Raw genomic sequence first — 57,368 nt, 5'->3', positions numbered from 1 at the left:
TAATATTCATACTTACCCCCTGTATTAGTTCATTTTATATTCTATAAAAGAAGTATAAATGATTACGCTACGTAAGGTACAAGTATTTTACGAGCACGACACAAAATACTTGCTTAATTATCTTATTCTATATTGATCTAGAATCCTTTAAAAATATATTTCAACAAAGAAAATGCCGTTAAAAGATGACCTTCATGATACTTGTTTAGCATATAGACCCATTCTTATTCTTAAGTATGCAAGTAACTGCTTTAATATTGACATCATTTAAGACAACATAGAAAAAAGTCTGACAGAAAGTATAATTATCTCATAAATATCAATATCGGTAACCAATCACTAAATGTATGTCCAATAACAGCAGTTTCATATCCTCTTTTTGTATAAATATATCCAAATACAATTCCACTAATTGTTGCACAAACAAATTGGTTTATTGGGAAACCCCAGTATATCTTATACATTGAATTAAGCGGAATTAAATGATATATTCCAAATAATAATGCAGATAAAACAATGGAGAGCCATCTTTTATTAGTTAATTTCCAAATAAGTGATAAGAAAATTAACCTATATACAGTTTCTTCTGCAATCCCGCCACCATAAAAAAGCATAAAGAATAATAGACCTTTATTTAAATGTATCATACTCATTGAATTAGTAGTATTATTTTCTCCAAATGTAGGTGTAATTTGGTCTAGAAATACAACAACTATAGTTACTAATAACCGCACTTATATATCCCACCAATGCAATAGCTAAAGAATATTTCCACATACTAATCATTTTATCTTTAAATAATTGTGCCCTTTTGTTTTTTTTACTAATAATAAAAATTACTAATATAATTGCAATCCAGAATATTCCGGATAAAAACCCTGCAATACCCATTATTAATACCTCCCAAACTTACTAGTATATCATTAAAAATAACTTGTACTACATTATATTTTACGATTACGATACAAACATATGGTTAATTATACTATAATTTACTATAAACCCTATATTAGTAATTGAAATAAATCCTGATATATAGAAAAAAGCACGTTATATATTAAAAATCAAAAAATAAAAACGATGTAAAAATATAATTTCACGTCGTTTCTTATGTACATATAACTAGCCTATACACTCATTCTAGCTTTTTTCTTATACAACAAACTACTATTTCACTGCATAAATGGTGTCTAATTGAGAATATACACTACTTTTATGCATGATTTTTCACTTTAAAATATATTGAATGTAACAAGTTAACATATTTATCTAGCACTTAATGGTACAATATTCTTAACAGTTAAGAAAATAAAGAAAGAAATGAATATGCATTTGTTGTAATAAATCATAGATGTATTTCTCAGGCTATTATTTTTGAAATGAGGAAGGTGTTAATAATGAAATTAAAAATAATTGGTACCATCGTTGGAATAATTGAATTAACTATGATGTTATTCATCACAAAACACTTCTATAAAGGAGCTTCTATATTTCCGACTGCATGTATTTTATCATTCTTAGTATTGCAAGCTGCTTTTTATAATAGGTTATCCAGTAAGAGCCCCCAAAAATTGATACAGAAAATTGTAATAATTAATATTCTCTTAATGATTGTATCTTTTGCTTTGTTACCAAAGTATACCTATGTTGAAGCTAAAACTATTGCACAGACCAAGTATAAAAATGAATTAGATCATTTTGTTGAATTTAAATCATATTCCGATAATTCTATGTTTATTAGATCTGATAATATTAAAGATATATTTGTGCCACATAGATTTTATTATTTTTCTTTTGTTAAAAATAATGGTGAGAAAAAATATATTATGATGAATCCTTCAACAGGCGAGATTGTAGAGTTAAAGAATCCAATGTGATTTTACAAATCTTACAATTGCATTATAGTTAGGAAAGCTATTAATTGATAATAATCACAGTTGTAACAAAAATCAAAAAGGCATACAATATAATGAAATTATATTGTATCAAAAGTATCCATTCAAAAGCGTAATCACTTAGTTAAATTTAACTGAATGCTTAACAACGTATATAAACCAATACTTTAATAAAATAATTTCCCCCAACTCTCAAAACCTCTCCCTTCCTCCATATATATAAGTAAAACCCTAAAGGAGGAATCATCAATGGACAAAACCCAAATAATAGAAAGCCTAATCCCAGGAGCTTCACTATCCTATAAAAAATACAAGATACTACCCTCATTAACCATAGCTCAGGCAATACTCGAAACAGGCTGGCTGCAATATGTTAAAGGGAATAACATCTTTGGTATCAAATGGACAGAGGGCTCTGGATATGAAGTTCAAGAATTTAACACTCATGAATTTATAAATGGAGTAAAAACTCCCATGGTATGCAGGTTTAGAAAGTATGACACGCTGGTCGACAGCATCCTGGACCATGGAAAGTTTTTAAACTTTAGCAGGTATAAATCTGTAATAACATCTAAAAACTACAAGGAAGCTTGCCAGAACGTTTATAACTCTGGCTACTGTACTGACAAAGGAGTACCCTGAAAAACTAATAGCTATAATTGAACAAAATAAACTTTATCTTTAGGAATTGTTACCCCTGGGGTAAATGGTACATTCAAAATGAAATTTTCAAGGAATGGGCAATAACCCCAATGTGAAAGTAACACAATTACTATTGAGGTACATTCAGAATATTAAGTACCCCCATATCATTAGATATGGGGGTACTTGCGATGAAATAGAAAAAAAATATGTAACTTTAAATACTAATTATCTTTTTTATTTTGTAATATGTTTAAAATAATATCTATATTTTTCTCCATTTCTTTATTTCTATTAACATAATTTTTAAACCATTGTATTGCTTTATATATCCCTATTATAATTGCAATTAATATAGCAAAGTTAATAATTGTAAAAACAATTGTAGTAATACTTATACTTATACTTCCCATACAAAGCCTCCCTTTTATATTAAATCATAAAATACTTATTTAACTATAACATAATTACCATGAATTAAGTATATTTACAATTCTTTTAAAATGATCAATAGCCTCAAGTTGAAAGTAACTCAATTGGTATTGTGTTACATTCAGAATATCAAATAACCTCATATAATATATATGGGGTTATTTGCGACATATAAGAATGCTATGACCTAATAGTATTTAAATATAGTGTAGCTTTCTAATGAGTAAGAGCATCCGTTCCAATCACAAATTTTCCAAATCTATTAAACGGATATCGAACAAATTGTGCTTTTCCTTGTATATCTTTACCATCTATATATGGATTTACCCATCTTCTTGCATCAAAAGAATCCGCTCTGTTATCTCCCAAGAATAAGTATTTATTTTCTGGTACTTTAAATTTTTTATCTAAATCTTCAGGATATACTACATATGGTTCTTCAATTTTAATTCCATTAATAAAAGTTTGTCCCTTATCTTTTATAACAATTTCATCTCCTGGTAGACCTATCAATCGCTTTACTAATCTCATCTTTAATTCATAAGAGTAAAATACGATTATGTCACCTCGTTTCAATTTACTTTTATTATAAACTTTTGTAACTGTAATTTTATCTCCTATCTTAATTGTAGGATACATAGATCCTGATGGAACTTTAATATTAAAAAATACAAATTTATTTATTAAGGTTGCCAAAATTATCGCTGCAAAGATTGGCAATAGCCAATCTTTGCTAAAATTTTTTAGTTGTTTCATTTATTTAACCTCCTCGTAAAAATTAAAATGCAATAGTTGAAGTGAAAATAGACATAAAAATACATATTAAAATCCATACTTGTATCAGTAATTTATAAATATTTTTTGAACCCCAAGAAAGATAAGGCTCATAAAAAAGTCTTTGATAAATTCTTTTTTGAAACTGATTTTTGATCTTTGTAATAAACCATCAATTGATTTTGACGTTTTGCATAAATATTTTGCAATGTCATTCACGCTATAATAATCTATTTATTTTCTTTATATTAAAAATATTTTTTATCATCTATTTCCACCTAACTATTTGTAATCGTAAAGTATAATATATATTTTCAAGGCCTTCATGTCTTAGTAACACAACAAGAAGGAATCCCCTGAAAAAAATTAAAAATACAACAAAATAAGTTTTTTCTTAAATATACAACGATTTGTAATAAACTAGCCACAAGACAGCATTCTTTATTTAGTAAACTATAAATGAAGAATGGCATATAAACCAAATAAAGTAAACCCATACTTATTAATATGGGTTTACTTGTGATAACATAAAAAAATTTAATAATAATGATAAAATTAATAAAAAAACTGATAATACTGAATTTAAGAAGGAATTAAATGCAATTAAACTTAGTATTACGCGATTAACAAATAGTATATTGCCGGCGAAAACCTGGTTTAATACGAATATGATAGGAACCGAAATCCCTGAATCAATGGTTCAAGGTACAAACAGAAAAACAGCACCAATGGAATGTTCTCACAATGAGTTATGAGTTCAAAACAAGACAGCAGAGCCCTTATTTTAGGACACGTGATGATACTTTCTTACGAAAATGGACTGTTTTTTTCATACATCCTGTTAACCAGTAGGTTCAACCAACTTTGCCCACATTGTAATGTATTTACAGATATGGTAGTATCGATATATGGAAAAGATAAAAAAATAAGGGGGGAAAAATAATGAGTCCTGAAAGTTCCATTATTAAAGGTAAGAAAGAAAGTCTTTGGACAACTAGTTTCTTTATTTTATGGCAAGGACAACTTGTTTCAACATTAGGAGACGCAGCTTACAGTGTATCATTAGGATTTTGGGTGCTTGCAGTTACCGGTTCGACTGCACTAATGGGAATGCTCATGGCTGCATCGACGTTACCAGGTGTATTGGTATCGCCATTCGCTGGTGTATTAATTGATCGCCATAACAGAAAACATTTATTAATTTTAATGGATATGATAAGAGGACTAAGTATTGTGCTTGTTTCGGCTGCCGCATTTACAGGAATAATAGCAGTTTGGATGGTTTTTGTAGCTGGCATCATACTGAGCATTTGTGGAGCTGTATTCCGTCCTGGTGTTAATTCCTGCGTACCCTATATTGTTTCTACATCAAAATTGTCAAATGCAAATGCTATGTTATCAATTGCTTCCACTGGATCGAATATGCTTGGTAATGTCGCTGGAGGATTCCTTTTTCAACTACTTGGTGCACCATTTTTATTTATTTTTAACGGTCTATCGTATTTATTTTCTGGAGTTTCACTATTTTTTGTGAACATTCCTAAAAATGAAAACTATAATAAGCAGAATGTTTGGAAAGACATGAGTGACGGTTTTCATTTTATGTGGAAGCTGAAAGGTTTAAGATACCTATTACTGATAGCAGCAGTTCTAAACTTTTTTCTATTCATTGTACTCATTCTTTTATTGCCCTTATTTCAAAGAACTCCTTCTCTTGGAGCAGTCAGATACGGTGTTGCCATGGCATGTTTTATGGGAGGTGCTATGGCTGGGTACGTTTTTTTATCTGTTAAATCCATTCCACCTAATAGAAAGTTAAAATTATTCATTATATCGATTGTAATATTTAGTATAAGTATTATTATTGCAATAAATCAGTCGGTTTTTGTGATTATGGATATATTCTTATTTATTGGCGGATTGTTTAATTCAATTGCAAATGTAATTCTATTATCTACAGTACAGGCTGCGTCACCTAGGGAAATGATAGGGAAAGTAATGGCTTTTATGAGTATGACTACTCAAGGACTTACTCCCTTTGCCATGGCGCTTGGCGGTGTACTAGCTGGTTTTATTTCAATTAGAGTTATTATTTCAGTTTCCTTATTTTTGGTGGTTATTATAATAATTCCATTTTACTTTGTAAAATCTTTTAAGAAATTTATAAACTACGATTATGAAAAAGATATACAACAAACATAGCATCCTTAACTAATTTCTATATTTTGAGTTTTAATTATTTTAATATAAGAAAACAACTAAAACAACTGTAATTGATATATTGATTTATAGGCTAGTTATTAAGTAAGTATAATATAAGATAAAAAAACAAACGTCGTGAAAACATAACTTCACTACATTTGTTTATACTCTATAACTAGCCTATACCCTCACTCATACCTTTACATATGCACTGATTCACTATTTTAACTGCATAAAAGGTGTCTAATTGAGAATATACACTCCATTTATGCATTATTTCCACTTCAAAATACCATTCAACTTATCAATAGTTCATTATCTTAACAAGGGCATACTTCCCGTTAGCTTGTTAACTTTTTTCTTATTGCCGCAGATAACAAGACCTAAATAGGTATGCTCTTTTTCTGATACGGTTGATATTTTCTGTAAATATTCGCTGTAAATATTACAACATTGTGCAACATCAGAAAAGTCAGCTACAATAACATCATCGAAATCAGAAGTATATAATTTATTCCTCAATTCTCTAAGTATTTCTTTGTTCCCTTTTAGAATTGGAACAGGTATTTTAATAATACCTAAATGTGTTTGTCCCGAAGCGTCAATAGCATCTTCACCAACAAGTTCAGGGATATGTTTTCCTAACGTAATACCTAATATTGCGGCAGTATTTGCAAGTATTCCTAATGGAATGTTTTCATCTATTACTATAACGCATTTCTTATCTTGTTGTGGTATCATATATTTCTCTCCTTAATTTTATAATTAGTTTTCCTTCTGAAATAAAAAGACCTGCTAATGTAAGAATGATTCCTACAATTGCAACTCCTGTAATATTTTCGTGTAACAAAATAGCAGACGAAACAACTGCAATTATAGGCACTATATAAATATATACACTTGTTTTCATGGCTCCCAATACTTTGACAGACCAATTCCAAGTAACAAAACATAGTGCAGACGCACCAAAACCTAAATATAAAATATTAAGCAGGTTAGACATATTGGTAAACCTGTTTAAATCCATCTTGAAATTAAATATGAATAGGGCAGGAATCATAAAAAACAATCCATAAAAAAACACTTTGCGTGTGCAACCGATGGTATTGTAATGAAATTCGCTGACTTTTTTCATAAGAACAGAATAAACAGCCCATACAATTGCAGCAAGTGCCGCCAATATGCTACCTAAAGGACTTAACTTTAAAACAATATTTTCATTGAATCCAATCATGATAATTCCTAATATAGCCACTATAAACCCAATAAAAAAGCGTAGTGTCAGTTTTTCAGAGTCTAAAAACTGATGTGCAAAAATTGCAGTGAAAAATGGTGCGATGGAAATAATGACACCCACATTGGACGCAAGTGTATATGTTAATGCAATGTTTTCTAAAAGAAAATACAAAGTTACTCCGAATAGCCCCGCTACTATAAAATATAGTTCTTGTTTAACATTTAAAGTTTTAATTCGGTGTGGGTATACTATCAATAATGTTATGTAACCAATAGTAAATCGAAAAAATAAGATTTCTATCGGCGTGAATTCTTTCAATAATACTTTAGTAGAAACAAAAGTTGTTCCCCAAATCAAAATTGTAATAAGTGCCGCCAGATGCCCTAGGGTTATTTTTTTGTCAGTCATTCTCTGTCCTCCCACATTTGTCTATAAAAATATTCATGTATTGTTTTGGTGTAAGTCCAATTAGTTTTTTAAAAAAGTTTGTAAAATGGCTTTGATCTGTGAACCCTGTTTGTAATGCAACATCTATTGGAGTAATCCCCTGCTCTAAAAATTTCTTTGCCTTACCAATTCTAATTGTTTCAAGATAACTGTATGGCGATATTCCCTTTTGTTTGGTAAAAGAGTGTAACAAATAATATTTACTTAGGCCAGTTAAAGCACTTAAATCATTTAGCTTAATATTTTCCATGTAGTTTTTTTCTAAATAATCGCATACCACCTTTATTTCCACATTTATTTGCAGGGGCTCAACTGGTTCAATCACATTGGAATATTCAATTATTAATTCTTCAATTATAAACAACAATATTTCTTCTTTTTTGAAATCTTTTTGTTCTTGCATTACCATATGATGTAACTCACGCAAGGAAGCTATTAAATCATTGTGAAATAGGACAGTTTCCGTAAAATAAGGCAGATAATCTTTGCCAGTTATTTCAAGTGCAATTCTTTTCATTACATTAGGTTCAATATTGATGCAGCGGTAATCAAGTTTTCTACCATCAATTTGTTTGCAGGTGTGGTTGTCACGAGGATTAAACAGAATTAAATCACCAGTTTCAATAATATATTCTTTATTTTTACAAGATAGATATCGTTGCCCACTCTCAATAAAGCCAATAACATAATACTCATGAAAATGGTTTGGAAATTTTTGCATAATGCCTTTGAAATTATAAGCTTCTATATTCAAATCTGTATCAAAACAAACTGTTCGAGTTTCATTTTGCATTTATAATCCTCCTTTCTACTTATCTGTCTTTAATGATAACAAAAATAAGTAAATAGTTCTTGTATGATGTTGCTTTAACTTTATATATAAATAAAAAAAGCATACAACCTAATAGGTGAGTGAATGCTCCTTCGATCTATTGGTATTGCATTAAAATCAAAAGTATCCATTCAATAGCGTAAGCACTTAGTTAAATTTAACTAAGTGCTTAACAACGCATATAAACCAATGCTTTAATAAAATAATCTTCCCAAAATCTAAAAACCTCGTCCTTCCTCCATATATATAAGTTAAAATCCTAAAGGAATCACCAATGGACAAAACCCAAATAATAGAAAGCCTAATCCCAGGAGCTTTACTATCCTATGAAAAATACAAGATATTACCATCCCTAACCATAGCTCAAGCCATACTAGAAACAATATGTTAAAGGTAATAACATCTTTGGCATCAAATGGACAGAAGGCTCTGGAGATAGAATTGTTACCCCTGGGGTAAAGGGTAATCACAATAATTTACGCTTTTGTTTAACATTATAGCTGTGAATGAATAATATATATTAAACCATATGTAAATTGGTTATGTTATAAAAGGATATAGGTGATATAAATATGGACAAGCATTATAACAAAGGAGAAGTGATAGGAAAATATATTATTGAGAAATCTTTAGGTGAAGGACGTTATGGTATTGCATATTTAGGAATAGATGATAAAGGTAAAAAATGTGTAATAAAACAATTGAAGGTAGAAGAACTTGAAAATACTAGAAAAAAATTGTTTTATGAGGAAAAGATATTGAGGAATTTAGATAACTATTCTGGTTTCCCTAAATTTATTTCAAGATTTGAAGATGAGTATAGAGAAGGCTATATATTAGAGTATATGGAGGGAAATACTTTTCAGCAAATATTATCTAAGACCCAATATGAATTTACCAAAGAGGACATTTACGAAATTGCTGATCAGCTTTTAGATTTGATAGAAAATTTGCATAATGAAAATATTGTACACCGAGATATTAGAGCTTCTAATGTAATTGTAAATCAAAGAAAAGAATTATTATTAATTGACTTTGGATTGGCAAGATTCATAGATAATAAAAGATATACAAAGAAAATAGATTATTGGTTTTTTTCAGATTTTTTAATTCATTTATATTATTCATCTTATGTCGGCGAAGATTCAGAAGAAGAAAGGCCTTGGTACGAAGAACTTGATTTAATAGAGGAGGAAAGACATTTTTTAAAGAAGCTTATGGGTATTGGTGATGAGTATAAAAATCTTGAAGAAATCAGGAAAGACCTAGAAGAATTAAAGAAAATTAATGAGGTAAATAAATGAAATTTCGTTTTTGGCATATAAAAAAAGATATTTTCATTCTAAAATAAGGAGGAATCTATAATGCCAAATTCAGTTGGCATATATAAAATGTATGCTAAAAGCTTTAGGGCAAATGTCTACACTTTAGATCCTTTTAGGATGATAGGTTTAATAGATGTAGGTATTATGTTTAATGAAGACATGGAAACAGTAACTTTATCTTTTTACAGATCTTCTGGAACAAATAGTGGAAAAATAAAGGGGCTATGGTATCCAATAGCTGGTATAAAGACACACAAAGGAAGTTTTACAGAATTTACACCATATATAAATTCTGTTTTAACTAAAACTACAAGAAGTGGCGGAGCTGGCAGAGGGTGGCTGGCTAAATCATTATTCTTTGGTCTTAGAAATAATGATCCATCTATAATAAGAGGATTTTCAAACGGAAAACACTATAAAAACCTTTTATGGATAGGTGAGACTTTAAGGGATTTATATGAAGAAGATGAATATGAAAAAATGCCTTCCTTAAGTTCTAGGAAGTATAACACTATATTAACTACAACAGATATATATGAGGGTAATAAATATTCACAAAGAGAAAACTTTGAGAAGTTTATAGGAGAAATATTTTTGGATCATCAATAATAATTACTAACAAAATAGGGGGCTGAAGCATACTATATATTAGGTTAACTAGGTTAACTTAATATTACTCTAAATAAAATATGAATTTAAGGAGGTGCCTTTATGGGTCATTTAAAGAATGAATCATGTAAAGGTCATAAAAAATATAGAATGAAAGATGAATATAATAGTAAATCTTATAGTAATTTGAGCGATTCATATAGCAATTTAAGTATATCAGATATAAGTACAAGCAGTAGTTCAAAAAGTAATTCAAGAAGTAGTTCAAGAAGTAGTTCGAGTAGATCATACAGTAGATAATATATTTAAAATAGTTAATTAAGCATCGATAGAAGTGCTAAAAATACTAGGAAAGGAAATATTAAGTACCCTTTGTAAATAATGGACAAGGGGTCCTTTTTTGTATTCTTGTAGTGGGCACACCAACAGGACTAAATAATAGCCTTAAACCAAATAATTTTACGTAAAGGTATACCTTTGCGTAGAATAGAAATACCCATAAAATTCTATGTGTAAAGTATAACAAAACAATTACGAACATCTACGTAAAGTACATTTACCTTTATACTTGCTTCGAATAAAAAAACAAGAGCTTTATCATTTGGTGATTAAACCCTAGATATATCACTGCTTTACGCTGATGTTATATGCTTTTTGAGTTAGAACTATTATGTATTAATTCTAACTCAGAATGTTTTGATAAAAGATTTTTTTGGTAATAACTGTCTTAACGTATAAAATCCGCGTTTTGCGAGCACTACCCCATATGGATCAACAATACTTTTATCGTTCAATTCTTCCGAAAACAACTCATCTTGAATTTTAATGATACTTGGGTCTATATATTCTGGCTCTCTTCTGTTCATTAATCTCCTAAGTAGTGTTCGTTTTTCAATATAGTCATATGGTATATCGATTGCCTTCAATTATCCATTTTTATGCATTAAATACTCTAATAATTTATTTAGTAAATCCTCTCTTCTCATATATTTACTCTCCTAATCTATAAAGGAGTATCAAGGAATTTTTTACCCTTGATACTCCTTTTATTCTAATTACAATGTTTCTTCAACTATCTTGGTTACTTCTTTTAAATAAGCTTCACGAGCTTCATCTGTAGCAGTTGGAACTGCTCCAAAGAAAGTATGTTTTACTTCTTTAATTCCACTAAAATTAAATATACCTTCATCAGTAGTCTGTTTCATTGAATTATGCATTCCGTTTCCAGCATAAATCTCACTAGGTGTTCCAGTAGTACAAAATAATAATCCCTTCTTGATTTTCAATAATCCATTTGGAACCCCATCTACATACTCATAAGCAAAACCGTAAGAAAATACTCTATCTACATACCCTTTAAGCATAGCAGGAAATGAAGTCCACCAGACAGGATAAATAAAAGTAATAACATCTGCCCATTTAATATGCTCCTGTTCTACTGCAATATCTTCTGGAATTTTTCCACTTTGAAAATCCGTAAAATCTAAAGGTTTAAGCAATGGGTCAAACCCGATTTCATATAGGTCCCTAACTCTTACGTTAGCACCTTTTTTTTCTGATGCTTTTACAACTGCGTCTACTATCCCTTTTCCAAAACTCTTTTGATTTGGATGTGCAAAAATTACTAAATTATTCATAATTAATTCCTCCTGTGATTTATAATCATTTATTGTTATTTTATTGAGCAACAATCTCTAAAGTTAAAATATTTTGATATCCAAGTATATATATAAAAAAATTTATGTTAACTTAGAAGTTGTTATAAATTTTCTCTAATACCCTTTGAAAAACTTCTTTTTCATTTTCACTTATACATTTATATTCAATATTATATAGTTCCTGTGAAATTTCTTTAAAACGTGGCTCTAACTCCTTTCCTTTTTTAGTTAAAAAAATGATTGTTGACCTATTGTCATTAACATCTTCATTAGCTTGACGATTATCTTGGTTCTTGTGTATTATTCTCATCATTTTTCTTGCAATAGCCTGTACAATAAGCAATTCCAAAAATATAACTATACAAAAGTTACGTGGCCAAGCGATTGGAAAATTTCTTATAAGTTCCATACTGAAACCTGTTCCTATACCTGCGCCTACATTGGTCATAATCATTGACATACCAATAACAGTAAAGAATGCCCTAAACAAAATATGAGCATTCAAACTATCTTTTGGTGCACAAGTCTAATTGAGAATATACACTCCATTTATGCATGATTTATAGTTTTTTAATACGTTAAGTATATAGCTATAGCACTTATTAATATCTATTTCTTCTTTTTTTTAAAAAAACCACACTATTTTTATAATTGACTTTTTATAATTCTTTCGTTAGTTTTATAAATAATTTCTTGTGGATATCCCATAAATTCAAGTACCTTTATTGCATTTCTAGTAGATGATATGCCACTTTTTATTTGATAATCAAACTCTAAACCATCTTCTCCAACATTTTCAGTAAAATAATAGCATTCATATAAATCTCCTACCATAGTAGCTATTTCAAGATCATGTGTAGCTACTGCTACCAATGAATTATGATTAGACAAATAAGCTAAAATCTCAGCAGAAGCATTTACTCTCTCAATAGGGTTAGTTCCCGTAAAAATCTCATCAATAAGACATAAGCTTGTTAATTCATCATTGCAAGCATTAATTATTCTAAAGAGTGCTTCTGCTTCACTTAAATAATAACTTTTTCCATTAGTTACGTTATCGCTTACACTCATTGAAGATATTATGTTAAAATATCCACCTTCGTAGCTTGTAGCAAGGCAGGTGAAAATAGTCTGCGCAAATAATGCATTTAAGCCTAGAGCTCTTAAAAAAGTAGATTTTCCGGACATGTTAGAACCCGTTATAATTACACCCTTGTCTAGGGCTAAAGAATTCCCTATAGCCTTCTCTATTAAAGGATGTTTTAAATTATTAATCTTTATTGCCTTAAGTCCCTTTGTTAATTTAGGCTGTGAATATTCTAAAAGTTCATCCCTATAAGACGCTACAGATATTAATGCGTCAATTTCTCCCAGGGTTAAATAAATACTTCTTATATCGTCACTATGCATTTTAACTTCATCTATTATTTTATAGAAACCTCTAGCCTCATTCAAAAAGAATAAATTATAATACTCGTAGAACATATCTACGCCCTCAATTCTTCCTATTTTAATAGAGGCATCTTTCTTTGTTATTGTCTTGCAAATATTTGATTTTTCTTTAAGGACTGAAGTATACTTTTTTAACTCTTTATCATCTATTGCACCAATAGTCTCTGCAAGTCTAATAAGTTTACCCAAATAGCCCATTGATACAATTTCTCCACCAATATCCCTTTTGATTTTAGCACTAAGAAGACCATTAACCGCAAAGATTATAATTATAAGAGGAAAGACCTTTCCAATACCAAAAAATATTATTGAAATTAAAGAACCATAAGCTAGTATTGTTAAAAGATATAGAAATGTTTTCATGAAAGTTTTATAATATATCTTATTCCATAAAAAATACGTTATAGTATTACTATGTTGTCTTCCCAATTTTAAAAAACTCATTTGAATTTTTTCTCTTATTTCCTTATGCTTTTGGAAAAAAGTTATAATATCATTTCTATTACTTAATTTTTCTTCTTTTAAAATTGGATTTCTTAAAATGTAATATAAATATTGTTCTCCTGGAGAAGATAAAGTTCTATCCAACTTTTCAAAAACTTTGTCCATATTTAAATCTAAATAAGTTTGGTCATCAACATATATCTCTTCCAGATCTTTGTATTTCAATACATCAAATAATAATTTAATATCTGTAAATTTCCTTTCCCTTTTATTTCCAGCGTCATAGTTTTCTCTAATCCTTTGCAAATTTTTATAATAAATTGCTTTATTTCTTGCTACTAGTCCTAGCATAGCAAAGACTAAAGAAATAATAATACCCAAGTAATATATTTCACTTACGTTTTTAGCTAAAATAATTGATACATAACATATAATTGCAGCAATAACCAGACTTGCTATAAATAAGTTATTAAATTTTTTCTTCTCCATTTGCTTCCCCTCTTAAAAAACACTATATTTTTTTCAAATAAACTAAGGCATATTTAACTAACTTCAACCAATCACATATATAGAAATATGTGATTGGTTGAAGTTGTTTTTTATATTATTTATTTTTACTTCCTATTTTTCTAATATAATTCTTAATTTTTATAAAACCATATGGGCCAAGTATAATTACGATTATATAAGGGATTATATAAGGGATAATATCTGTTATGTCTAAATTCATTAAACCCCACCTCTTTAATTTTTTAGATTTTCAATAAACTCTGCCGAACTTAACCCTAATTTACTTTTAATATCATCACTTAATTCATTTTTGATTTCAGCAATTGCTTCTATATATATTTCCTTATCGATTTCTGTATATCGTTTGTAATCCTCATTTAACATTTCTAAATATAAATAAAAAGTTTTTTCAGGTACTCCAATATTAAACATATCATAATATTTAATTATAGCTTCGGTAAAATTCTTTTCGTCTTCTCCAGTTTCATTTATTAATTTTATCATTGAAATAATATTTTGTTTATATTCTTCTCTCGTTGCCATATCTCCACTTAAAAGATTTACTATATCATTTTGATACTTTTCATTTAAAAATTGAATTTTATCATTACCTATACTGCTTATACCTTTAGCTAATTCATCATTATCATTTAATTCATCCAAGTTATCCAAAACCTCTACAAGCTTTAACCATGCTTCTTTCTTTTCATTATTGTCTATAGTAATGTTTAAAAAAGGTTTAAATCTACTCACAAAAATCTCACCGAAATTGCCAGGGAAAATTCTAATCAATGCGTTTGACACAAACTCCTTTTTTTCAGCTAAGGAAAGCTCTAAAGTTTCTCTTAGTCTTATGACTTGTTCACCAATACTATAGTAATCCTTGGTCTCTTTATTAATAAGATTGCTAAGAATAAGTTTAGTCTTTTCTAAATTGTTTATAGTTTCAGTAACTTTTATTAGAGTATCATTCATAATGTCCTGTAGCCCTTTATCACCCTTTACTAAACTCTTTATTTCACATATTGGTATGTCTATAATTCTTAGTGCACCAATCAAATTAAGTTTTACAATATCATTATCTGTATATTCCCTATAGTTATTATCATTATTTTTTAAGGGACTAATTAATCCCTCACTTTCATAATATTTTATTGCCCTTTTGGTCAATCCGGTTTTTTCCGATACAACTTTAATATTCATTAATAGCACCTCCGTAAACTTAAAAGTTAGCTAACCTTTATGTTTAATATAAGGGTGTCTGTAAGGTACATGTCAAGTCTTTTACAACAAATATTTTAAATTTTAAATATAAATAAATAGCAAAGGGCCTACAACATAACGAGAAAATTATATTGAATCAAAAGTATCCATTGAAAAGCGTAATTGCTCAGTTAAATTTAACTGAGTGCTTAACAACACATATAACCCAATGCTTTAATAAGAAATTAAAACAAAATCCGAAGATAAATCAATTGCTATTGCGTTCCCTTCGCTTTATATAATAAAATAATCTTCCCAAAATCTAAAAACCTCTCCATTCCTCCAAAGTTAAAACCCTAAAGGAGGAATCACCAATGGACAAAACCAAAATAATAGAAAGACTAATACCAGGAGCCTTACTATCCTATGAAAAATACAAGATACTACCCTCATTAACCATAGCTCAGGCAATACTCGAAACAGGCTGGCTGCAATATGTTAAAGGTAATAACATCTTTGGCACCAAATGGACAGAAGGCTGCGGATATGAAGTTCAAGAATTTAATACTCATGAATTTATAAATGGAGTAAGTACTCCCATGGTATGCAGGGTTAGAAAGTATGACACGCTCGAGGCAAGCATCCTGGACCATGGAGAGCTTTTAAACTTTAGCCGGTACAAATATGTAATAACATTTAAAGACTACAAGGAAGCTTGCCAGAACGTCTATAACCTGGGTTAATGTACAGACAAGGAGTACCCTGAAAAACTAATAGCCATAATTGAGCAAAATAAGCTTTATGTTTATGACTCTGCTCCTAGATCTGAAATTACTAAAAACACAACTGATGAAGATATTAGGAATTGTTACCCCTGGGGCAAAGGGTATTTTAACAATAGAATGTCCAGGCAGATAACTTTTGTAATCACTTCGATGGTGTATATTTCTTATTTGAATACATTCAATGTAACAAGTCAACACGTTATTGTACATTCAAAATGAAATTTTCAAGGAATATGCAATAGCCACAATGTGAAAGTAACACAATTACTATTGTGTTACTTTCAGAATATCAATATACTCCCAATATAGTAAGCCCACATCATTAAATATGAGCTTAATTGTGTCAACATATATGAAAAATGTGACGTTAAAAACACCGTAAAATCGAATTTTGAATAATACAGTGTTCTAATAAATTTGTCCGGTTTTTCAGTTGTGGCATTAAGCAAAAATATTATTAACGTATATATGAAACTTTTTCTTTTTTTAGAGCATCTTTAAGCCACATTGGATGCATTGGTAAGATATTTTCTGGTAAATAATTAAAATCAAAGTAATCCACATCTAATGTTTCTTCTCCTTTTTTAATTAAGTTACCGCCAACAACTTCACATTCAAAACAGGTCGTAATAAAGTGACTCACTTTACCACTTGGATACGAAAAAACTTGCGAAACAGGATCGGAATAAACTCCAATTAATTGATTGACTTTAACTTTTAAACCAGTTTCTTCACTAATTTCTCTGATAATTGCTTCTTCTACAGTTTCTCCAGGTTCAACATGTCCTGAAGGAATACCCCATAATCCGTTATCTACACGCTTCATCAGAAGAACCCTTTGAGATTTATCAAATATAATACCTGCAACTCCTGCCTTAACACCATCATTAGTCCAAGAAAAACAAGGTGAAATCCATTTTTTTATGGTTATATTATTGTCAAATAAACCTTTTAAGTTTGGAATAGTAGCATCAGGATTACGAAAATCCCTAGCAGATGGAAATCTATTTGTTTTTTTATCTGATACTAAAATAGCTGGTATTCCTACTTGATGTGCCCCTAAAATATCAGTATATGAGTTATCACCTACCATTACTGCTCTAGAGAATATTTTTAAATTTTCAAGGGCTTTCTTAAACATATATGAATATGGTTTTCCTATAATTACAGGTATTTTTTCTGCTGCTACTTGAACGGCTTTTACAATTGCTCCAACTGCTGGTAATGGACCTTCTGTACTTGGAAAATTTCTATCAGTGTTTGTCCCAATAAATTTTGCACCATTATTAATTAATTGCACTGATTTTTTAATGTCATGAAAACATAAATCATCATCCCAACCTATAACAACTGCTTCTGCATTGATTGTATCATCAATATTAATGCCTACTTGTTGGCATTCCCATTTTAAATTTTCATCACCAAGAACAAATACAGTTTTTATATTCTCATTTTGTAAATATTGAGCAGTTACCCAACTTGATGTAATCACTTCTTTGCTGCTTGCCTCTATTCCAAGTGCCTTTAAGCGTTTTGCTATTTTTTCACGTGTTGTACATGGATTATTTGTTAAAAATCGAATTGTTTTCTTATTTCGACGAAGAAATTTAAGCGATTTTACTGCTTCTGGAAGAGGATCATTCCCTATATAAATGACTCCGTCTAAGTCAAATAAAAATACATCAAATTCATCAACTATCATGTTACTATCTCCTTAAATTTTATTTTCAGTAATTAAAATTATTGTGTTTTTTTCTTTACTTTAAATTCCTTTAAATGTTACGTAAATTTTTACAATTACGACTAAAAATATATATTTGATACCATAATTACCATAAATTAAGCATAATTACATCTTTAAAGAATGGGTAATAGCAGCAATGTGAAAGTAACTCAATTGGTATTGTGTTACATTCAACATATAAATACGCGCTTAATAAAGTAACCCCATATCATTAAATAGGGGGTTACTTTCGACGACATATTTGAAAAATATGTATTACTAAAACTTCAACATATCATTTTTATCAAATGTAAAATTAGGTCCCCATGCAACTTCCCAATAGTATCCGTCAGGATCAGAAAAATAGGCATGATATCCTCCCCAAAATACATCCTGTGGCTCTTTTTCGATTTTCGCTCCTGACCTTCTTGCCAGTTCAATGACCTCACATACTTCTTCCTTGCTTTTAGCAGTATATGCAAGCGTAATTCCTCCAAAACCAGTAGCGATTTCAGGTGGGTTGTTTTTGTTAATATCATTTGCCAATAGTTTTACTGGATATAATTCGAGTATTGTTCCAGACGTATTAAAAAATACTATTTCTGGATTATTACTTATTTCATCTGTTTTGAATCCAAGTCCATCACGATAAAATCTAATTGATTTTTCCATATCTTTTACGCCTAAACAAATAATATTCATTCTGTTCATTTAAATTACCTCCATACAAATTCCATTTTATTATTACTTCACATTTTATTATAATTTCGACTAACAATATATATTCAATCATAGCATAATTACTATAAAATGTATTCAATTTCATTACATCCATTACACATGTTTCCATAGCAACCACAATTACTGCATTCAGTACCACAACAACTAAAACTACTCATTTTTGGAATCCTCATCTTTTATTTTTTTATCTTTTTCTTTCTTGGTTTTGGTTCGGGTAATTCTTCATACATAGTTACTACCATTTGTTTTAATATCTCACTATTATCGGCAATATCTACATGCAACATTGGCTTTGCTCCATCGTATGGACTTTCTGAAATGCTATCAGGCATATAATGTTTACTTGCTTTAGTAATTTTTGCCATAAAGCCTGTTCCGTAGATTCCACCAAATATTCTCCCTTTATAATAAAACAAGTAACCACCCATCATAGGTATATATTTTATATCTTCCACTCCTTCTAATTGATCCATTATGTATAAAGCTAATTCTTTGTTTGCCATATTACCCCCCCTTTCGATTTATGGTGTTGTTGTAAACCATGCATATGGTTAATTATACTATAATTACCATCAATTATATATAAAAATTAAAATAGGTATTTGTTAATAATACGATAAAAACTATTTAATAATAAGCTCAAAGTTAGAATTTTAAGTTTGCATAATAATAGTAATTATTGATGATTTTATTATATTGCTTATAAGCTTATTTATACTTAATAAAGATTAGCTTTTAGCAGCCTAATACCTTCCTCATAATCTTTCAATCCTTTTAAAACGTTTAATGCGGAATCATCTATATATGATTGGTACATTTTCTTTCTCACGGATTTTTGGCTTTCTGCAGCTACCTCTAATTGAACATCTTTGAAAAATTTATTATTACTATAATCGTATTCAGTAGAAATCACACCTTCAACATAAATTTTAAAATATTTTGCCGCAGAATCTAATTGTCGCTTTTTAATATATAACTTGCAAAGACTATAGTCGCCTAAATGTAACCCCACATTAAATATGCTTTGTATTTTACGAATAGCATCTATATATATTTGTGCATTTTCATAGTTTTGCGTACTAATAGATATATTAGCTATGGTAGTAAGCATTGAAGTACTTTGAATTATATGTGATAAAAGCATATTTTCACATTGGACTTTAGCTTCATCATTTTTTCCTTGTCGTTGCAAAAGCATTGGATAAATTGTCATAGGGTCTATAGATGATGAGGTTGAAAGTTCTTTTAATGCTTTTTCGCTTTCATCATAGTTTTCTAACATCATTTGAATACTGGCAATAGCAAATAGAGCTTTGGACATATATTTAGCATCTTTGCTTGTTACAATTTGGTCTAATAATTTAAGAGCACATTCCATTCTTGATTCATAGAGTTTCTTAGACTTATCTGCGTACATCATTGAATACATTTGTATAAGTTCAGCAATTGTTAACTTGAGATACACGCTATTAGGGTATTCATTTAAAAGTACTTTGCACTTTTCGTATCCTGCGTCATAGCCTTCTTGTATAAATACCTCTGTCAATTTTTTCTTAATGTTAATCACATCATCTTCTAACAGTTTAGAATTAAAAGACAATAGTTCATCTAATGAAATATTTAATGCACGTGCAAGCGGTGCAAGTAGTTCAATATCTGGAAATGAGTTCCCAGTTTCCCATTTACAAACAGCACCAGCCGAAATCCCTACCATATTTGATAGTTGTTCTTGTGTAATGCCTTTTTCTTTTCTACAACGCAATATTGTATCACCAATATTTAGATTTTTCATATAAACCTCCATTTGTTAAATTTAAAACCTTTTGATGATTTTATTATAAGTTAGTTCAAAAATCTATACAATGGAGGCTAAATCATAATAAGGTTAATAAAAATTGAATGCTATTCAATAAAGGAGTACATCAAACGTTAAGGAATATATCAATAATTCTCATTGTTTTTTAATAAAGTTAGTGTTACATCAACTTAAAGTTCGTTTATTTTATAGTAAGGTCGTGTAAGTTAGTCATATAGCCAAAGTTCGCTTTTGTAGATAAAAAAAACGAACTTTATAAATAAGCAGATAAACCTAATCATTTATCTGCTCCAAAATTATAATCCTTTTGTAAAAACCATATCTTTTATAAAATTCTAATAAATTTTAATTTTCTGCTTATACTTATAATTCTACTTATAAATTTAAATCACTATTTTCCAATGTAGGTGCATTAATGTCATGAGGTGCCAGTATTGGGTTATCAATTGGGTATATAAGTCCTATTTCAGAATCATTATATGCAATTTGCCTTGAATAGCGAGAATCAAATGGCTCATCAAAACGCATAATGTTTTTTGTATCATGTTCCAGTGAAATAAAAGCATGACCGAACCCTTTAGGAATATATATCTGTTTTCGATTATCCTCACTCAATTCTACACTAATCCATTTTAAGTATGTAGAAGAGCATTTTCGTAAATCAATAGCATAATCAATTCCCCTACCCTTAATGCAAAATAATAGTTTAGCCTGTGGTTTTGGGTTATTTTGAAAATGTATGCCATAAAGTGTACCTGCCTTCTCAGAACAATATATACGTTCCTCTATATAATTAAAGTGAATTTCTTCTTTTTCCAATTCACTTTTGCAGTATAGCGGATAGGAAAGTCCTCTATTATCAGTATTAAACTCATATTCAAGAATTTTTACTTCTTCTAAAGATGTACTTATAATTTTCAAAAGATCACTCCTCTTCTACCACTTATACCTTGATTTTTGTTAAGCGTATCCCTAAACTTAATATAATTATTCCATTCATCATCCCCATAAATATTGGCATGAATGTGATGTGTTCGAATATCTTTTTCATAATCTCCGCTGGAAAAAAACATATGCTTTTCATTATCATTAAGACTTTTATGTATAAAACCATTATTTTTTAAAACTGGAATCACTTCTAACACATCGTAAAATGATTTTACTCCCACCACAATGTCAATAATGGGTTTGGCCTTCAGATCTTTTACGGCGGTACTTCCTATATGCTGAATATCTACTGCTTTACCATTAAAAATATCCATTAATTTTTCAATTGTTTTTTTCGCATTTTCTTCCCACTCTATAGAATGATTTTCTAGTTGAACAGTACCTCTTTTTAATCCAATCATTTCTCTAACCCCCAATTATATGAATAATCCTTACTCAACAATATTTTACGATTATGAGATAAATATATGGTTAATTATACTATTTTTAACTTACATTTTATATATAATTTTAAATTGGGTTTACTAAGATTGGGATAAAAAAGTACGTTATATATTAAGAATCAAAAAACACAATGTCGTGAAATAAAATTTCACGATGTTTTGCTTACCCCCTTAGCTAGCCTATACCTTCATTCCAGCTTTTTTAATATGCAATAAGTCTCTATTTTTCTGCATAAAAGGTGTCTGATTGAGAATATACACCCCTTTATGCATGATTTTCACTTTACAATAATTGATATTTAGTTAAAATTAAAGTAATATGATATTACCTTTATTTTGACATAGGTTTTAGATACAAAGGTAATTAGTTAGCCTCAACTTTCTAATTACCTTTATATTTTTTATTTATAGGAATTAATATATTAATCAAAATTAAAGGATGGTGATAATTTAATAAACTATGAAAGGAGGATATTATTGCATTGAAAAAAAACTCCATTTCAGTAATCATAATTTTTATTTTATTGATTTTGTCTTTTGTATTATCTAAACTTGGTTTCACATTAATTAGTCAAATAGGTAATGGAGTAGTTATAATTGCATTATTAATATTATGCTTACCCAATATAAAGACTATGAATAAAACTCGATTTACTATTGCAATGTCAATTACAATAACTCCATGTTTAGTTCTTTTATATGCTTTATTTTTTATGGATACAAATACTTATCTGTTATATGGTAGTTCTATATGTATTTTACTTTCCTTTCCAATAGGACTAACAATTATACATTTTCATAAAAGAAGTTCATAAAATAAAGTGTTAATGAATCAAAAGGATCCATTCAAAAGTGTAATTGCTCAGTTAAATTTAACTGAGTGCTTAACAACGTATATAAACCAATGCTTTAATAAAAAATTACTAGCTCTTAAAAGTTAGTAATTTTTTTTAACTAAAATACAATCTGAATGTAAATCAATCGATATTGTGTTACCTTCGCTTTATATAATAAAATTTTCTTCCCCAACTTTCAAAACCTCGCCCTTCCTCCATATATATAAGTAAAACCCTAAAGGAGGAATCACCAATGGACAAAACCAAAATAATAGAAAGCCTAATACCAGGAGCCTTACTATCCTATGAAAAATACAACATACTACCCTCATTAACCATAGCTCAAGCCATACTAGAAACAGGCTGGCTGCAATATGTTAAAGGTAATAATATCTTTGGTATCAAATGGACAGAAGGCTGCGGATATGAAGTTCAAGAATTTAACACTCATGAATTTATAAATGGAGTGAGCACTCCCATGGTATGCAGGTTTAGAAAGTATGATACGATTGAAGACAGCATACTGGACCATGGAAGGCTTTTAAGCTTTACCAGGTACAAATCTGTAATAACATCTAAAGACTACAAGGAAACTTGCCAGAACGTCTATAACTCGGGTTACTGTACAGATAAGGAGTACCCTGAAAAACTAATAGCTATAATTGAGCAAAATAAGCTTTATCTTTATGACTGCGCTCCTAGATCTGAACACACAACTTCTGTAGATATTAGATATCTACAAAAATGCTTAAACTCTATGAAAATAAGAGATATAAATAATAATGTTTTAGTTGTAGACGGAGCCAGTGGTCCATTAACCATAGGTACTATTAAAAAGCTCCAGCAAATACTTAACCTTTCTATCGATGGTATATGTGGACCACAAGTGTTATCCGGAGTTAAAACTATTATGGAAAAGCCCCTATGTAGCATTGAGTCTACGGGAGATAAAACAGCTATAAGATATATTCAATGGAGAACTGGCAGCGCTATCGATGGTATTTATGGAAATGAAACTATAAGACTTGTTAAGCAATATCAACGAAGCAATAAATTAGTGATTGATGGAATTGTCGGCAACGGTACTTGGCAAAGCTTACTCTCTTAAATCAAAATCTTCATTATAATAACTTTATCATATAGATTTGTCCTTAATTTATATTAAGTTCTTCATAAAAGTATTGCAAAGTAGTAAAATTAGCGCCATTATATGAAGGCACTAATTTTACTACCATCCTAAAAGTTTTTTTTCTAAATCCTCAAAATCATATTCCCTTTGTGGATAATCATTAAATACCTCTTGTTTTACTTGGGGCACATAATCCTTTTTAATAGCTTCAATTACCCATCCTACTATATTATTTATTTTACCTTGGCTATTTGAAATTTTATATTTTCCTTTTATTAACTCTATGTCACCCTTTGATACATCTAAAAGTTTTCTTGCTTCAAGTGGTGTAATATCACTTGAAAATATGTTTTGTACCTGTATAATCTCTGGATCTTTCGCACTATCTATGGCAATCTCTTTGGAAACCGTTTTGTAAGTCTCTTCACATTTCGATGATCTAATTGAAAATTTAAGAGCCGTAACTTTATTTCCAGTCTTAACTTCCTCATATTTAAACTTAATATCTGAATTATTATTTATTTCTTCATGCGCTGGTTCTAATGCAAATCGCCTAAAATCAGAATATTTTTTATAACTCTTAGGACATTGAAGTTTATCTCTAAGTGCGTCAAGGTTATCTATTCGCCACCCGGTGTCCTCATAGCTCTTTAGGTAATAATAAAACCTTTTACTATAAATACAACTAAAATTTAATGTGTATTTAATATGATAGTAAATTCTTTTCTTAACTTCAAGAAACATACTTTTAAGTTCACCATCAATTCTTAATAAAATTTTACCCTCTTTATTTTTATAATGTATTTTAGAAAACCAGGGATAATATATTTCTTCATTCTTTTCCTTATCTACTATTAAAAACCCTTTACCCTCAAAGGATTTTACCGCTTTCTTTAAATCACCATAAATATTATTTTTATCTTTAATATTATATAGCATTTTATATTTGTTAATATCAATACTGTATTCTACATTATGATCATCTTCAATTTGAGTAAAAAGCATATCTAAAATATCATTTTGACGCGATGTTAAAGCAAACCTAGCTTCTATGACCTTCTCAGGTCTTACTGCTATTAATTCACCCTTCTTCTTCATATGTAATCCCCCTGTACAAGCTTATTAACAATATTTTACCAAATGAGGAGGTGAAATGCAACCAATCATTTCACCTTAATAACAACGGTCATTTACTCACCTTAACGGTCATCTTCTCACCTTTCTACGGTCATTTACTCACCCCTCTACAGTCATTTACTCACCCCTTAACGGTCATCTTCTCACCTTTCTACAGTCATTTACTCACCTTTTGTCGCTGACAGACGTTGGTACAAGCTAGATTGGAGCACCCCTACTATACTTACTATACTGTTACTATACTGTTACTATACAACAATAGCTGTTGATTTAACGGTCATTTACTCACCTTTCAAACTGATTCACTTATTTAAAATATATCAAATGATAGTATTATCTTTGATACTACATTATTAAACAATAGATTACGTAATGCTGATCTTGTTAATATACCTGTTGATTGCTTACAATCCCATTTTTTTAGTTCAGGAGCTGCTTTAAGTCTTTTCCTAAAACTAGAGTTAGCTCGTGTCAGTTTGACTATATTTTTAATATTAACATAAGTTCCATTTTCAATTTTATATTTTACTGATATCTAGACCACCTCACTACTTGTTTCTGTATCAACCTCTATAAGATTAACAGAATAATATATGTACAATAGAAGTAATAAGTTCTCTGTATAAAAAAATACAATAGTTATAGCTTATCGAATACCTATATTAATGGATATTGAGTTAACTAAATAAGCAGCATATTGAAGAGCTTACCTGCTCACTATAGTTGTTATTAAAAGTATATTCATATACTTCTTTCCCAAAAGGCACAGTTCGGCTAAAATATCTTTTCCATGTTTTGACCCTTTTTCAAAATGGTTAGTAACTAATTGGAGAGTGCGCACTTGTATTATTATATTACTATCCTATAATTATATAATGCAGCTGTATTTAAAACCATAATCACATATATAATAACAATTCATATTTTTTGAATATCTTTAAAAGGAGATTATTATGATTAAAAAATATCATTTATACCAAATTGACTCATTCACTAAGGAGAAATTTGCAGGAAATCCAGCTGGAGTAATAACAAATGCTGATGGATTAACTCCAGATGAAATGCAGAAAATAGCTAGGGAACTTAACAATTCTGAAACAGCTTTTATTCTATCTTCAAATAATAATGAGTATGATGTTCACATACGGTTTTTCACGCCAACAAATGAAGTTCCAATTTGCGGACATGCAACTATTGCAGCTCACTATGCTCGTGCTATTGAAAATAAGCTTGTCACTTCTAGGGTTTATCATAAAACTGGTGCCGGAATTTTACCTGTTGATATAGTAAAAGAAAATGATGATTATAAAATTATTATGACACAAGGGAAAATTGAATTTGGATCAATTATTGATGAAATAAATATAAAAAATATTATATTGGCGTTAAATATAAGTAGTAAAGATTTGCTAAAAGATTATCCAATACAGATAGTTTCAACAGGTCATTCTAAGGTTATGATTGGTATAAAAAGCATTGAAACTTTAAATAAGATGAAACCAAATTATGATGCACTTTCTAAATTGAGCAACGATATTAAGTGCAATGGTTATTATGTTTTCACAGTTAATTCTCAGGATACCGATATTTTAATACATGGTAGAATGTTTGCTCCTGCAATAGGCATTAATGAAGATCCTGTAACTGGTAATGCGAATGGCCCTTTGGGTGCATATCTGGTCCATCACAAATTGGTTAATCATAATAATTCTTTATTTAGATTCAAAGCTAAACAGGGTGAAGCTATAAACCGACCAGGGATTATCGACGTTGAGGTAAAGATAGAAAATAAAGAACCTGTAGAAGTTAAAATTTCAGGAAATGCTATAATAGCATTTCAATCAGAAATAACAAGATAATACCGAAGCCCTATTAAATTCAATGAATGAGGAAAAGATTATAATCTTAAACAATGATACAACATGATTATGATTCATATTATGTTAATTTTCGTTGTATTAATTATTTTAAATATAGTATTTACATTCATAGGCGTTGAGAAATGGATTATTTTTACCATTTGGGGTGTAATTGTGTTCAAATATATTTGTGGAGTTGTTATTTTTTATTATCTATCTAAAAAAATGTAGGTTATAAGTAACACCTTAACTCTCGGTGTTTACATTTTTGTTTACATCTTTGTTTGCATTATTTGAAACATTTATATCATTAACACTTATGATATCTTTTTTAGTATTGCTATTTTCTTCTGTTTCATATTCAAAAACAGTTTTACCTAGTTTGCCAGCTTCTGTGATTTTTACTCTCCTATGAATTTCAAGTTCCTTAAGTTTACACTAATGTTTACATTTATGTATACATAAATATTTGTAATGGTTTCTTCTTATTTTTATAGTAATATTAGCAGATACAACTTGTTGTAAAATCTTAGAAAAATCCATAACAAAGCTCGTGTTTTCATTAAAATAGCGAATTTAAAATTTATGAGAGTTGATGCAAAAGTTATTGGAAATCAATACTCAAAAAAATGAAGAAGACACTGCGTTTTACCGCAATGTCTTAACTTAACTACATTTATACTAAGCTTCTTCTTCAAATATTGGAGCTTCTATAAGTGTAGCAAATATTAACTCGTGAAAATGACCATTAACGACAGTAGTTTTAGCCCTTACAAAATGAACATGCCTACCATTGCCAACTGGTATTGGTAGACCTGAAACTGCTTCAAATTCATGAAAGTGATCAAAAAAAATGTAACTTGTTTTAATATTGAACCAAATATAAAAAACTGACGTGAAAAGTACTCATAATTAAATATATTACCAATGAAATTCAATAAGTAGCTGAACTTCAACTCTCAGTGTTTACACTTTTGTGTACATATTTGTTTACATTATTTGAAACATTCATAACTTTTATTAGGAAAATTAAATTAACTAATGGTTAATTTTTATGAATAAAAGGTGAAAATGCTTCAATTGTTTAAGGTATATAGCTTTGATATAATTTAATTAACGAAGTCCTAGGTTAATTAAATGAACAAATAAATGGAGGAGTCAATTTTATGAGAATAAGTGAGGTTATTAGAAATTATAGAAAAAAGGAAAATCTTACTCAAGAGCAAGTTGCTAATTATTTAAATATAAGTGCACCAGCAGTCAATAAATGGGAAAGCGGAATATCATGCCCAGATATATCACTGTTAGCACCTCTAGCACGTGTTTTAAAAATTGATGTTAATACTTTATTAGCATTCAATGAGGAATTAACAGATGTAGAAGTAAAAAAGCTTACAAAAGAGGTAGGTGAAATGGCCTCAAAAGAGGGAATCCAAAAGGCTTTTGAAAAGGCCGGTGATTTAATTAAAAAATATCCAAATTGCGATGAGTTGATATATTGGATATCAGTAGTATTAAGGATATATTTATTAGGGCCTCAAATTGAGGAAAAAGATAAATATGAAAGAAAAATCATTGTTTGGCTTGAACTTGTAGCAACAAGTAGTAAAGAAAAGACAGCTTCTATGGCAAAATTAGAATTATCAGCAATGTATAGGGCTAAAAAAGAGTATAAAAAAGCTCAAGAATTATTAGATAAAATTCCAGAAGTAGAGGTGGATAAAAAAATTCAACAGGCATTATTATATGAAAGTAGCGGAAAAATTGATGAAGCTTATGGTATTTATGAAGGTGAATTAAGGAAAAATGCTCATGAAACCTTTGGGGCGTTATCTCTAATGATAAATCTGTCATATAAAGAAAAGAAATTTAGTGAGGCAGAAGAATACATAGAGCGTGCTAAAAAGGTTGCTGATGCATTTGATTTAGGAGCATACCATAAATATTCATTAGATTTATGGCATGCAAGAGAAAAACAGGATAAAGAAAAAGCGATAGAAATGATTATAAATATGGTAAATGAAGCAAGTAGCATAGATGGTTCTATGAAGTCAAAGCTTTATAAGCATATAAAAATTAATGTTAATAGTAGTTGGGACAAAGATAAATATGAAAAAACAGTAAAAGGTGCATTTAAAAAAGATAAAACTCTTGATTTTGTCAAAGATGATCCTAGGATAAAAATTCTGTTGGAATAACACTAAAGGATAGTTTATTTAGTTATCATTTTAAAGAGTAATTTACTTAATATTATTTGTTTTGTAAAACCTATTGACTATCACGTTACGTCATAGTGTATATTAATATTACAAAGGGGATGGTAAGATGAATATTACACTAATGCGTTCAGATAAAATTTATAAAAAAATGATGAATTCACCAAAGGAAAAACGAGATGACATTTATCGCTATGAAATGATGAAGCCTTTTGAATTTAAGTGGTCTTGCATTAATGTGCCTATAAAATCATCACAAAAATGTGGTTATGATGTAGTTATGGCAAGTAATATGTTGGGATTTTTACCACCATCAGAGGTAGATGATAAACAAAAGAAAAACATCGAGATGATTTCAGAGCAAAATTTATGGCATACTTGTGAAAATACAATTAAAAATTCCTTAGAATGTTTTACGAAAGTTGGGTATGAGTTGCCTGTAAAAGATTATATGTTTTCAATTTTACTTGGTAATCCTCAAAGTCCATATATGGTTATGAATGATGGTTATTGCGGTGATGGAGGTATCCCAGGATATATTTTTATATCCCTCGTTCCAAATGAGTATACACTTAAAAGACTTCCTGTAGCCTTAGCTCACGAATGTAATCATAATGTGCGTTTTCAATTTGAAAAATGGAAAAATAATATTACATTAGCAGAAATGATGATTAGTGAGGGACTCGCTGAAAATTTTGCTACCTCACTATTTGGTGAGGATATGATTGGACCTTGGGTAAGTAAAACGGATATAGAAAATCTTAATAATTATATCAAGCCAATTATCAAAAATGGCTTAAATGCAACAGGGTTTGATAACATTACAGCGTATCTTTATGGTGATGAAATGGCACAGTTACGAGGCTATTTCCCTGTAGGACTTCCATATTGTGCAGGATATGCTTGTGGTTATCATATGGTTAAGCATTATCTAAAAAAGACAGGAAAATCAATTGTAGAAGCTACTTTGACACCTGCAAGTGAAATTATGAAGGAAATAGAGGATTTTTGGGATTAAGACTCAATTTAACAAGACCTATTGACACTCCCTTTAGAGGATACTGTAATCTTAATTTACAAGGAAAGGAGATGTGAATATGTTTCGAATAGGCGAATTTTCCAAACTTACTAAAACTACAGTAAAAGCATTAAGGTATTATGATGAAATTGATTTATTAAAACCTGAATTTGTAGATGAGGAAACAAACTATCGTTTTTATACGACTAAACAGTTAGTAAAACTTCACAAAATCCAGTCTTTTCGCCAAATTGGTTTATCAATTGATGAAATAAAGCTGATTATATCTGGACACAGTATAAAATTGATTTTGGAAAAACGAAAAAGTGAAATTGAAGATACTATCGCGCAAAGTAATGCACAGCTCTCTCGAATTGAATTTATATTACAAGGGAAAGAGGATGAGTTAATTATGAATTATCAAGCGATTTTAAAAGAATTACCAGAGTGTATAGTCTATTCAAAGAGGATGACAGTATCAAGTTATGACTCGTATTTTGAGCTCATACCGGCAATCGGAGAAGAAATTGTTGCGGCAAATCCTGAATTGAAATGTACTGTTCCTGAGTATTGCTTCATTAAGTATCTAGACAATGAATACAAAGTTAAAGATATTAACATTGAATTTTGCGAAGCGGTAGAAAAAATGGGTAAAGAAACTGGTGATATTAAATTTAGAAAGATTGAAAGTGTATCTGCAGTTTCCGTTATGCATAAGGGAGGATATGCTGGACTTGCAAAGGCATATGCATTTGCTTTTAAGTGGAGTGAAGATAATGGATATGTAATTGTTGACAGTCCACGAGAAAACTATATCGATGGTATTTGGAATAAAGAAAACGAAGATGAATGGCTTACCGAGTTACAAATACCTTTGATAAAAAAATAATCTGCATTTGCATTTATGTCTCAACATTATTGTATTGTTTCCTTCTTTCATTTTATCATTTAGTGATTAAACTTTAGATATATCAATAATTACTATTATTATACAAACTTAAAAGCCTAATTTTGTCGCATAAAAAAATAGAAAGATAAACCGGGTACAGCTGACATACATGTAAAAATGAGCCACATGCTGGATATTAATTCCAATATGTGGCTTATCTTGTTTCCATTATCATTTTTAGTAGTTAGTGAACAATATATGAAGATTGTGAATGAGTATTGGATTTAATGTAGTTGTTGTATAAGTTCTGGTAATAGCGTATTGATTAATTTCTCCATTATTAAAGGAGTATTTATTTTATAATCTATTCCTTGCTTTGTATCTGAATTAATATCATCTTTTCTTGGAATATCAGTTATTCCTCTTAAAATACAGCATTTAGTTTTATTTAATTTACAAATATGAGATATTGCTCCTGATTCCCAATCTGCACATAATACATTTTCACTACATAGATTGTCCATCTGCTCCTTTCCTAAATCTTGATCAGCAGTAGCAATTAAGCCTTCAAAAATATTTAGTGATAACCTTTCAAAATCTATCCACGAATTATCTATCGCTTCAATAAAACCTTCAAAAAAAATAGGACTTTTTTTATCCATCCTAATAATACAATCATACTGAACTGTTTTATTAGCAATTACAATATCTAATGGATTTAGAGTATCTAAAACTCCTCCACACGTTCCTAAAACAAAGATGAACTGTGGTTTCCATTTATCTATTGCATATTGACAAGCACCTGATGACTTTGTTTTAGTTGCACCACTATGATAGAAAAGGCACTCCTTTCCTGCAATACTTTTAGACGTATATTCACCATAAGGTGTAAAACTTATTAAATCTTGATTAATATTTAAAATATCTTTTAATGCCCACCATTCTCTTTTGGAACATACCTGAATACATATCAATCTTTTCCCCTCCTACCTTACATTTTTTTACGTCGCACAACAATAATTTACGATTACGACCTAACTATTTAGGAATATTATAACATTTTTGATGAACTATAAATCAAAAACGGAACTACTATTTTGTGGCTGTTATGCTGTAAAGTATGAAGAAGGGGACACAACTAATGCGTAAGACTACGTATTTTATTAAATTCTAATTTATTAAAACTAAACTTTAGTGAATTGGTACACAAATTTCACAAAAATGGTTTTTAACCATTTCAATTTTATACCTTTCAAGAATAGCTCTTGCCTTATCCAGTTGATAGCCTTTCTTGAATAATTCCGGAAAAATTGCAAGCCACGCTTTTTGAACTTCTTCAGCTGTATGTCTTATTTTAAAAACTGCATATTTTCCTCCAACAATGTTACCATCACTAATATAATCATCACTAATGCAATAATCATTTGAAATAACGATACCTGTGTCATAACGACAATTTTCAGGTTCTACTATTTTAGGGTTATCATGGGCAATTCCTAGTATGATAGATTGCTCATTAAGCAGTCCATTAGACTTAGCCCATTTCTTTAATTTTTCCATTACTTTAATATTATTCTGCCCATAAGATCCAATCTGCCTTATATAAGCAATTCTATAAAATGAAGTTTTTTCAATTTCTATATTCATAATTCTTCCTTTCTTTATAAAGTACATCGATGTCTATAAACATCATATAATGCTTTAAAATAGAAAACAAGACATTTTTTAAAATCACTAAATTACTACTTATATGTTCCCATCCAAGTGGAGAAACATGTTTCAGAAAGTCTTCATTAACGTCTTCTTTTTCCAATCTAAATGAAGATATAGTCGCCAAAATTAATGAAAGTATAGCTTATGCAAAAAACAGATATGATGAAAAACGGAAGGATATTAGCTATAGCGAGATTTATAGATACAGTGATAATTCGGATTTTTTTGAAAACTTACAAAATATAAAGTACAAAAATTTTTATGGTGAAAATAACGTGGTTTCTTATTATATACAAATGGAGGAGATCTATAATGAATTTAACGATTAATCAGGCTCAATCAAGAAATTATACAAATAAATATTTGAAAGATAATAGAAATGAAAAAATTAATTTAGATATTGAACTTGCCGATAAAAAAATTACTGAGGAAGAAGATAAAAAAGATTATGAAACGTACACAAAAGTCATATGCTTAATTCAGCTTACTCTTTTGAAGATGCTCAAAAAAACAGAGTATCATTTCCTCCGGCAACAGCTCCTGGAATAGTTCGTAAAGAATGGAGAGAACAATGGGCAAATGCTACTGAAAAAGAAAAAGATGCTATGCGTTGGTTTAGTTCTGACTGTATGAGTGTTTTAAATTCAAATAAAGAAAATATGCCAAATGATTTAAATGGTTATTTAAACTTAATGGGCAATATGAAAGATTATATAGAAAGATATAATCATTGTCCCGGCGTAGATCAAACGGTTTATGAAAGCCTTGTGAATGTATGTAATAAATTTGAAACAGAATTAAATAAATATAACTAAAAGATCCTGAGACATTTATAAAACAAAACTGTTCCTGGAGTGACTTTAATAAATATTGTTAAAGAAATTGGCATGAGTGATAAAACTTTAAGAAAAACTTTAAAAGCAAAGAATTATATATTCGATAGAGCTAAAAAGATTTATTTATTATTAGAGATTAACCCCCTCTATAATACATATATGATGCTAAGAATATTTAAACCATTACATTGAGGTCGATTTGCCTTGGGTAAATGTACTACTGCATTTCATATAGGGCAGAAAACACGCTCTATACTCTACTTGGTCTTATTCTAATTACTCATACTGGATTTTATTTTTATATCTGTTTTGTATCTTGATCTTGTTGCTGTGTTTGCATTCTTCTTATTAACTTCTCAGCCTGCTTCTGGTATTCTAATACCTTTTCATAGGATTCTGCCTGTTGCTCCTGCTTTTCTTTGTTAAATAACTTCTCTTGCTCCAGGAGTGTTCTTTCTTTTTCGAATTCTAATTGATCGGAAACTCGAGTTACTTCCTTAAATCTTTACTACTTTTGCCACTTCCTTGAATGAGTTCCATGAGCTTCTTTTTGTCATCTGCTTCCATTCTTACAGAGAAATGATTGTTATTATCTTCCAATGTATGGCCTCCTTATATTTAAATAATATTTACAATTAATTATGTGTAAATGTAGTAATAATAGTGTGTTTATTTATGTTTACTATGTATTGTTTACGGTATACTCTTTTATTGTGAAAATCTCAATAGAAAATTAACTTGGGAACATCTCATGCATTGCTCTAGAAGGTTATTAGGGTACAAAAGCTTGAAAAAAATGAAACATCAGTAATAAATTATATTTGGAATGATAAAAATTTGTAAAATTAGTGTTTTATGGTATAGTTTTCATTAAAGGTAGTGAAGGAAATGTAGTAAATGCACCTAATGTTTATAATAAGAAGTTAAAAAAATGAATACTTAATTGATAAGTTCTGTGGAAATGAATAACTTGGATATGACGAACTTGTAAAATATTCTTTTACAATTGAAATTAAGGAAATAATAGGGGGTAACGATGATTACTATAAAGAAAATAATATATGATGATTTAGGTGATTTGGCAAATTTATATGAAGAATTATTAGAAAGAAAAACGAATTCGGAAAAATTTAATCAGAGCTTTGATTTGATTAATTCAGATAAAGATTATTTATTAGTTGGAGCAAAAGATGATAACGGGAAATTAGTTGGTTCATTGCTTGGAATTATTTGCAAAGACCTTGGTGGAGATTGTAGACCATATATAATTATTGAAAATGTGATTGTAAAAAGCAGTTGTCGGGGAATGGGAATTGGAAAGTTACTAATGAGTTTCATTGAAGAGTTTGCTCGGATGAAAAACTGTTACTTTACTATGCTTGTTTCGGCTTTTAGAAGAAAAGATTCTCATAAATTTTATGAATCAATAGGATATGCTAATGATGTTGTAAAAGGCTTTAAAAAATATTTATAATATAATTTAATAGTGAGTTAGTGTAAGCATTTTCGACAAAGCCATGCTTATATTTTTCACAGAGGTGGTAACAAAGATGAAAGACACTATAGGGACTGTATTAACTATTGGAGGTGATTGTTCAATAACTTACCCTGGTGAGTTTAAATCATATCCATTTACAGATCAAGCAATGAAACTTATAAAAAGTTTAAATATAAAGGTATTTGCATTTACAAATCAACCTGGAATTTCAAGAGGAGAAAGTATGACTTATGAATTTGAAAAAGCATCTTTCATAAAATCTGAACTAATCGAAAGTCTTATGTGAATACAAATTTAGTGTTAGTAAGTGCAAAATTTCTAAGAGGGAATGCTAGACTTATATATTGACAAAGCATTCCTAAAGTTATATATTTATAACATACAAGTTATAAATATATAACTTTAGGGAGGTTTATTTTATGAAGCGAAAAATGAATATTAAATTAGAACTTACTATGCACATTGTGACAGTATTATATTTATTAATTACTATATTACTGAGCAAATTAAATCTAATCGATTCTGACAATTGCATAAATATTCCAAGTGTCAGTTGGGCTATAATGTGGACCATAATTATGTTGAATGGAAAAAAATTAAGTGGTATAACTGATGAATTAGTAATTAATATATTATCTAAAGTAAATAAGATTGGTATGAATTTCTTAGTGATTTCAATTGGTATATTAAGCGTCCTACTTATATCTCCATATAATAAAGATTTTATTATTTCAAAAGTTACAATGGGAATCTGTTTACTGTTAATCCTATTTATATTCACTATAATAAGATTATTATCCTTTATATATTATGATAGAAAGGGGATTTATAAATAAGGGTCAGTTATAAATACAAACATTAAAGAATATAGAGAGAAAGCATTATAGTGATATTATCTGTTACACGAGTAATCATTTTCTGTGTAATTGATAGCGAAGGGATGTAGTAATATGCCAAAATTGAAAACAAAAGTTAAAGAGTATAGAGAAAACATGAATATAAAACAGAGTGAGTTAGCCAACTTAATTGGTGTACGGAGAGAAACCATTGTTCACCTTGAAAATGGGAAATATAATCCATCGCTTAAACTGGCAATGGATATTTCAAAAGTATTTCACACAACTGTAGAAGAGTTATTTGAATTTGAAGATTGATCTTAAAATGGGGGTGATGAATTATAAGAATCGAAAGTAAGAAAACTTGGATAGGTATATTTATTTTAATAGCCATAGAACAGACTTAAACTCCACCCTTCTTTTTAGTTAATTATTTTTCTTCATAAACAATCATAGCCGAATATTGGGCTGTCATTGAAATAAAAAAACGAACGCTAGTTGTACTATACTGTATGTCATAAATTTGTGTATCCTTACTTTTTATAAAATCATTTACTTCTTCTTCTAAATTTAAAAAACTTTCATTTGAAAATATTTTTACTTGTTTCAAAATTATTCCCCCCTATTATAATATCGTACAAATAAGACTTAATTATATATAATACCATAATATTATAAGCAGTTAACAGAAAAAATAAGGTTTTTAAGTACGATAGCGGTTATTTCAATTAGTATTTTATTTGTTTGTATTATGAAAAGCAAGAATAAAAATAAAAACAATATATAGCCATCTCACATTTAATCTTTTTAGAAAGTTCGTGTTTTATCCGATACGCGGACTCTGGTTATATGACTAGCTTACATGACCTTAATATAAAATAAACGAACTTTAAGTTGATATAACATGAACTTTATTAAAAAAACAATGATAATTATTGATATATTCCTTAATGTTTGATGTGCTCCTGTATTGAATAGCATTCAATTTTTATTAACCTTATTATGATTTAGCCTCCATTGTATAGATTTTTGAACTAACTTATAATAAAATCATCTATAGATCCTATGACAATTTACCCAATGCTATTGCAACGTCAAGGCAAAAATGATGAAGCTAAAGTCCAATGTGAAAATATGCTTTTATCACATATAATTCAAAGCACTTCAATGCTTGCTACCATAGCGAATATATCTATTAGTACTGAAAACTATGAAAATGCACAAATATATATAGATGCTATTCGTAAACTACAAAGCTTATTTAATGTGGGGTTACATTCAGGTGACTACAATCTTTGCAAGCTATATATTAAAAAGTAACCTCACATATTCTGATAAACTCATTTATTATTGTACTTTTCCATTTATTCTTATGCATAAGTAACTGTAGCATCAGCTTCTCTTCATTTTCCTTATCCTTATCCTTTAAATATAGTCGCTTTATTCTTTGATCTTCATTTGCTACTAGTCCAGGCAGATATGTTATTCCAAGCCCATTCGCAACGATTTTAATAATCGCTTCTGTTGAGGAGCTCTCCATTAATATGTCCGGTTCAATTCCATTTTTTTCGAAAAATGCTTCTACTCTTTTCCGATATTGACAATTTGGTTCTGTCAAAATGAATTTCTGTTTCTTTAAATCCTCCAGGAATATACCTGTAGATACCAGTGGCGAATTTGCTGCTATGTAAAAGTCAAGTTTTATTGTCTTTTCTAGTAACAAATACAATTCATCCGATGGTTTATTAAAATCCAATACAAATGCAATGTCAGCCTGTCCACTTGCGAGATAATGCTTCAATTCATCAGCAACACCTGATATGATTTTAATATTTACTTTAGGATACTTTTGAATAAAACGATTTAAAATACTCGGCAAAACTGTCATACAGACAGAATCTACTGCTGCAATCCTTAGTGAACCTGATGTTTCCTTTTCTTCATGCATAGCATCCAAAAATCTGTCTGTAATTCTAAAAATTTCATTGCTATACTCTAATAATTTTTCGCCCGCATCTGTAATACGAATTGTATTTCCATACCGTTCAAATAATTTTATTCCAAGTTCATTTTATAATAGCTTAACCTGTGTAGTAACTGTTGACTGCGCATATCCAAGCTGCCCCGCAGCTTTTGTAATACTATTCAATTCACATACTCTTTTAAACGTATAAAGATTCTTATTTTCCATGTACACCTCATCATTAATTTTGATGTGTTCTTTCGATTATATCAATTTTACAAATACTAATTAACATGATAACATTTAATTAATAAAACAACAATATGAAAGGAGCTTTAACATATGAAAAAAATATTAATTCTCTGCGGAAGTGGACGTAGACATGGAAATTCTGAAAAGCTTGCTGATACTTTTATAAAAGGAGCAGCACTACATAACAAAATTAGCAAAATTACATTAGCTAATAAGAAAATTGCCCCATGCTGTAACTGCAACTACTGTCAAGATCATAATGGTGAATGCGCTATCCAGGATAACATGCAGGAAATTATTACTGCATTACAAAATAATGATATCCTTGTACTTTGTTCACCGGTCTATTACTTAGGCTTCAGTGCGCAGCTCAAGACTGTCATTGACCGAACTTATGCCGAAAGTGCAATAGGAAGAAAGATTCAAAGCACAATTTTATTATCTGTTTCCGGGAAAAAAGACGTATTTGTTTCAGACTGTATGATTAATGCTTATCAACAATTATGTGAATATCTTGGTTTCCAAAATATTGGAATTATCTCTGCTAAAGGCTTCGAAAACCTTAATGACATCGAAAATTCCCAAATACTAATTGATGCATTTGAACTTGGGAAATCTATCATATAACTAAATTGGTCAACACCAGATTTCTTCTTGATAGAATCCAACTGATGTTATTGTCATTACTTTCGTTATACGACCCAAATTCAAAAAGGTGAAATATTTTTTTTGCAAAAACTATGCTTAAGATGGGGGTTATATTTTATGATAATTTTAGACGAACCTTATGTTTCAACATTCTTGCTAGAAACCGCACGTGATATGGGCATTCCTGTATTAGACTGCTCCAATGTCAGGGAATTGACATCATTAACAGGTTTAAAAACTGTAAATGAAAATGAGTTTATGAATATAGCTAAAACAAAATCACCCTTATTACTTTACTGTAATTCTGAAAATTCCTTTCAATGGATAAATAAAAATCTAAAATACACCGAAATTCCTAGCGCAATTGAGATGTTCAAGGATAAAGTGTCATTTCGTAAGTTAGTTAAAGATATTTATCCTCATTTCTTATTCAAAGAAGTTTCATACGAACAACTATCAAAATTTGATACGACCGAAATTGAAAAACCTTTTATTATCAAGCCTACAGTTGGATTTTTTAGCATGGGAGTACATAAGGTGAACGAAGATAATGAATGGGAAGCTATTATAAGTCTAATTCGAAATGAAATGGACAAAATCAAGGGACTATATCCGACTGAAGTTATGAATTCTTCAAAGTTTATTATTGAAGAGTATATTGAAGGCCCAGAATATGCCATTGATGCTTATTATGATAGCAATGGCGACCCTGTAATTCTTAACATATTAGAGCATCCTTTTTCATCAAATGGAGATGTTAGTGACAGAATATATTTTACATCAAAAAAAATTATAAAAAAGTATTTAAATGCGTTTAGTAATGTATTGATGTCAATAGGAAAAGCAACTGGAATATCTAATTTTCCAGTACATATGGAAGTTAGAATTGATAAAAGTGGAAATGTGATACCCATAGAAGTAAATCCTATGCGGTTTGCAGGGTGGTGTACAACGGATATTGCATATCATGCCTATGGAATTAATGTATACGAGAATTATTTTCATCAGAAAAAACCTGACTGGAATCAAATATTGAAGACCGATGATAATAAACTTTATTGTATTGTTGTTGGCGATATTCCAGAAGATATTAATTTTAAAGAGATTAAGAAAATCAATTATGATGCGTATTTATCAAATTTTAGTAACATATTGGAATTTAGAAAAATCGACTATAATCAATATCCGGTATTTGCCTTTTCGTTCATTAGTGTTGAGTGCAATTCAAATGAAGTTGATAAAATTCTGAAATTAGACTTAAGGCAATACATTTATTAATATACTAGCAAATTGATATTTCATAATCTTCAAATATTATTTATTAACATATAATAGCATAAACGGTTGTTTTAGGTACTTAAATAAAAGCCTTAAAAATAGTCGTTTATAAATTATTTCCAGTTACAGAACTATTATCAAAACAAAGCATTAAAACATAACCTAGAAAGTTCATTATTTATCCGATACGCGGACTCTGGCTATATGAATCACTTACACGACCTTACTATAGAATAAACGAACTTTAAGTTGATATAACACTAACTTTATTAAAAAAACAATGAGAATTCAATTGCTGAACTTATACAAATATATTCAATGATGTACGCAGATAAGTCCGAGAAACTCTTTGAATCAAGAATGGAATGTGCGCTTAAATTATTAGACCAAATTGTAACAAGCAAAGATGCTAAATATATGTCCAAGGCTCTATTTGCTATTGCCAGTATTCAAATGATGTTCAATTAGAGGTAGCTACAGAAGGCCAAAAATCCGTAAGAAAGAAAATGTACCAATCATATATAGATGATTCTGCATTAAACGTTTTAACAGGATTGGAAGATTATGAGGAAGGTATTAGGCTGCTAAAAGCTAATCTTTATTAAGTATAAATAAGCTTATAAGCAATATAATAAAATCATAATATTCGTAAACTACCTACTAACCTAATGATGAAAACCAAAGTTAAAGTAACACAATTGAGTTACATTCACTTTGAGGCTATCAGGAATTTAAAAAGAATTGTAAATATGGTATTATTGAATAATCTTTCAGATAAGACAAAACATAACACAAAAAGTCGGGAACAACCGCTTGAAAAGAGATAAGATAATTTACAGACAGGGGGGATGATTATGGGGTGGATTGAAGAAATCGGTGAAGCTATCAACTATATTGAGGAGAATATCACTGAAGAAATCGCAATAAAAAATGTTGCAAAAAAAGTACTTATGTCTCCGTTCTATTTCCAAAAAGGCTTTGCAATGCTTTGTGGTTTTACGGTCGGAGAGTACATCAGACAACGCAGGCTTACCATTGCCGGCAGTGAGCTTGTTTCTACTGATGAAAAAATCATTGATATTGCACTAAAATATGGCTATGCCTCACCAGATAGTTTCACAAAAGCTTTTACTCGATTCCATGGTGTCACACCTACTGCTGTTCGAAAAGATGGAGCAATGATTAAATCATTTGCTCCGCTGAAAATCAAATTTTCATTGGAAGGCGGTTATATTATGGATTACAAAATTGTTAAAAAAGATTCGTTTACTGTCATAGGCGTATCAAAGGTATTTAAATATGATAGTGCAACTACAGAAATTCCACAGTTTTGGATAGATCATTATCAAACAGGAAAAGGGAAATTTGTATGCGGAATGTACGGAGTAAGCATAGATGAGAGCATGGGTTCAGATGAGTTTGAATATTTAATTGCAGACAATTATAATCCGTCCATAGAAATATCTAATGGTTTTGTTACAAAGATTATTCCTAAGCACACGTGGGCTGTTTTTGCTTGCAAAGGCGCAATGCCGAAAACTCTGCAAGAGGTGAACAGAAAAATCTTCTCAGAATGGCTGCCTAATTGCAGTGATTATAAAATTGCAGCAGGTTATAATATAGAAATGTACACCAATACGGCTGATTATCCGCAAGGTAATCAAGATGAGAACTACTACAGTGAAATTTAGATTCCTGTTAAGAAAAAATAACTACGTAAAGGAGCACAATTCGGAGTTCATCAAATTCCAATTTGTAAAGTTGATTTAGAATAATTTTAGATTTAGTTTTTGTTGTATCTTTGTTTTATATGTCGCAAGTACCCACATATTTAATGATATGTGGGTACTTTATTTAAGTGTATATTGATATTCCGAAAGTAACTCAATAGTAATTGTGTTACTTTCGGAGCATTAATATAATCTAAATATATTAAACCAACACATCATTAAATCGTGGGTTACTTGTGACAACTTATCTTTGAAATGCGCACTAAAAATGCCGTAAAATTCACTTCTGAATAATACGGCATTTTCAATAATTATTCGGTTTTTTAGTTATGTTTAGGTAATTGTAATTTATTGGGTTTTTACATTGCTACAACGTCTTATACGAATGTTGTAAACTAATTTAAAAAGTATTTAGTTTACTTATTATCATTAATGAACACTAATACATTACCATTCCACCATCCACATTAATAACTTGACCTGTAATATATCGAGACATGTTTGAAACAAGAAACAAAACTGCATTTGCAACAGCTTCTGGTTTGCCATAGGCTTTCATTGGGATTTTAGATAACATTTCCTCAGTTATTTTATCAGAAAGTGTAGATGTCATATCGGTTGAAATATACCCAGGAGCAATGGCATTTACTGTTATCCCTCGTTCAGCTAATTCTTTAGCAACCGTTTTTGTAAAACCAATAAGTCCAGCCTTAGAAGCAGAATAATTTGCCTGTCCCACGTTGCCTGTTATTGCTACAACACTTGTAATATTTACTATGCTCCCTGACTTTTGCTTCAACATCTGTTTAGATACAAATTTAGTACAGTTAAATGCTCCTGTAAGATTTACGCTAAGTACATTATCCCAGTTTTCTTTTTTCATTGTCATCATTAAACCATCACTTGTAATCCCTGCATTATTTACTAAAATATCTATTCTTTTAAACTTCTCAACTATAGTCTTTACAACTTCTTTTGTTGATTCTTCGGAACTCACATCATGCTTTAAACCTAAAGTTTCAACGTTGTAAGCTAATGATATTTCATTTGCTACTTGTTTTGCTCGTTCCTCATTTACACCAGTTACAATTACCTTTACCTTTTCTTCTGCTAATTTCTCTGCGATAGCTCTACCAAGCCCACGTGTACCTCCTGTTATTAAAGCTATTTTATCTGTTAAACCTAAATCAATCATACTTATCCTCCTGCTTATATACATACTCACTAAATTTTTCTTTAAATTATTTTGTTCTTAATAAATTACCATTTTGAACTAACCTAATGGTAATTATATCATGTTTTATTATTTTTTAACACCGTAATATTCAATTATCAAAGATCATCGTTCGTGTTTTTCATTCCAATAGTTACGACGTATTTTAATTCATATTCCGTACAATATAATAATATAAAATTTAAGACCAATGCATAAAAAAATTACTTTTTATTATGGCTCAGTATACTTTGTTCACCCATTATCATCTTAAGTTATGCTTTATGTATTACTAGGGATAAAAACCCATTTTAATTAAATATAAATCGAATAAATTATAGGAATAACACTAAATGATAGTTTATCTAGTTATCATATAAATCAAGATCAGTAAAGCCTTGATTTATATGGGTTATTAAGCGTTTTGTTAAATTTAACTAAGCAATTTTAGACTTGAATATATCTATTTATATGATATATCGCGAATTAATTAGGTAATCTTTTAAATAAATAATATAAAAATAGAATTGCTACTGCTAGCTTACATTTTTTCTCAATGGAAATGGAATTAGTATTATCCATAAAATTTTGAACATCCTCTAACTCAAGTTTCGCATATATTGCTAAAGTTTCATTTTGCTTTTAACTGTAAAAATATTCAAACATAAAGTTTTTATATGATATAATTTATATACTAATTATGAGAGGAGAGTCTATATGCAAAATAAAACTTCAATGTCAAATATAAGTAATGGACTTAGTATTATTTCTCTAGTTATTCCTACAGTTATACTTATACTTATACTAAATTGGCTTTTTAAAATAACACCTTTTCAAAGATTAGAAGGTTTCGCTGTAATGGTAACACCTTTTATATGTCCAATAGCAATTATTTTAGCAATTGTTTCAAGAATAATCTGTTTTAATAAATTTTGGAAGATAAGTATTATTTTTAATGTAATTCTAATTCCACTGCCATTTCTATTTTGGTAGTGGAGAACATTATTTTTAAGTTCATCAATATCCTTATATTTCACAAAAATTATATAGTCATCATTCTTTGGGGATGTTATAATGCCAGTAGAATTTTTAACTGCTGTACAGGAACCAAAACACGAGAAATTTTCTGATGAACCAATGTTAGAGTAAATAGGGGAGAAGAGTGATTAGTTTGTCTGAAAATAAAGAATATACATTTAAAAGAGAACCTTCTGAACCATTTAATAATTTAATTTATACAGTTTGTATATTTCCAATCCTGTGTCATATCAGGGATTTTACAGCAAATTCTATCTACGTAAGACTGTATGGACTATTTATTGCAGGTACTTTTATTGTATTAATTTTAAATCAATTATATATAATTATTACTAAAAGATATAAATTATCAGATTTAATTATAGATAACAACCATATAACTATTAAAAAATGGTTTTTGATGAGATATTATACAATAGATTTACAACAAATTAAAAATATTACTGAATTGCTGCTTACATTGGACAATTTAATAGAAATTACACTTATGAATAATAAAAAGATAAGATTGAGTTTAAAGGGTTATTCAAATAATGATAAAAAATTAGTAAGTAACCAATTTAAAGTAATTAATTCAAATCTAAAAATTCAACTCAATTAAAATATAGAAAAAGTAAGAGAGAACTGTTCCAAATTTTAGTTTGTATAGTTTTGTCTTACTTTTTATGGGGAAAATCAACATTATTCTTAAACATGACATCAAAAGGAAGCTGCTAATATACTGATTCCAAATCTCTTTGGATTGATTATGCTAATAATAGCGTATTATATAACCTATCTTTTTCATTTTTTAAATAATGTATAGAACCTTTTATCAAGTTACACACTATATGTTAAAGAAGGTGGTGTTTAAAATGGAAGTTGCTATTATGGGAGCTGGAATATCTGGGCTTACTTGTGCCATAACATTAGAGAAAAATGGAATTATTCCGACTATTTTTGAAAAAAGGAACCGTGTTGGAGACAGATTTGTTAATGCAGAAGGAATGTTCAGTATCCTTAATAGACCGGCTAGAGATTGGATACCCTACGTATCAGAGAATTATAATATAAATTTAAAACCAATAGATGATGTTGATAAATTATTTATACATTCTAAAAATGAGATTGGTACTATTAATGGAAAAATTGGATGCACAAATGTACGTGGTAGACATAAAAATTCATATGAAAGTCAATTAGAAAAACAAGTTAAATCCAAGATTAATTTTAATTCAACCTACGAATATACAGAGTTATGTAAAAATTTCGAGTATGTAGTTTTAGCCACTGGAGATGGAGATTATGCCTCTCATTTGGGAAATTATAATTGTAATCTTACTTGTACTATTAAAGGAGCAACTGTTCAAGGGAACTTCGTAACAAGTAATCCTCATGTATGGTTTAATTATGAAATACTACCAAAAGGATATTGCTGGTTGATACCTTTTTCCGAAAAAGAAGCGAATTTAGTTATTGCGTATCCTGATTATCCTGACAATATAAAATTAGATTTAAATGATATTTGGGAAAAATTTAATAATTTCGCATGTAAGAGTTTAGACCAAAATCTTAAGATAACTGATAATTTTGAAGTTACAAGATATATGATGGGAATATGTAATAAAGCTAAAATTGATAATACATATTTCGTTGGAAATTGTTTTGGTGCTATTTCTCCAGGTCTGGGATTTGGACAGTATACATCAATTTTAACAGGAGTATATTCGGCATTTGGTATTTGTGGGTTAGAGTCCTATGATAAACTTGCCAAACCTTTATTTGAAAATTACAATCATTCTCTTGTTTTTAGAAAATTTCTGGAGAGTTTAACAGATGAACAAATGGATTTTCAAATTAAAAATTTAGATAACAAGATCATAGATAGCTTAGTTGATAAAGCCTGTAACCATAATAGTAGTGTTGATTTACTTAAATTATCAACTCCGATGATGAGGTTGTGGAATAATTATAAAGAGTAATTTTCTATACTTTTTCTATAATGTTGGCAATGAAAATCCAAAAGGTATAAAAAATATTCTATTAAGTATTGATGAAATTTCTAATCCATCGTTAAAAGGTACTAAATTTATATGCTAAATATCATTAACCATTGGTCGGTGATATTCACCTACTTTTTATAGGTAAGTATTTCATAGCCTGTTTCTTCAACTGCTTCTCTTATAGCACAGCCGGTAAAATTTTCACCGGCTTCTATTCTACCTCCCGGTAAGTCCCATATTGGAAAGTCTTTTCTTTTTACAAGCAATATTTTATCTTTATTCTTATTGAGGATTATTGAAAATGCACCTTGTGTACTCATAAATTTCGCTTACAAAACAATTTTTCTAATGTACAATATTTACATAAATATTTAGTTAATTATACTGTTTTTACCATTAATTGAATAATAAATTGATCATAGCATCTAAACTACATTATATTCAAGATAGCTCAATACAGGTTTAAGATGTTATGAATGTAACACAATTGCGTTACATTCACTTTGGGACTATATAACATCCTTAAATCATTGTAAAGATACTCTATTCTCAGAAATTACATTCTCATTCATCACCTGTAAGTTTCAATCATCCGTGTAACCAGGATCAAAGTAATATAAGAAAGATGCGAATTCAGTAATCTTATTTTTATGTCAATATATAATCCAACCTTTTTAAGTCTATAACCTGAACTTTACAATTACTAAAATACAAATAATAAAAAAGTAGTATTAACTAATTCAATTAACTTATTTTAAATCACAGTAGAAAGCTTTTAGTATTATAAATGGGAAATTATATTGGATAATAATTGATCACAGCCATTCTAATCATTGTAGGTGAATTATTTATATATATGTGAGTTTTAGATGCATCGAAAACAATGGAGTCCCCAGATTTTAAAATATATTTTTTATTATCAGTTTCTAAAATAAGTTCTCCATCAAAAATCAGTATATATTCTTTTTCATTCTCGCCGTGAGAGTCTGAAGTATAGGAACTTTGGGTATCTAGTTCAACAGTAAATAGTTCAAAATTTCTTTCTCTTTCAGTAGAAAAAGAGCAGAAAATTCGGTATTTACCATCTTCACTGCACTGCCTTATAGTACTATCTTTTTTTACTAACGTAGTTCTACTAGCAGGTTCATCTATTAGTGCGGTATAAGGAATTTTAAGCCCATTAGCTATTTTCCAAATAGTATTTATACTTGGATTTGATTGACCTCGTTCAATTTGACCAATCATGACCTTGCTTACACCTGAAAGCGTAGAAAGTTTACTTAAGCTTAGTTTTCGATCAGTTCTAAGTCTCTTGAGATTTGAAGCAATGATGTTATTTAAATTCATTATAATTCACCTCTTGACAAATATAACGTACAGTTGTATAACTATAGCATGCTAAAATATAACGTACGATAAGTATATTATAACATACGTTTGGCAGTTATAAAACATTTGGGGGGGATAATGTGGTTAATCAGAGTAAAACTTATTTAAACAAAGATTCTTTTCGAAGTGGAGTTAGAGACTGTATTCCAACTTTATTTGGATATTTAAGTATAGGATTTGCCTGTGGAGTAGTAAGTAAATCTTGTGGCATGACAATCTTAGAAACGGTAGCTATGAGCACTTTTGTGTATGCTGGTTCTTCTCAATTTATTGCTGCTAGTATGATACTATCTCTAGCAACCGTCCCCAGTGTAATAATAACAATTTTTTTAGTTAATCTTAGACATTTACTTATGAGCGCATCCATAGCACCTAAATTCAAAAATAATTCATTACTTAAAAACTTTACAGTAGGTGCCCTTTTAACAGACGAAACCTTTGCACTTGCTTCATCAAAATCAAATAGCAAAGATACCATTGATTACAAATGGATGATGGGAATAAACTTAACGGCCTATATAAATTGGGTTTTAGCAACTTTTATTGGTGCCTATTTTAGTAGCTTGATTTATGATTATAAAAAATTTGGACTTGATTTTGCACTTATTGCAATGTTTATTGGACTTTTAATTTCCAGTGTAAAAGAAAATTCTAAAATAAAGAGATCAATACTTATTATGGTTTCATCCGTTTTAGCTTTAATAATTTCCATTAAGTTTTTTTCTGTAAATACCGGAATTATGATTGCAGCCATATTCGGAGCTTTTATGGGGGGAATAACTGAAAAATGAATATGAATATTTGGTACATAATCCTGGGAGGATGTGCAGTAACTCTACTGCCTAGGGTACTTCCTGTAATGCTAATTTCAAAGATTAATCTAAATGATAGAGTACTTAAATTTTTTAAATATATCCCAATTTCCATTTTAACTGCCCTTGTAGCTTCAGAGTTATTGATTTCAAACAACAAGTTTTCAATGAATAATTCTGTAATAATTGCCGCAGTTATTACTGCTTTAGTTGCAGTTAAAAAGAATAATTTGCTACTAACTGTAATAGTTGGTGTAATATCAATGGCCGTTTTAAGATTTATATTTTAATTATACATAATAAAAATTTAATCACTTAAATGAATTTCTATTAAAGATATTTAGGAGGACTAAAAGATAGAGTGGGAGCATAGGTATAAGTTAATGACGACTCATACTGCTATGCATATTTTATTTGGTGTAGTGTGGAGAGATTATAAAGCACAAGTAACTGGTTGCTATATTTATAAATCTAAGTCCCAACGTTCCTCTAAAACATCTTTACCCCAGGTTGTATTTTTATGGGATTGTGTTATTTTAAAACCTTTACTTGCATAAATATGTCTGGCAACTTCAAGAAAGCTGATTGTTTCAAGAAACACATGATTGTATTTTTTTTCTCGGCAAAAATCCAATGCCCTGTCAACAAGTTTGTGTCCTAAGCCTCTACCACGGGTTTTAGGTTCAAGTAAAAAATACCTTAATTGAGCAGTTTCATTATCTGCATTAACAATTGCGATACTTCCAACAGCTTTTCCATTAATTACAGGTATTAAAATACAATCTTTTTCGCTATTAAAATGCTGTGCCATATAATGTACACCGTTTTCTACATAAATACCAAAAACAGATGACAATCCATATTCTTCTTCATATAAAATTCGATGACGAGAAATAATATACTCCAAATCGTCTGCTACAAAATTTCGAATGGTAATAGGATTAATTATTTCTGAAAATCTGTTTTTTATAATTAGCATTGCATCTAAAACATTGGAGACCTCATTGGGATTTAGATATTTAATAAGACTTGCAATTTGTTCATCTGATTTTTTACCAAGTATGCCTATAATTTCTCTACCTTTTGTGGTTAGCGCAATAAAATTCACCCGATTGTCATGTTCAGATTGAACCTTAGTAATAAGTTCATTTTTCTCCAGACATTTTATTATTCTGCTCATATAACTGCGGTCAATTTCTAGTTGATTAACTAAAGTATTCGCCGTACATTGCTTGGTTTTGCTAATCTCAAGCAGAACTCTTACTTCTGTTAAAGAGTAATCACTATCTAAAATATGTTGGTTAAGCAAACCTAACACATTTGTATAAAAACGATTGAAACTTCTAATTTCATTAATAGCATCTAATTGATTATCCATATTTTAACATTCTCCTCAATTGCAATATAGTGGACTGAGTCCATGGAAATATTATAAAATAAATATTGGACTAAGTCAACTATTTTTAACTTAATCTTTGTTTGTTAAAATCCAAAATAATATAGCTTACTTTACATTAATTCACATTATTAATAGTACAATTAAGTAAATATTTATTGAGGCATAAAATGAAAACTAAAAATATTCTATTTTCTGCTCCACTATTAAGTATTGTAGAAGAACCGTGCAATTATATCAAAAAAAGCAGGGATTAATTCCATGAAAAAAAGAAGTTGTTAACCGAAGCACCTGAAAAACTATCATTTCATTGTGCAACGAAGAATTAACTCTTATAAACCGCTTTAACTAATTAACAGTTTCTTTTCTCAGTCTCCTAAATGCCAATACAAAACTGATTGAGCAAAGACAGATAAATACCACTGTCACAAGCAATAAGTTTTGCCAATCAATGGATGTTACTAAAAGCAATCTTCGCAGGCTGTTTATAATATGAGTGAAAGGGTTAATCATTACTGCAATTTTCAAGCCACCCGATATACTGTCCATGGGAAATAATGCTGTGCTTGTAAAGAAGAGGGAAAGTACAATCAGATTCATGATGGTTTCATAAATTGCTTCATTGGGCAAACACAGACTAATAGCATAAGATAACCCCGACATAAAAAATGCCGTAAGAAAAATAAGAGGTAACATCAGAATCAATCCAATCAATCCAGATGCAATACGTACTGACAAAAATATAGATAGAACTAGCATGATGGCTATTTCAATAAATGAAACTAAAACGACTTCCAGCATTTGTCCAAGAATAATGGAGCTTCGTTTTACAGGCGCTATCAATATCCTATAGAAGCTACCATTGGATTTCATAATAAAATTGATATAACCGCCGCTGCTACAGCATGCAAGTGTAACAAGCACCATGATACCAGGTAGAATAAACGTAGTATAGTTGCTGCCTGATATGTTCTTCATGGACTGTCCCGCGATTGAACTGTATAATATTAACCAAATAAGAGGCTGTATAATTGTAAGTAGTATTGAAATAGGGTTCTGAAAGCGCCACTTTATATTGCGCCATAAAATATTTATTATCTCCATTTACTTACCCCTTCCTCATACCCAGTTAACTTCAAGAATACATCTTCAAGGCTGGGCTGTACTATTTCTATCGCCTCAAAAGAAACACTCTTTTCCAAAAGCCGCTTGTTAACATTTTCAAAAATTTTTCGATCGTCTCCAGCATCCGCAAAAATTGAGCATTCACGGACGTTTATGGATGTAAGTATATGTTCTTTAGCAAGTATATCCGCACATTCTTCCGCTTTTTTCTTCTCAGAAAAACCAATGCGGAGTATATTTCGTCTTATATATTGTTTCAGATTTCCAGGAGTTTCCTGAACCAATTCGTGACCTTCTTTCATAATACAAATTGTATCACTAAGTTGATCAGCTTCATCAAGATAATGCGTGGTCAGAAATATCGTTGTTTTAAAATCATTCCGTATTTTTTGCATGATTTCCCACATGGATTTTCGGGAAGCAACGTCCATACCAACCGTTGGTTCGTCTAAAAAAAGTATTTTAGGCATTGATACCATATTCATTGCAATATCCAATCGACGCTTTACTCCGCCGGAATAGGAAGCAACTGGGTATTTCAAATATTTCGACAGTCCAAAACTGTCAATAAGGATGTTTATCCTTTTTTTTGCTGTAACATTGTCCACCTTGTAGAGCCTGCTTTGAAATATCATATTTTCCATAAGAGATAGATGATCATCAATAGAAACGCGCTGTGAAACACAGGCTATCTGTGTACGAATCCAAGCGGGGTCCTTGCATAGATCTTTACCTAATATGGTTACAGTTCCAGATGTAGGCTTGTAAAGTGTTGTTAGTATGTTGATAAGTGAAGACTTTCCAGCACCATTTGGTCCAAGCAAAGAAAAAATTTCTCCACTGTTTACTTTCAAACTTAAATCATCTAAAGCTCTGACGCCGTTCTTATACTGTTTAACTAATTTATCAATTACAATTGCAGACATTCTACTGCACCTCTTTAATTGGAAATAGTATTTCTGTAATATACTTTTTGGGATTGCCTTTCAAAAACATTCCCGGTCCCTTGATATAGACTTCCCTAAATGGATGCTGTAATGTTAGTCTATTTTCCCGTGCATAACGCTCAATTGCTTCATATGCGTAATTCATAGTTTCATAAGCACCGATATGAGTAGCACAAACAGCTTTTATTCGCGGAAGTTCTTTTACTGTAATACCATTACCACTTGGTGTTTCAGCAGTAGGAACACATAATTCCATTTCACCAACTTTTGATTTTTGATCCACCACATAGTAGTAGATAAATGGTGCAGCATTTGATTTGCCTTGAATAGACTTAAACACATTAGGAAATACTTTATTTGCTTCAGTGACAGCTCCTTTATATTTCATAAAAGCCACTCTAATAGGTTCGATATCTCTAATTTCAATTTGATAATTCATTTAGTCTTCACCCTCTTTCTTAATTGCAATCCATACTTCTGCATGACCGCCTTTTGAGCTTTTATTGTTAACAGGATAAACTTCTATATCAGGAAGCTGCGCATATTCATATCCTGAAACTGGAAGCCATTCTGTAAGAAATCGTTTGAATATAGTTTGAACAGATTCCTTAAAATGACCGTTACATTCAAAGACTACCCATGTGGCAGCTGGTATTTCAAACTCAAACATTCCATCAGGTATAGGTTTATCCGTAGGCGCAGCAATATAGTAATAGATATTTTGTGGATTTGTATAGGCAGTGACACCAAAAATACCATATGACTCTTTGTCTATAAGTCCGCAAATTTCAGAAAATAACGTACTTTCAAGCATCCTATTCCAAAATACGGGAACAATTTTTTGGTTTTGATCCATATCCTCTTGTAATGCTGTTCTAGCACCAACAATCCTAATTGTTTCTTTTGTTTCAATTCTATAATTCATATTCTCTCCTCCTACAACTGAAATTGAAAAACTAATAGGTGAATAAGCGGTTAATAATGTTCCCTTTGTACGTGCAACAGTTGGAGCGACACCATGAACACTTTGAAATGCTCGATTAAAGGATGTTGGGGATTCATATCCGTATTTTAAACCGATATCCATCACTTTCTTATCACTTGTTTGCAATTCAAATGCTGCTGCCGTCATACGTCTACGGCGTATATACTCGGACAAGGGAATGTCTGCAACGTAAGAAAATATTCTTTGAAAATAATAAGTGGAGCAGCAAGCAATTTTTGCAACTTCATCATAGGAAATAACCCCAGTTAAATTATTTTCTATATAATCAACTACTTCGCTTAATTGTTTCAGCCATTTCACTTTTACTCCCCCTCCCTTCTTATATAAAAGTTTAGCACAATGTAAATTATAAAGCCTCTCTTTTGATGTCCAGATTTGTAAACTAATTTTTACAGAATTTGTTACCTATGGGGAAAGGTGGAGCATTACATTTAGGGAAACAAATATACAAACATTAATGTTTACATATATGTACACATAAGCATTTAGTTAAATTTAACTGATTAATTAGAGGTTTGAATATATCTATTTATATGATATATATTGGATCATGAATGTAATAAACTTAATCAAAAACACTGTAATAGCTGTTACCCATGATTGAAGTGAAATTACCATATCAAGGGTTTAAAGATTCTTTTTATTACTCCAAAATGACTGTTCATGCTTTTTCTGTTGCATTTTATTGTATTTTTGTATAAGTTAATATTAACAAATGGACAACCATTAAGGATTTAGAAGCTAGTGCCACACCTGTATTTAAATACAAAATAAATATTTTAGGTTTTTTATAAAAACTGAATAAGCCCTTGCTAATGTAAGGATTTATATAATAAAACAAAGGGGGATTTAAAAATGAAAAAGATTAAAAAAATTAAAATGAAAGTTCTTACTTTATGTCTATCTTTAGGAATGGTTGCAGGTACTTTACTTACACCAATTTCCACTTATGCAGCTGCTTGGAATGACAATCACTCAGGTTATGCTACATATACTGGTTCTGGATATTCTGGTGGGGCAGTGCTTCTAGATCCTATTCCTTCTACTATGGAAATTACTGCATTAAACGCTGCTGACCTTAACTATAATGGAATCGATGCAGCTTTAGCCGGTGCATATTTAGAAGTACAAGGGCCAAATGGGAAAAAAACTACTGTATATGTTACAGATTTATATCCAGAAGGAGCTAATGGAGCTTTGGATCTTTGTCCAACCTCTTTTGCTAAAATCGGTAATATGTCTGCTGGAAAAATCAATATCAATTGGCATATAGTAAAAGCACCTATAACTGGAATGTTTTCTTATCGTATAAAAGAAGGTAGCAGTCAATATTGGGCAGCCATTCAAGTAAGAAATCATAAATATCCTGTTGTGAAAATGGAATTTTCAAAGAATAATACTTGGGTTAATATGAGAAAAATGCCATACAACCATTTCCTTAGTGAGAATATGGGGACAGGCTCTATTAAGATAAGAATAACGGATATTCGTGGAATATCCGTTACAGACACAATATCAGCTTTACCTAAAAGCGGAGATTCTCCCGCTTATATTATTCCTGGACATGTTCAACTACCAGATTAAATTAAAATTTAAATGAGGGTGGGTAAAATTATGAAAAAAATTATAAAAGTTGGAATGTCAATTTTATTATTTACAGCAGTGTTAACAGCATTTGGGGCTAATAATAAAGCAAATGCTGCTGCAATATGGTCATCATCACAAAAATATGGGGCATGGTCTAACGGTGGATATACATTCAATAATGACGTATGGTCACAAGATACAGTAGGACCTCAAACTATTTGGGCTAACTCATATAGTAATTGGGGAACATGGTCAGCACAGCCCAATACGGGAGGAATAAAATCCTATCCCCATGTTGAAAAAGCAATAAACAAAAGGTTAAGTACTGTAAAGACAGCTACAAGTAGCTTCAATGTTACAGTTCCTACAAGTGGAACTGCTATGGAAACTGCCTATGATATATGGTTATCTGATCCTAATGCTTATGATCCTAGTCATCCTAGTAAGAATAAACATGAAATTATGTTATGGATGAATAAATATGGTGATGTAAATCCAATTTCATATAAGTGGGATTCAGCGGGCCCTATTCCAGTATATAAAAATGTATCTATAGGAGGTCATGCATGGAATGTATATATAGGAAACAATGGATCAAATAATACAGGAAATATGGTTTACTCATTTATAAGAACTAATGGAAATATTAGTTCAGGGTCTCTAGATATTAAGGCAATAGCTAATTGGATTAAGAATACACCAAAATGGTATGGAGATATTGTATTCGATAATATACAATTTGGATATGAAATTACATCAAGTTATAATGGTGGTAAAGGTTATAATTTTAATACAAATACTTTTTCTGTAATATTTAATTAGAGAAATGAAAGAAAAACTACAACTGTGTTATACTTATACAGTTGTAGCTTTTTTTATAAGTATTCAAGGTGACTAAAAAACTTAATCATAAACTAATGTATCTAAGTATTTTCAAGGGATAAACGGTATAATTAACAGATTTTTACTCCTGTTATGTTTTTTAACTTTTCAAAAAATGATGATAAATTAATTCACACAAAAAAACTAAAGATTTAATTTTTAATCTCGATGACAAAAATAACTAAATAAGGGTTTCAGATGAAATCCATGAGATAAATTGTATTAATTTGAGATATTGTGAACTAGCTGTATTTAACTTAGAAGTGGATGAGTGAGTACATAAGAAATATTTCGTACACCTAAATTTACACGATTAACTAGTAAACTTTTATTTGTTATAAAAATAGAAATATGAATGCTTATAAATTAAAAAAATTTAAATTAAATATCGAAGGAGTTTTATATGATTAAGAAATTACCAAATGGTGAATTGGATTTAAATGTCCTAGAAATCAAAGATGTTATTGATATTAAGTTACTGCAAACATTTCAAGACAATTTTGCTACTGCACTTGCTATGTCAAGTGTTACTGTAGACAAGGATGGCATTGCTGTAACTAAACCAAGTTCCTATACAAGGGCCTGTTTAAGCTTTACACAATCAACTAAAATAGGCCATGAGCGTTGTGCATTATCACACAAGGAGTGTGGAGAAGAGGCTACAAAAACAGGTAAACCATATATTCATACTTGTCATGCTGGATTATTAGATTTTGCTGCGCCCATATCGGTAGGTGATTATCATATAGGAAGTATTTTAGGTGGTCAAGTTTTTACTGCAGCTCCATCAGAAGCAGAATTTAGGAAAACAGCGAAAGAAATCGGTGTTAATGAAGACGATTATGTAAAGGCAATTAATGAAATCCACATAACTCATGAGAAAAATGTAATAGCTGCTGCTGAAGTGCTCTCAATAGTAGCAAATTCACTTTCACAGGCTGGCTATGAAAAACTTAAATTAAGTATAATGTCTCAAACTCTTGCAGATAATTTTAGCCAAATATCTGCAACTATGGAAGAACTAAGTGCTTCTTCTATAACAGTAACAAATAACCAACATAACTTAAGTGAAGAGATTATTAACGTAAAGAACCTATCTATAGAGATAAATTCAATATTGGATTCCATAAAAAGCATAGCAGATCAAACAAAGATGCTCGGATTAAATGCTGCTATAGAAGCGGCTAGGGCAGGAGATGCTGGTAGGGGTTTTGGTGTAGTTGCAACTGAGATAAGGTCTTTATCACAAAATTCAAAGGAAACCGCTATAAAAATATTAAATCTTACAAATAAAATACAAGAGTCTGTTGATAAGACTATTGAAACTTCTCATGCTACACTTGAGACTACAGAGCAACAATCAGCTGCAATTCAAGAGGTTACTTCTACTCTTATGGAAGTTACAACTTTAGCTGATGAATTAAATGCAATGGCAAATGATAATTAGCATTTAACATAATAAAGTGTTTATTGATTGTTTTTATTAAAACATAGTAAATATAGAAACAAAGCAGTAATACTAACACTTATAGGAAGTATATTAATATTTAGTATTGGAATGAAACTAGCTAATACAGTTACTCAACAATCATCAAGTGAAAATAACAGTCAAATGGTTTATATAACTAAAACCGGGAAAAAATATCATAGTGCAGGATGTAGATACTTACGTAGAAGTGAAATCTCTATTAAAAAATCCGAAGCAATAAATGAAGGTTATACCGCATGTAGTGTATGCAATCCATAAAAACAGTAAATCTCTTTAAAAAAATGGCTACTAACTAATTTTAACTATATGATTATATAAAATCAATAAACAACAAATTATCCTTAAAATTTTTGTCTTCTATATTTTAGTACAAAAGCTACGTGCTAAAATATTATTATACATTTAGAATATACCTCCTTGTAAAATGGTTGTGTTTAAAAAACTTACTACCATTATAATCTGTACCCTTTGTCAAGGACAATTAGAAAAAAACTATGCTAAATTACTAAGATGGTTTCTGTATTGAACAGGAGTCATCTTTTTCAA

65 protein-coding genes and 2 pseudogenes are annotated in these 57,368 nt (G+C 29.8%); 32 read left to right on the top strand and 35 right to left on the bottom strand.

From position 1 onward, the window contains the following. Positions 1–305: 305 nt before the first annotated feature. Both KPL54_RS22625 and KPL54_RS22620 read right to left on the bottom strand, forming a co-directional pair. Positions 306–734 (bottom strand): CPBP family intramembrane glutamic endopeptidase, encoded by a 429-nt coding sequence (locus KPL54_RS22625; RefSeq protein WP_216108762.1) that lies wholly within the window; start codon positions 732–734, stop codon positions 306–308. Continuing rightward, the gene (locus KPL54_RS22620; protein WP_216108761.1) at positions 667–891 is read right to left on the bottom strand and encodes a hypothetical protein; all 225 of its coding nucleotides are present in this window, start codon (positions 889–891) and stop codon (positions 667–669) included. The genes KPL54_RS22625 and KPL54_RS22620 overlap by 68 nt, the downstream gene beginning before the upstream one ends. A gap of 506 nt (positions 892–1,397) precedes the next feature. Between KPL54_RS22620 and KPL54_RS22615 the strand changes: the two genes are divergently transcribed. Together KPL54_RS22615 and KPL54_RS22610 are read left to right on the top strand one after the other, a co-directional pair. Further along, positions 1,398–1,877 carry a hypothetical protein gene (locus KPL54_RS22615; protein ID WP_216108760.1) on the top strand — a complete coding sequence of 160 codons (480 nt, stop codon included), beginning with the start codon at positions 1,398–1,400 and terminating at the stop codon, positions 1,875–1,877. A gap of 267 nt (positions 1,878–2,144) precedes the next feature. Then, complete coding sequence (locus KPL54_RS22610; protein WP_216108759.1) at positions 2,145–2,537, top strand: glycoside hydrolase family 73 protein; 393 nt, start codon at positions 2,145–2,147, stop codon at positions 2,535–2,537. A gap of 224 nt (positions 2,538–2,761) precedes the next feature. Here the strand turns inward: KPL54_RS22610 and KPL54_RS22605 are convergent, their stop codons facing one another. After that, positions 2,762–2,950, bottom strand: coding sequence for a hypothetical protein (locus KPL54_RS22605; RefSeq protein WP_216108758.1), 189 nt, complete (start codon positions 2,948–2,950; stop codon positions 2,762–2,764). 235 nt (positions 2,951–3,185) lie between these two features. Continuing rightward, entirely contained in the window at positions 3,186–3,725 is a 540-nt protein-coding gene (gene lepB, locus KPL54_RS22600) for a signal peptidase I (RefSeq protein ID WP_216108757.1), read from the bottom strand. A 960-nt stretch (positions 3,726–4,685) separates the two neighbouring features. Between lepB and KPL54_RS22595 the strand changes: the two genes are divergently transcribed. After that, positions 4,686–5,945: an MFS transporter gene (locus KPL54_RS22595; RefSeq protein ID WP_216108756.1), complete on the top strand. Its 1,260-nt coding sequence runs from the start codon at positions 4,686–4,688 to the stop codon at positions 5,943–5,945. Positions 5,946–6,260: 315 nt separating this feature from the next. Here the strand turns inward: KPL54_RS22595 and KPL54_RS22590 are convergent, their stop codons facing one another. From KPL54_RS22590 to KPL54_RS22580, 3 genes are read right to left on the bottom strand one after another with little or no spacing between them, the layout of a single operon-like run. Then, positions 6,261–6,686 (bottom strand): DUF2000 domain-containing protein, encoded by a 426-nt coding sequence (locus KPL54_RS22590; protein ID WP_253203702.1) that lies wholly within the window; start codon positions 6,684–6,686, stop codon positions 6,261–6,263. Beyond that, positions 6,667–7,590 (bottom strand): DMT family transporter, encoded by a 924-nt coding sequence (locus KPL54_RS22585; protein ID WP_216108755.1) that lies wholly within the window; start codon positions 7,588–7,590, stop codon positions 6,667–6,669. Before KPL54_RS22585 ends, KPL54_RS22590 begins: the two co-directional genes overlap by 20 nt. Continuing rightward, positions 7,583–8,422 carry an AraC family ligand binding domain-containing protein gene (locus KPL54_RS22580; RefSeq protein WP_216108754.1) on the bottom strand — a complete coding sequence of 280 codons (840 nt, stop codon included), beginning with the start codon at positions 8,420–8,422 and terminating at the stop codon, positions 7,583–7,585. The genes KPL54_RS22585 and KPL54_RS22580 overlap by 8 nt, the downstream gene beginning before the upstream one ends. Before the next feature lie 611 nt (positions 8,423–9,033). Between KPL54_RS22580 and KPL54_RS22575 the strand changes: the two genes are divergently transcribed. The 3 genes from KPL54_RS22575 to KPL54_RS22565 all read left to right on the top strand — a co-directional run bounded on the left by KPL54_RS22575 (position 9,034) and on the right by KPL54_RS22565 (position 10,695). Beyond that, complete coding sequence (locus KPL54_RS22575) at positions 9,034–9,765, top strand: serine/threonine-protein kinase (protein ID WP_216108753.1); 732 nt, start codon at positions 9,034–9,036, stop codon at positions 9,763–9,765. Positions 9,766–9,825: 60 nt separating this feature from the next. After that, the gene (locus KPL54_RS22570; protein WP_216108752.1) at positions 9,826–10,395 is read left to right on the top strand and encodes a hypothetical protein; all 570 of its coding nucleotides are present in this window, start codon (positions 9,826–9,828) and stop codon (positions 10,393–10,395) included. A 102-nt stretch (positions 10,396–10,497) separates the two neighbouring features. Then, positions 10,498–10,695, top strand: coding sequence for a hypothetical protein (locus tag KPL54_RS22565; RefSeq protein WP_216108751.1), 198 nt, complete (start codon positions 10,498–10,500; stop codon positions 10,693–10,695). Positions 10,696–11,081: 386 nt separating this feature from the next. Here the strand turns inward: KPL54_RS22565 and KPL54_RS22560 are convergent, their stop codons facing one another. The 6 genes from KPL54_RS22560 to KPL54_RS22540 all read right to left on the bottom strand — a co-directional run bounded on the left by KPL54_RS22560 (position 11,082) and on the right by KPL54_RS22540 (position 15,662). Continuing rightward, a complete protein-coding gene (locus KPL54_RS22560; RefSeq protein ID WP_216108750.1) occupies positions 11,082–11,261 on the bottom strand; it encodes a hypothetical protein in 180 nt (59 codons plus the stop codon). Between the two features lie 189 nt (positions 11,262–11,450). Then, positions 11,451–12,032, bottom strand: coding sequence for an NAD(P)H-dependent oxidoreductase (locus tag KPL54_RS22555; RefSeq protein ID WP_216108749.1), 582 nt, complete (start codon positions 12,030–12,032; stop codon positions 11,451–11,453). Between the two features lie 112 nt (positions 12,033–12,144). After that, positions 12,145–12,543, bottom strand: a complete 399-nt coding sequence (locus KPL54_RS26285; RefSeq protein ID WP_253203696.1) for a DUF2798 domain-containing protein — start codon at positions 12,541–12,543, stop codon at positions 12,145–12,147. A gap of 155 nt (positions 12,544–12,698) precedes the next feature. Beyond that, the gene (locus KPL54_RS22545; RefSeq protein WP_216108748.1) at positions 12,699–14,438 is read right to left on the bottom strand and encodes a MutS-related protein; all 1,740 of its coding nucleotides are present in this window, start codon (positions 14,436–14,438) and stop codon (positions 12,699–12,701) included. Between the two features lie 115 nt (positions 14,439–14,553). Further along, on the bottom strand, positions 14,554–14,679 hold the full coding sequence (locus KPL54_RS26620) for a hypothetical protein (RefSeq protein WP_268038963.1): 126 nt from the start codon (positions 14,677–14,679) through the stop codon (positions 14,554–14,556). 14 nt (positions 14,680–14,693) lie between these two features. Continuing rightward, positions 14,694–15,662 carry a MerR family transcriptional regulator gene (locus KPL54_RS22540; RefSeq protein WP_216108747.1) on the bottom strand — a complete coding sequence of 323 codons (969 nt, stop codon included), beginning with the start codon at positions 15,660–15,662 and terminating at the stop codon, positions 14,694–14,696. A 374-nt stretch (positions 15,663–16,036) separates the two neighbouring features. Here KPL54_RS22540 and KPL54_RS22535 point away from each other — a divergent pair, with 374 nt between their 5' ends. Beyond that, positions 16,037–16,405, top strand: coding sequence for a glycoside hydrolase family 73 protein (locus tag KPL54_RS22535; RefSeq protein ID WP_216108746.1), 369 nt, complete (start codon positions 16,037–16,039; stop codon positions 16,403–16,405). A 499-nt stretch (positions 16,406–16,904) separates the two neighbouring features. On the opposite strand, the gene KPL54_RS22530 is transcribed toward KPL54_RS22535, so the two are convergent. The 6 genes from KPL54_RS22530 to KPL54_RS22505 all read right to left on the bottom strand — a co-directional run bounded on the left by KPL54_RS22530 (position 16,905) and on the right by KPL54_RS22505 (position 22,076). Further along, positions 16,905–18,149 carry an HAD-IIA family hydrolase gene (locus KPL54_RS22530; protein ID WP_216108745.1) on the bottom strand — a complete coding sequence of 415 codons (1,245 nt, stop codon included), beginning with the start codon at positions 18,147–18,149 and terminating at the stop codon, positions 16,905–16,907. Between the two features lie 300 nt (positions 18,150–18,449). Next, on the bottom strand, positions 18,450–18,881 hold the full coding sequence (locus tag KPL54_RS22525) for a VOC family protein (protein ID WP_216108744.1): 432 nt from the start codon (positions 18,879–18,881) through the stop codon (positions 18,450–18,452). A gap of 206 nt (positions 18,882–19,087) precedes the next feature. Next, positions 19,088–19,414: a transcriptional regulator gene (locus KPL54_RS22520; RefSeq protein WP_216108743.1), complete on the bottom strand. Its 327-nt coding sequence runs from the start codon at positions 19,412–19,414 to the stop codon at positions 19,088–19,090. Between the two features lie 215 nt (positions 19,415–19,629). Next, the gene (locus tag KPL54_RS22515; RefSeq protein WP_216108742.1) at positions 19,630–20,703 is read right to left on the bottom strand and encodes a helix-turn-helix domain-containing protein; all 1,074 of its coding nucleotides are present in this window, start codon (positions 20,701–20,703) and stop codon (positions 19,630–19,632) included. 399 nt (positions 20,704–21,102) lie between these two features. After that, positions 21,103–21,648, bottom strand: a complete 546-nt coding sequence (locus KPL54_RS22510; protein ID WP_216108741.1) for a dTDP-4-dehydrorhamnose 3,5-epimerase family protein — start codon at positions 21,646–21,648, stop codon at positions 21,103–21,105. Further along, positions 21,645–22,076 (bottom strand): GrpB family protein, encoded by a 432-nt coding sequence (locus KPL54_RS22505; RefSeq protein ID WP_216108740.1) that lies wholly within the window; start codon positions 22,074–22,076, stop codon positions 21,645–21,647. The genes KPL54_RS22510 and KPL54_RS22505 overlap by 4 nt, the downstream gene beginning before the upstream one ends. Before the next feature lie 524 nt (positions 22,077–22,600). Between KPL54_RS22505 and KPL54_RS22500 the strand changes: the two genes are divergently transcribed. After that, positions 22,601–22,933 carry a hypothetical protein gene (locus KPL54_RS22500; RefSeq protein ID WP_216108739.1) on the top strand — a complete coding sequence of 111 codons (333 nt, stop codon included), beginning with the start codon at positions 22,601–22,603 and terminating at the stop codon, positions 22,931–22,933. Between the two features lie 274 nt (positions 22,934–23,207). Continuing rightward, complete coding sequence (locus KPL54_RS22495) at positions 23,208–24,062, top strand: glucosaminidase domain-containing protein (RefSeq protein WP_216108738.1); 855 nt, start codon at positions 23,208–23,210, stop codon at positions 24,060–24,062. Between the two features lie 120 nt (positions 24,063–24,182). Here the strand turns inward: KPL54_RS22495 and KPL54_RS22490 are convergent, their stop codons facing one another. Beyond that, positions 24,183–25,181 (bottom strand): replication initiation protein, encoded by a 999-nt coding sequence (locus KPL54_RS22490; RefSeq protein ID WP_216108737.1) that lies wholly within the window; start codon positions 25,179–25,181, stop codon positions 24,183–24,185. Between the two features lie 992 nt (positions 25,182–26,173). Between KPL54_RS22490 and KPL54_RS22485 the strand changes: the two genes are divergently transcribed. Beyond that, positions 26,174–27,079, top strand: coding sequence for a PhzF family isomerase (locus KPL54_RS22485; protein WP_216108736.1), 906 nt, complete (start codon positions 26,174–26,176; stop codon positions 27,077–27,079). Between the two features lie 681 nt (positions 27,080–27,760). Here KPL54_RS22485 and KPL54_RS22480 read toward each other — a convergent pair. After that, positions 27,761–27,949: pseudogene (locus tag KPL54_RS22480) on the bottom strand (YmaF family protein); the annotation flags it as partial. Positions 27,950–28,245: 296 nt separating this feature from the next. On the opposite strand from KPL54_RS22480, the gene KPL54_RS22475 reads away from it, so the two are divergent. The 3 genes from KPL54_RS22475 (at position 28,246) to KPL54_RS22465 (ending at position 31,202) form a co-directional block, all read left to right on the top strand. After that, entirely contained in the window at positions 28,246–29,277 is a 1,032-nt protein-coding gene (locus KPL54_RS22475) for a helix-turn-helix domain-containing protein (RefSeq protein ID WP_216108735.1), read from the top strand. A 127-nt stretch (positions 29,278–29,404) separates the two neighbouring features. Beyond that, positions 29,405–30,313, top strand: a complete 909-nt coding sequence (locus KPL54_RS22470; protein WP_216108734.1) for a DUF2268 domain-containing protein — start codon at positions 29,405–29,407, stop codon at positions 30,311–30,313. Between the two features lie 79 nt (positions 30,314–30,392). Continuing rightward, positions 30,393–31,202 (top strand): MerR family transcriptional regulator, encoded by an 810-nt coding sequence (locus tag KPL54_RS22465; RefSeq protein ID WP_216108733.1) that lies wholly within the window; start codon positions 30,393–30,395, stop codon positions 31,200–31,202. Positions 31,203–31,486: 284 nt separating this feature from the next. Here the strand turns inward: KPL54_RS22465 and KPL54_RS22460 are convergent, their stop codons facing one another. Together KPL54_RS22460 and KPL54_RS22455 are read right to left on the bottom strand one after the other, a co-directional pair. Further along, the gene (locus KPL54_RS22460) at positions 31,487–32,176 is read right to left on the bottom strand and encodes a 5'-methylthioadenosine/S-adenosylhomocysteine nucleosidase family protein (protein ID WP_216108732.1); all 690 of its coding nucleotides are present in this window, start codon (positions 32,174–32,176) and stop codon (positions 31,487–31,489) included. A gap of 217 nt (positions 32,177–32,393) precedes the next feature. Next, positions 32,394–32,849 carry an AraC family transcriptional regulator gene (locus tag KPL54_RS22455; protein WP_216108731.1) on the bottom strand — a complete coding sequence of 152 codons (456 nt, stop codon included), beginning with the start codon at positions 32,847–32,849 and terminating at the stop codon, positions 32,394–32,396. 378 nt (positions 32,850–33,227) lie between these two features. Here KPL54_RS22455 and KPL54_RS22450 point away from each other — a divergent pair, with 378 nt between their 5' ends. The 6 genes from KPL54_RS22450 to KPL54_RS22425 all read left to right on the top strand — a co-directional run bounded on the left by KPL54_RS22450 (position 33,228) and on the right by KPL54_RS22425 (position 36,403). Continuing rightward, positions 33,228–33,464, top strand: coding sequence for a hypothetical protein (locus tag KPL54_RS22450; protein ID WP_216108730.1), 237 nt, complete (start codon positions 33,228–33,230; stop codon positions 33,462–33,464). Then, on the top strand, positions 33,386–33,730 hold the full coding sequence (locus KPL54_RS22445) for a hypothetical protein (protein ID WP_216108729.1): 345 nt from the start codon (positions 33,386–33,388) through the stop codon (positions 33,728–33,730). The genes KPL54_RS22450 and KPL54_RS22445 overlap by 79 nt, the downstream gene beginning before the upstream one ends. Before the next feature lie 1,057 nt (positions 33,731–34,787). Further along, positions 34,788–35,225, top strand: coding sequence for a GNAT family N-acetyltransferase (locus KPL54_RS22440; protein ID WP_216108728.1), 438 nt, complete (start codon positions 34,788–34,790; stop codon positions 35,223–35,225). A 76-nt stretch (positions 35,226–35,301) separates the two neighbouring features. After that, on the top strand, positions 35,302–35,535 hold the full coding sequence (locus tag KPL54_RS22435) for a hypothetical protein (RefSeq protein WP_216108727.1): 234 nt from the start codon (positions 35,302–35,304) through the stop codon (positions 35,533–35,535). A gap of 133 nt (positions 35,536–35,668) precedes the next feature. Then, positions 35,669–36,085, top strand: coding sequence for a hypothetical protein (locus tag KPL54_RS22430; protein ID WP_216108726.1), 417 nt, complete (start codon positions 35,669–35,671; stop codon positions 36,083–36,085). A gap of 114 nt (positions 36,086–36,199) precedes the next feature. Further along, on the top strand, positions 36,200–36,403 hold the full coding sequence (locus KPL54_RS22425) for a helix-turn-helix transcriptional regulator (RefSeq protein WP_216108725.1): 204 nt from the start codon (positions 36,200–36,202) through the stop codon (positions 36,401–36,403). A 112-nt stretch (positions 36,404–36,515) separates the two neighbouring features. Here KPL54_RS22425 and KPL54_RS22420 read toward each other — a convergent pair whose 3' ends face one another. Further along, positions 36,516–36,695, bottom strand: a complete 180-nt coding sequence (locus tag KPL54_RS22420) for a sporulation protein Cse60 (RefSeq protein ID WP_216108724.1) — start codon at positions 36,693–36,695, stop codon at positions 36,516–36,518. Positions 36,696–37,165: 470 nt separating this feature from the next. On the opposite strand from KPL54_RS22420, the gene KPL54_RS22415 reads away from it, so the two are divergent. After that, positions 37,166–37,405, top strand: a complete 240-nt coding sequence (locus KPL54_RS22415; protein WP_216108723.1) for a hypothetical protein — start codon at positions 37,166–37,168, stop codon at positions 37,403–37,405. Here the strand turns inward: KPL54_RS22415 and KPL54_RS22410 are convergent. Both KPL54_RS22410 and KPL54_RS26280 read right to left on the bottom strand, forming a co-directional pair. Further along, positions 37,395–38,033 (bottom strand): LysR family transcriptional regulator substrate-binding protein, encoded by a 639-nt coding sequence (locus KPL54_RS22410; protein WP_253203694.1) that lies wholly within the window; start codon positions 38,031–38,033, stop codon positions 37,395–37,397. The two genes, KPL54_RS22415 and KPL54_RS22410, sit on opposite strands and share 11 nt — an antisense overlap. Before the next feature lie 123 nt (positions 38,034–38,156). Beyond that, a complete protein-coding gene (locus KPL54_RS26280) occupies positions 38,157–38,276 on the bottom strand; it encodes a LysR family transcriptional regulator (protein WP_253203693.1) in 120 nt (39 codons plus the stop codon). Between the two features lie 114 nt (positions 38,277–38,390). Here KPL54_RS26280 and KPL54_RS22405 point away from each other — a divergent pair, with 114 nt between their 5' ends. From KPL54_RS22405 to KPL54_RS22395, 3 genes are all read left to right on the top strand, one after another. Beyond that, positions 38,391–38,927 carry a flavodoxin family protein gene (locus tag KPL54_RS22405; RefSeq protein WP_216108722.1) on the top strand — a complete coding sequence of 179 codons (537 nt, stop codon included), beginning with the start codon at positions 38,391–38,393 and terminating at the stop codon, positions 38,925–38,927. 138 nt (positions 38,928–39,065) lie between these two features. Continuing rightward, on the top strand, positions 39,066–40,226 hold the full coding sequence (locus KPL54_RS22400; protein ID WP_216108721.1) for an ATP-grasp domain-containing protein: 1,161 nt from the start codon (positions 39,066–39,068) through the stop codon (positions 40,224–40,226). Positions 40,227–41,080: 854 nt separating this feature from the next. Further along, positions 41,081–41,917 carry an AraC family transcriptional regulator gene (locus tag KPL54_RS22395; RefSeq protein WP_216108720.1) on the top strand — a complete coding sequence of 279 codons (837 nt, stop codon included), beginning with the start codon at positions 41,081–41,083 and terminating at the stop codon, positions 41,915–41,917. A 478-nt stretch (positions 41,918–42,395) separates the two neighbouring features. Here the strand turns inward: KPL54_RS22395 and fabG are convergent, their stop codons facing one another. After that, positions 42,396–43,151 (bottom strand): 3-oxoacyl-[acyl-carrier-protein] reductase, encoded by a 756-nt coding sequence (gene fabG / locus KPL54_RS22390; RefSeq protein WP_216108719.1) that lies wholly within the window; start codon positions 43,149–43,151, stop codon positions 42,396–42,398. 504 nt (positions 43,152–43,655) lie between these two features. Next, positions 43,656–43,793 (bottom strand): annotated as a pseudogene (locus tag KPL54_RS26760) (HTH domain-containing protein); the annotation flags it as partial. Positions 43,794–43,886: 93 nt separating this feature from the next. Here KPL54_RS26760 and KPL54_RS22385 point away from each other — a divergent pair. From KPL54_RS22385 to KPL54_RS22375, 3 genes are all read left to right on the top strand, one after another. Then, on the top strand, positions 43,887–44,162 hold the full coding sequence (locus KPL54_RS22385) for a hypothetical protein (protein WP_216108718.1): 276 nt from the start codon (positions 43,887–43,889) through the stop codon (positions 44,160–44,162). 169 nt (positions 44,163–44,331) lie between these two features. Further along, positions 44,332–44,808 carry a hypothetical protein gene (locus KPL54_RS22380; RefSeq protein ID WP_216108717.1) on the top strand — a complete coding sequence of 159 codons (477 nt, stop codon included), beginning with the start codon at positions 44,332–44,334 and terminating at the stop codon, positions 44,806–44,808. A gap of 253 nt (positions 44,809–45,061) precedes the next feature. Beyond that, the gene (locus KPL54_RS22375; RefSeq protein ID WP_216108716.1) at positions 45,062–46,168 is read left to right on the top strand and encodes an NAD(P)-binding protein; all 1,107 of its coding nucleotides are present in this window, start codon (positions 45,062–45,064) and stop codon (positions 46,166–46,168) included. 149 nt (positions 46,169–46,317) lie between these two features. On the opposite strand, the gene KPL54_RS22370 is transcribed toward KPL54_RS22375, so the two are convergent. Both KPL54_RS22370 and KPL54_RS22365 read right to left on the bottom strand, forming a co-directional pair. Beyond that, complete coding sequence (locus KPL54_RS22370; protein WP_216108715.1) at positions 46,318–46,509, bottom strand: NUDIX hydrolase; 192 nt, start codon at positions 46,507–46,509, stop codon at positions 46,318–46,320. Positions 46,510–46,984: 475 nt separating this feature from the next. Beyond that, positions 46,985–47,536: a helix-turn-helix domain-containing protein gene (locus KPL54_RS22365; protein WP_216108714.1), complete on the bottom strand. Its 552-nt coding sequence runs from the start codon at positions 47,534–47,536 to the stop codon at positions 46,985–46,987. A gap of 122 nt (positions 47,537–47,658) precedes the next feature. Between KPL54_RS22365 and KPL54_RS22360 the strand changes: the two genes are divergently transcribed. Continuing rightward, positions 47,659–48,369, top strand: coding sequence for an AzlC family ABC transporter permease (locus KPL54_RS22360; RefSeq protein ID WP_216108713.1), 711 nt, complete (start codon positions 47,659–47,661; stop codon positions 48,367–48,369). Continuing rightward, positions 48,366–48,680 (top strand): AzlD domain-containing protein, encoded by a 315-nt coding sequence (locus KPL54_RS22355; protein WP_216108712.1) that lies wholly within the window; start codon positions 48,366–48,368, stop codon positions 48,678–48,680. Before KPL54_RS22360 ends, KPL54_RS22355 begins: the two co-directional genes overlap by 4 nt. A gap of 173 nt (positions 48,681–48,853) precedes the next feature. Here the strand turns inward: KPL54_RS22355 and KPL54_RS22350 are convergent, their stop codons facing one another. From KPL54_RS22350 to KPL54_RS22330, 5 genes are all read right to left on the bottom strand, one after another. Further along, positions 48,854–49,768 (bottom strand): bifunctional helix-turn-helix transcriptional regulator/GNAT family N-acetyltransferase, encoded by a 915-nt coding sequence (locus KPL54_RS22350; protein WP_216108711.1) that lies wholly within the window; start codon positions 49,766–49,768, stop codon positions 48,854–48,856. Positions 49,769–50,134: 366 nt separating this feature from the next. Continuing rightward, positions 50,135–50,890: an ABC transporter permease gene (locus tag KPL54_RS22345; RefSeq protein ID WP_216108710.1), complete on the bottom strand. Its 756-nt coding sequence runs from the start codon at positions 50,888–50,890 to the stop codon at positions 50,135–50,137. Continuing rightward, the gene (locus tag KPL54_RS22340; RefSeq protein ID WP_216108709.1) at positions 50,881–51,837 is read right to left on the bottom strand and encodes an ABC transporter ATP-binding protein; all 957 of its coding nucleotides are present in this window, start codon (positions 51,835–51,837) and stop codon (positions 50,881–50,883) included. The genes KPL54_RS22345 and KPL54_RS22340 overlap by 10 nt, the downstream gene beginning before the upstream one ends. A gap of 1 nt (position 51,838) precedes the next feature. Next, positions 51,839–52,297: a GyrI-like domain-containing protein gene (locus KPL54_RS22335; protein ID WP_216108708.1), complete on the bottom strand. Its 459-nt coding sequence runs from the start codon at positions 52,295–52,297 to the stop codon at positions 51,839–51,841. Beyond that, positions 52,298–53,164, bottom strand: a complete 867-nt coding sequence (locus KPL54_RS22330; protein WP_216108707.1) for an AraC family transcriptional regulator — start codon at positions 53,162–53,164, stop codon at positions 52,298–52,300. 555 nt (positions 53,165–53,719) lie between these two features. Here KPL54_RS22330 and KPL54_RS22325 point away from each other — a divergent pair. The 4 genes from KPL54_RS22325 (at position 53,720) to KPL54_RS22310 (ending at position 57,080) form a co-directional block, all read left to right on the top strand. Continuing rightward, positions 53,720–54,448, top strand: a complete 729-nt coding sequence (locus tag KPL54_RS22325; protein WP_290444460.1) for an expansin EXLX1 family cellulose-binding protein — start codon at positions 53,720–53,722, stop codon at positions 54,446–54,448. Between the two features lie 30 nt (positions 54,449–54,478). Beyond that, positions 54,479–55,273 (top strand): GH12 family glycosyl hydrolase domain-containing protein, encoded by a 795-nt coding sequence (locus KPL54_RS22320; protein WP_216108706.1) that lies wholly within the window; start codon positions 54,479–54,481, stop codon positions 55,271–55,273. Between the two features lie 463 nt (positions 55,274–55,736). Beyond that, the gene (locus KPL54_RS22315; RefSeq protein ID WP_216108705.1) at positions 55,737–56,780 is read left to right on the top strand and encodes a PocR ligand-binding domain-containing protein; all 1,044 of its coding nucleotides are present in this window, start codon (positions 55,737–55,739) and stop codon (positions 56,778–56,780) included. A 27-nt stretch (positions 56,781–56,807) separates the two neighbouring features. After that, complete coding sequence (locus KPL54_RS22310) at positions 56,808–57,080, top strand: hypothetical protein (protein ID WP_216108704.1); 273 nt, start codon at positions 56,808–56,810, stop codon at positions 57,078–57,080. Positions 57,081–57,368: the final 288 nt, after the last annotated feature.

Origin of the sequence: Clostridium estertheticum, from assembly GCF_018861295.1 — a bacterium.
Lineage (GTDB): Bacteria > Bacillota > Clostridia > Clostridiales > Clostridiaceae > Clostridium_AD > Clostridium_AD estertheticum_D.
This window is presented reverse-complemented; position numbering and strand designations above follow the sequence as displayed.

Bases quoted from the DNA above. Each gene is read 5' to 3' on its own strand.
- KPL54_RS22430 (WP_216108726.1), top strand. From the start codon at position 35,669: ATGAAGCGAAAAATGAATATTAAATTAGAACTTACTATGCACATTGTG.
- KPL54_RS22555 (WP_216108749.1), bottom strand. From the start codon at position 12,032: ATGAATAATTTAGTAATTTTTGCACATCCAAATCAAAAGAGTTTTGGA.
- KPL54_RS26280 (WP_253203693.1), bottom strand. From the start codon at position 38,276: ATGGAAAATAAGAATCTTTATACGTTTAAAAGAGTATGTGAATTGAAT.
- KPL54_RS22425 (WP_216108725.1), top strand. From the start codon at position 36,200: ATGCCAAAATTGAAAACAAAAGTTAAAGAGTATAGAGAAAACATGAAT.
- KPL54_RS22570 (WP_216108752.1), top strand. From the start codon at position 9,826: ATGCCAAATTCAGTTGGCATATATAAAATGTATGCTAAAAGCTTTAGG.
- KPL54_RS22535 (WP_216108746.1), top strand. From the start codon at position 16,037: ATGGACAAAACCAAAATAATAGAAAGACTAATACCAGGAGCCTTACTA.
- KPL54_RS22560 (WP_216108750.1), bottom strand. From the start codon at position 11,261: ATGAACAGAAGAGAGCCAGAATATATAGACCCAAGTATCATTAAAATT.
- KPL54_RS22450 (WP_216108730.1), top strand. From the start codon at position 33,228: ATGAATTTAACGATTAATCAGGCTCAATCAAGAAATTATACAAATAAA.
- KPL54_RS22525 (WP_216108744.1), bottom strand. From the start codon at position 18,881: ATGAACAGAATGAATATTATTTGTTTAGGCGTAAAAGATATGGAAAAA.
- KPL54_RS22585 (WP_216108755.1), bottom strand. From the start codon at position 7,590: ATGACTGACAAAAAAATAACCCTAGGGCATCTGGCGGCACTTATTACA.
- KPL54_RS22435 (WP_216108727.1), top strand. From the start codon at position 35,302: ATGAAAGACACTATAGGGACTGTATTAACTATTGGAGGTGATTGTTCA.
- KPL54_RS22495 (WP_216108738.1), top strand. From the start codon at position 23,208: ATGGACAAAACCAAAATAATAGAAAGCCTAATACCAGGAGCCTTACTA.
- KPL54_RS22515 (WP_216108742.1), bottom strand. From the start codon at position 20,703: ATGAAAAATCTAAATATTGGTGATACAATATTGCGTTGTAGAAAAGAA.
- KPL54_RS22350 (WP_216108711.1), bottom strand. From the start codon at position 49,768: ATGGATAATCAATTAGATGCTATTAATGAAATTAGAAGTTTCAATCGT.
- lepB (WP_216108757.1), bottom strand. From the start codon at position 3,725: ATGAAACAACTAAAAAATTTTAGCAAAGATTGGCTATTGCCAATCTTT.
- KPL54_RS22315 (WP_216108705.1), top strand. From the start codon at position 55,737: ATGATTAAGAAATTACCAAATGGTGAATTGGATTTAAATGTCCTAGAA.
- KPL54_RS22520 (WP_216108743.1), bottom strand. From the start codon at position 19,414: ATGGCAAACAAAGAATTAGCTTTATACATAATGGATCAATTAGAAGGA.
- KPL54_RS22605 (WP_216108758.1), bottom strand. From the start codon at position 2,950: ATGGGAAGTATAAGTATAAGTATTACTACAATTGTTTTTACAATTATT.
- KPL54_RS22540 (WP_216108747.1), bottom strand. From the start codon at position 15,662: ATGAATATTAAAGTTGTATCGGAAAAAACCGGATTGACCAAAAGGGCA.
- KPL54_RS22370 (WP_216108715.1), bottom strand. From the start codon at position 46,509: ATGAGTACACAAGGTGCATTTTCAATAATCCTCAATAAGAATAAAGAT.
- KPL54_RS22575 (WP_216108753.1), top strand. From the start codon at position 9,034: ATGGACAAGCATTATAACAAAGGAGAAGTGATAGGAAAATATATTATT.
- KPL54_RS22385 (WP_216108718.1), top strand. From the start codon at position 43,887: ATGCAAAATAAAACTTCAATGTCAAATATAAGTAATGGACTTAGTATT.
- KPL54_RS22615 (WP_216108760.1), top strand. From the start codon at position 1,398: ATGAAATTAAAAATAATTGGTACCATCGTTGGAATAATTGAATTAACT.
- KPL54_RS22415 (WP_216108723.1), top strand. From the start codon at position 37,166: ATGCTATTGCAACGTCAAGGCAAAAATGATGAAGCTAAAGTCCAATGT.
- KPL54_RS22580 (WP_216108754.1), bottom strand. From the start codon at position 8,422: ATGCAAAATGAAACTCGAACAGTTTGTTTTGATACAGATTTGAATATA.
- KPL54_RS22320 (WP_216108706.1), top strand. From the start codon at position 54,479: ATGAAAAAAATTATAAAAGTTGGAATGTCAATTTTATTATTTACAGCA.
- KPL54_RS22335 (WP_216108708.1), bottom strand. From the start codon at position 52,297: ATGAATTATCAAATTGAAATTAGAGATATCGAACCTATTAGAGTGGCT.
- KPL54_RS22595 (WP_216108756.1), top strand. From the start codon at position 4,686: ATGAGTCCTGAAAGTTCCATTATTAAAGGTAAGAAAGAAAGTCTTTGG.
- KPL54_RS22620 (WP_216108761.1), bottom strand. From the start codon at position 891: ATGGGTATTGCAGGGTTTTTATCCGGAATATTCTGGATTGCAATTATA.
- KPL54_RS22455 (WP_216108731.1), bottom strand. From the start codon at position 32,849: ATGAATATAGAAATTGAAAAAACTTCATTTTATAGAATTGCTTATATA.
- KPL54_RS22545 (WP_216108748.1), bottom strand. From the start codon at position 14,438: ATGGAGAAGAAAAAATTTAATAACTTATTTATAGCAAGTCTGGTTATT.
- KPL54_RS22490 (WP_216108737.1), bottom strand. From the start codon at position 25,181: ATGAAGAAGAAGGGTGAATTAATAGCAGTAAGACCTGAGAAGGTCATA.
- KPL54_RS22410 (WP_253203694.1), bottom strand. From the start codon at position 38,033: ATGCATGAAGAAAAGGAAACATCAGGTTCACTAAGGATTGCAGCAGTA.
- KPL54_RS22355 (WP_216108712.1), top strand. From the start codon at position 48,366: ATGAATATGAATATTTGGTACATAATCCTGGGAGGATGTGCAGTAACT.
- KPL54_RS22590 (WP_253203702.1), bottom strand. From the start codon at position 6,686: ATGATACCACAACAAGATAAGAAATGCGTTATAGTAATAGATGAAAAC.
- KPL54_RS22465 (WP_216108733.1), top strand. From the start codon at position 30,393: ATGTTTCGAATAGGCGAATTTTCCAAACTTACTAAAACTACAGTAAAA.
- KPL54_RS22400 (WP_216108721.1), top strand. From the start codon at position 39,066: ATGATAATTTTAGACGAACCTTATGTTTCAACATTCTTGCTAGAAACC.
- KPL54_RS22325 (WP_290444460.1), top strand. From the start codon at position 53,720: ATGAAAAAGATTAAAAAAATTAAAATGAAAGTTCTTACTTTATGTCTA.
- KPL54_RS22505 (WP_216108740.1), bottom strand. From the start codon at position 22,076: ATGATTGGATTAAAAAGAGGTACTGTTCAACTAGAAAATCATTCTATA.
- KPL54_RS22345 (WP_216108710.1), bottom strand. From the start codon at position 50,890: ATGGAGATAATAAATATTTTATGGCGCAATATAAAGTGGCGCTTTCAG.
- KPL54_RS22475 (WP_216108735.1), top strand. From the start codon at position 28,246: ATGAGAATAAGTGAGGTTATTAGAAATTATAGAAAAAAGGAAAATCTT.
- KPL54_RS22470 (WP_216108734.1), top strand. From the start codon at position 29,405: ATGAATATTACACTAATGCGTTCAGATAAAATTTATAAAAAAATGATG.
- fabG (WP_216108719.1), bottom strand. From the start codon at position 43,151: ATGATTGATTTAGGTTTAACAGATAAAATAGCTTTAATAACAGGAGGT.
- KPL54_RS22610 (WP_216108759.1), top strand. From the start codon at position 2,145: ATGGACAAAACCCAAATAATAGAAAGCCTAATCCCAGGAGCTTCACTA.
- KPL54_RS22375 (WP_216108716.1), top strand. From the start codon at position 45,062: ATGGAAGTTGCTATTATGGGAGCTGGAATATCTGGGCTTACTTGTGCC.
- KPL54_RS22440 (WP_216108728.1), top strand. From the start codon at position 34,788: ATGATTACTATAAAGAAAATAATATATGATGATTTAGGTGATTTGGCA.
- KPL54_RS22340 (WP_216108709.1), bottom strand. From the start codon at position 51,837: ATGTCTGCAATTGTAATTGATAAATTAGTTAAACAGTATAAGAACGGC.
- KPL54_RS22365 (WP_216108714.1), bottom strand. From the start codon at position 47,536: ATGAATTTAAATAACATCATTGCTTCAAATCTCAAGAGACTTAGAACT.
- KPL54_RS22530 (WP_216108745.1), bottom strand. From the start codon at position 18,149: ATGATAGTTGATGAATTTGATGTATTTTTATTTGACTTAGACGGAGTC.
- KPL54_RS22485 (WP_216108736.1), top strand. From the start codon at position 26,174: ATGATTAAAAAATATCATTTATACCAAATTGACTCATTCACTAAGGAG.
- KPL54_RS22565 (WP_216108751.1), top strand. From the start codon at position 10,498: ATGGGTCATTTAAAGAATGAATCATGTAAAGGTCATAAAAAATATAGA.
- KPL54_RS22445 (WP_216108729.1), top strand. From the start codon at position 33,386: ATGCTTAATTCAGCTTACTCTTTTGAAGATGCTCAAAAAAACAGAGTA.
- KPL54_RS22395 (WP_216108720.1), top strand. From the start codon at position 41,081: ATGGGGTGGATTGAAGAAATCGGTGAAGCTATCAACTATATTGAGGAG.
- KPL54_RS26620 (WP_268038963.1), bottom strand. From the start codon at position 14,679: ATGAATTTAGACATAACAGATATTATCCCTTATATAATCCCTTATATA.
- KPL54_RS22405 (WP_216108722.1), top strand. From the start codon at position 38,391: ATGAAAAAAATATTAATTCTCTGCGGAAGTGGACGTAGACATGGAAAT.